Origin of the sequence: Pseudomonas moorei (assembly GCF_008801475.1) — a bacterium.
Classification (GTDB): Bacteria; Pseudomonadota; Gammaproteobacteria; order Pseudomonadales; family Pseudomonadaceae; genus Aquipseudomonas; species Aquipseudomonas moorei.
In genome coordinates this window covers 223,957-276,900 of the sequence record NZ_VZPP01000006.1, presented here as the reverse complement: position 1 = coordinate 276,900, position 52,944 = coordinate 223,957, and the positions used below count along the sequence as shown (strand labels likewise).

Below are 52,944 nucleotides of genomic sequence, written 5' to 3'. Positions count from 1 at the left end.
CACTGGGCTGTCGCGCCGCTGGATTCGCCACGGGCGCGACCAGTGACCGATTTGCACGAAGCGCTGCATAAGCGCGGCGCCTTGGTAACGTCCTATGACAGCGTGGCCGCCGCCCTGGAAGGGCAGTGTGCGCTGGCGACGAGCGACGATGAAATTCTGTTGTTCGGATCTTTTTATTGTGTCGCCGAGGCCCTTGAGTGGTTGGCTCGGCGCTCCACGGAGGAAGCGGCAAATGGCATTGCTGGATAAAGCTTACAAACAGCGCATGGTCGGCGCCCTGGTTTTGGTCGCGCTGGCCGTGATTTTCCTGCCGATGCTGTTTTCCCGTCAGGATGAGCAGCGCCAGGTGACGGTTGAAGCGCCGGCTGCACCGCAAGCGCCAGCGATGCCACAGGTTCAGGTTGAACCGGTCGTCGTGCCCGAGCCCCAGGCTTTGCCGCAGGAGCCGGTGCCAAGTGACGATGAAATTGCGCAGGATGAGGAGCCTGCAGCGCCTGTCGCGCCAAAGGCGTCGGCGGTGCCGGCTCCAACTGTAAAAGCCGTCACGCCGCCTCCTGCCCCGGCCGCCAAGCCCGCGACGGCTCCCGCCCAGCCGATTGCGGCCGCTCCGGGTAAGCCTGACACCACGCAAAGTCGTGTCGACGCCAATGGCCTGTCGGTCAGCTGGTCGGTGCAACTGGCCAGTCTGGCCAATCGCGAAAGTGCCGAAAAGCTGCAGAAAACCCTGCGCAGTCAGGGTTACAACGCCTACATCCGTTCTTCCGACGGCAAGAATCGGGTGTTTGTCGGTCCGCTGATCGAGCGTGCCGAGGCTGATCGCCTGCGTGATTTGTTGAACCGCCAGCAAAACCTCAAGGGTTTTGTGGTGCGCTTTCAGCCAGAGCGCGGTTAAATCTATCGCCCCGATTTGAAATGCACTGACAATCGCAGCTTACCGATAAGCATGGGCTCTGCTAAAATGCGCCGCCTTATCCGTCTGTAGGCTGCACTGTGCCATTTACCTGGGTTGACTGGGCGATCGTTGCAATCATCGCCATCTCCGCATTGATCAGTCTGAGCCGCGGCTTCGTCAAAGAAGCGCTGTCGCTGGTGACCTGGATCATCGCAGGAGTCGTTGCCTGGATGTTCGGTGGCTCATTGTCCGAGTACCTCGCCGGATACATCGAAACGCCATCGGCTCGTGTGATCACGGGTTGTGCCATCATGTTTGTCGCCACTTTAATCGTAGGCGCAATGATCAATTATCTTATCGGCGAGTTGGTACGCGTCACCGGGCTTTCCGGGACCGATCGATTCCTCGGCATGGCCTTCGGCGCCGCGCGTGGCGTGTTGCTGGTGGTCGTGGCGGTCGGGCTGTTGAGCCTGGGGCCGGTACAGCAGGACGGGTGGTGGAAAGAATCCCAACTCGTACCAAGGTTTTTATTGGTCGCAGACTGGTCCAAAAACCTGATTCTCGGGTGGAGCAGTCAGTGGCTTGCCAGCGGTATCAGCGTACCCGCTGAAATACCGTTCAAGGAGCACCTCTTGCCGACGGCGAAAACGCCTCAGTGAGTTGTGTTCAGTTCAGATCCATTAAGTAGGGGTTGCGTCGCATGTGTGGCATCGTCGGTATCGTCGGTAAGTCGAACGTCAATCAGGCGCTGTATGACGCGCTAACCGTCCTCCAGCACCGCGGCCAGGACGCTGCCGGTATCGTGACCAGCCATGATGGCCGGTTATTCCTGCGCAAGGACAACGGCCTGGTGCGTGACGTGTTTCATCAGCGTCACATGCAGCGTCTGGTCGGTCATATGGGTATTGGCCATGTGCGCTACCCGACCGCGGGCAGCTCGACGTCGGCCGAAGCTCAACCGTTTTACGTCAACTCGCCTTACGGCATCACCCTGGCGCACAACGGTAACCTGACCAACGTTGAACAGCTGGCCAAGGAGATCTACGAATCTGATCTGCGCCACGTCAACACCAGCTCCGACTCGGAAGTGCTGCTCAACGTGTTTGCGCACGAACTGGCCCAGCGTGGCAAGTTGCAGCCAACCGAAGAAGACGTGTTTGCTGCCGTCACCGACGTGCACAACCGTTGCGTCGGTGGTTATGCGGTGGTGGCGATGGTGACCGGCTACGGCATCGTTGGTTTCCGTGATCCGCACGGCATTCGTCCGATCGTGTTCGGCCAGCGTCACACCGATGAAGGCGTCGAATACATGATCGCCTCCGAAAGCGTTTCCCTGGACGTGCTCGGCTTCACCCTGATTCGCGACCTGGCACCGGGCGAAGCGGTCTACATCACTGAAGACGGCAAGCTGCACACCCGTCAGTGCGCGACTAACCCGTCCCTGACCCCGTGCATCTTCGAACACGTCTACCTGGCGCGTCCGGACTCGATCATTGATGGCGTGTCGGTCTACAAAGCCCGTCTGCGCATGGGCGAGAAGCTCGCCGAGAAGATCCTGCGCGAGCGTCCCGAGCACGACATCGACGTGGTCATCCCGATCCCGGACACCAGCCGCACTGCGGCCCTGGAGCTGGCGAACCACCTGGGCGTGAAGTTCCGCGAAGGCTTCGTGAAGAACCGCTACATCGGCCGCACCTTCATCATGCCGGGCCAGGCCGCGCGGAAAAAATCCGTACGCCAGAAGCTCAACGCCATCGAGCTGGAATTCCGCGGCAAGAACGTGATGCTGGTGGACGACTCCATTGTGCGCGGCACCACTTGCAAGCAGATCATCCAGATGGCGCGCGAAGCGGGCGCCAAGAACGTCTACTTCTGCTCTGCAGCGCCAGCCGTGCGTTTCCCTAACGTCTACGGCATCGACATGCCGAGCGCCCATGAGTTGATCGCCCACAACCGTTCGACCCAGGACGTGGCTGACCTGATCGGCGCCGACTGGCTGATCTATCAGGATCTGCCTGACTTGATCGAAGCGGTCGGTGGCGGCAAGATCAAGATCGAGAAGTTCGATTGTGCCGTGTTCGACGGCCAGTACGTGACCGGCGACGTCGACGAGGCCTACCTGAACAAGATCGAGCAGGCACGTAACGATGCCTCCAAGGTCAAGACCCAGGCGGTCAGTGCGATCATCGATCTGTACAACAACTGAGTAATTACCGGCCCCTAGGGGCCGGTTTTGTATCTACCAAAGACCTTTTATTTCAAGAGCAGGGCAAGGAGTGACAGCATGAGTCAGGATTGGGATGCCGGTCGACTGGACAGCGACCTCGAAGGCGTAGCGTTCGACACCCTGGCCGTACGTGCCGGTCAGCACCGTACGCCGGAAGGCGAACACGGTGATCCGATGTTCTTCACGTCCAGCTACGTATTCCGTACCGCCGCTGACGCGGCCGCGCGTTTTGCCGGGGAAGTGCCGGGCAACGTTTACTCGCGCTACACCAACCCGACCGTGCGCGCTTTTGAAGAGCGCATTGCCGCGCTGGAAGGCGCCGAGCAGGCCGTGGCCACCGCAACCGGCATGGCCGCGATCATGGCGGTAGTGATGAGCCTGTGCAGCGCTGGCGATCACGTGTTGGTATCGCGTAGCGTGTTCGGCTCGACCATCAGCCTGTTCGAGAAGTACTTCAAGCGTTTCGGCGTCGAAGTCGATTACGTGCCCCTGGCGGATTTGTCCGGCTGGGATGCGGCGATCAAGGCCAATACCAAATTGCTGTTCGTCGAGTCGCCGTCCAACCCATTGGCCGAGCTGGTGGACATTGCCGAACTGGCGAAAATCGCTCACGCCAAAGGCGCGATGCTGGTGGTGGACAACTGTTTCTGCACCCCGGCTTTGCAACAGCCGCTGAAAATGGGTGCCGACGTCGTTGTGCACTCGGCGACCAAGTTCATCGACGGCCAGGGTCGTTGCATGGGGGGGGTCGTGGCCGGTCGCAGCGAGCAGATGAAAGAAGTGGTCGGTTTCCTGCGTACCGCCGGGCCGACCCTCAGCCCGTTCAATGCCTGGATCTTCCTCAAGGGTCTGGAAACCCTGAATCTGCGGATGAAGGCACATTGCGCCAACGCCCAGCAACTGGCGGAGTGGCTGGAGCAGCAGGACGGCATCGAAAAGGTCCATTACGCCGGACTCAAGAGCCATCCGCAGCACGAGCTGGCCCAGCGTCAGCAGAAGGGCTTTGGTGCGGTGGTGAGTTTCGAGGTCAAGGGTGGCAAAGAGGGCGCCTGGCGCTTTATCGACGCGACCCGTCTGATTTCGATCACCGCCAACCTGGGCGACAGCAAAACCACCATCACCCACCCGAGCACCACCTCTCATGGGCGTCTGGCGCCGCAAGAGCGTGAAGCTGCGGGCATTCGTGACAGCCTGATCCGTATCGCGGTTGGTCTGGAAGACGTGGCCGACCTGCAAGCCGACCTGGCGCGCGGGTTGGCTGCCTTGTGATCGAATTGGCCACGCCAGGGGGTTCCAATGGCCGCGTTGCACTGGTGACCGGTGCTGCGCGGGGCATTGGTCTGGGTATAGCCGCCTGGCTGATCAGCGAGGGCTGGCAAGTCGTGTTGACGGACCTGGATCGGGTGCGCGGTTCTAAAGTGGCGAAGGTCCTTGGTGAAAACGCCTGGTTCATCGCCATGGACGTGTCGAACGAAGGGCAGGTGGCGCTGGGCGTCGCCGAGGTGCTGGGGCAGTTTGGGCGTCTGGATGCACTGGTGTGCAATGCGGCGGTAGCCGATCCGCACAACATCACGCTGGAGAGCCTCGACCTGGCTTACTGGAATCGGGTGTTGGCGGTGAATCTCAGTGGGCCGATGTTGTTGGCCAAGCACTGTGCGCCCTACTTGCGAGCTCACAGCGGAGCGATCGTCAATCTGGCCTCGACCCGCGCCGGGCAATCGGAACCCGATACCGAGGCGTATGCGGCGAGCAAGGGCGGTTTGCTGGCCTTGACTCACGCGTTGGCGATCAGCCTTGGCCCTGAGATTCGCGTTAATGCGGTCAGTCCCGGCTGGATCGATACGCGAGACCCCTCGGTGCGCCGCGCCGAGCCGCTGACCGATGCCGATCACGCGCAACATCCGGCAGGCAGGGTAGGGACGGTCGAGGACGTGGCGGCGATGGTCGCGTGGCTGCTGTCGAAGAACGCCGGTTTCGTGACGGGCCAGGAGTTTGTAGTCGACGGCGGCATGACCAAGAAGATGATTTACCGCGAGTAACTCCAGCAAGGGCCGCTCGGTCGCGGTTTGAGGTTGCCGGCGCTCGTGGCGAGCACCGCCGGAAATGACATGATTTTGTCTTTTTCAGAAAAACTTCAATCCTGCTATTGACTTAGGTTCGCTACCTGCGTAAATTTCGCGGCCTCGGAGATGCAAACGGGTGATTAGCTCAGCTGGGAGAGCGTCTGCCTTACAAGCAGAATGTCGGCGGTTCGATCCCGTCATCACCCACCACTCTCGAGAGTCTTGCGAAAGCAAGATGGAAGCTGAAATGCCTCCACCGACGCGCAGCGGTAGTTCAGTCGGTTAGAATACCGGCCTGTCACGCCGGGGGTCGCGGGTTCGAGTCCCGTCCGCTGCGCCATATTTTCCGAGTCAGATTCATCTGGTTCGAGATTGAAAAGCTACTGAGTTTTCAATAAGACGAGTTAACTGGACGCAAGTCCACAGCGATACGCAGCGGTAGTTCAGTCGGTTAGAATACCGGCCTGTCACGCCGGGGGTCGCGGGTTCGAGTCCCGTCCGCTGCGCCATATCTGCTCCGAGGCCCACTGAACGCCTTGGAGCTACGAAGAAAGCCAATTGCGCTACTTCGAGTCGATAGCAAAGACCCTGGTCGAAAGACCGGGGTTTTTTGTGTCTGAAATTTGACCTTTCTCCTGTTTCCCTCCTGGCTGCAACCCTTTATCCGGCACAAATCCCTGTGTGCGAGCTTGCTCGCGAAGGCGTCGCCACATTCAAAATTTAGATCGGCTGGAAGGGATCTTTCGCGAGCAAGCTTGCTCCTGCAGGCAGGGCGGATGTCTGTTTGTCCAGTCGTTCCCTGCGGTGCAAAGTCGCAGTTTTTTGATTCTTTGGTCAGTTTTTTTGTGTCTGGTTATTTGCTGTGAGCGCATAAGCCTATAAACTTAACCTTTCGGTCAGCTTTGCACTGTCACTACAGCCCTTTGCAACGTCAAAGAGGGGCTTCTGCAAGACTCGAGATTTCCAGTACATAATCAGAAGGGCGGACCCCATAACCGCCCAGAGGATGATCCATGTCCAACCGTGAAATATCCCGGCGTTCGTTCCTTCAGGGCGGGCTGGTAGCGGGTGTGAGCGTGACGCTTACACCGCTCAGCAGTCAGGCGCTGGCCGCCTTGATGGAAAACAGCGTGACCGTGCCGTCCGAGCAGTGGCTCGGCAACAACGGTAAGGCGCGAGCCCGTAACGATGCCTTGTCCAAGGTCTGCGGCAGCAAGGTTTTTGCCCGCGACATCCGTTCAAAGGACATGCCGGGGTGGCCACAGCAACAAGGCCACGCAATGCTGCTGAAAACCGTCAAGGCTGATCGCATTTATGATGGTTACGACCTGTCGTGGCTTGGCGCCGATCTGCAGCCCGATCGCATCGTTACCGCCGAGGATCTGGTCAAGGACGGCATCGTCTTCCCGGAAGAGCACGCCCCCGACCCATTGTTGCCGGCCGGCAAGGTGCCAATGTTCATTGGTCATCCAGTGGCGATCCTGATCTGGAATGACTTCGAGCGCTTCCGCCAGGCCAAGGCCAAACTCAAATTCAATGACAAAGCGATTCGTTACGGTGCCCAAGTGCCGTACTACGAAGGCGATCCCTATGGCAGCTTCCGCTATGTGCGGGTGGGTGGCGCGACCTCGGCGGACGAAGATGAGTTCGCCAGCCTCAAGGATTCGATCCTGTTCCCGATGCTGCGCAATCGCCGTCCGGTGTGGAATTCGCAACCGAACCTGCACGGCAACCTGACCGAGCGCGGCTTGTTCTACGCCGAGCGCATGAAGCAGCAGATCGAGACGCCGCCGGACAACTGGCTGGTGTTCGACGAGCGCTACAAGACCCCGTCGATCGAACCGGCGGCGATGGAGCCGGACAACGGTAACGGTTGGTACGATCCTGCGACCAAGACCCTGCATTTCGTGGTGGCGACCCAGTGCCCGCTGGAAGCTGCAACCGAGACCGCGAAGATGATCGCGCCGTCGCGTTTCGGCCTGGCGAACCTGAACATGCACCCGGGCTACACCGTCGGCTACGGCTCGAAAGATCACAACATTTTTGTCTACTACGCAGCCTTGGCGGCGCTGTACGGCGCCGGTGTGCCGGTGCGTCTGGCCAACGACCGCTACGAGCAGTTCCAGAGCGGTATCAAGCGTCACCCGTTCGACATTCGTTATCAGCTGGCGGTGGACAAGAACGATCACAGCTTCAAGATTTTCCGCGCCGACATGAGTGTCGACGGCGGCGGCCGGATCAACTACAGCGCCTCGGTGGCGGCGGTAGGGGCCACGGCGGCACAGTCGATCTACTACATGCCGCAGAACGATTTGCAGGTCACGGCCTATCATTCCCGCGGCGTTGAAGCCGGATCGATGCGTGGCTATGGCACCCTGCAGAGCATGGCGTCGACCGAGATGATGGTCGACGAGATTGCTGATCGCCTGGGCGTCGATGCCATCGACCTGCGCAAGAAAAACGCCCTGCGCTCGGGCATGAAAAACACCCAGGGTGCAGTGCCGGCAGGGGCGTTGCGCCTGCACGAGATTCTCGACAAAGCGGCGGTTCACGAAGTCTGGAAAAACCGCGACGCGATCAAGAAGCAGCGCGAAGCGGCTGATCCGGATCACTGGTATGGCATCGGGTTCGCCATTTGCCAGAAAGACTTCGGCACCGGTTCCGAAGCGCCGATGGCCAGCATCGAATTCACTGCCGAAGGCCGCATCACCCTGCGCCACATCGGCATTGAGATCGGTACCGGCATGTCGACTTCGCAAGCGATGGTCGTGGCCGATTTCCTCGGCAACCCGGCGCACGAAGTGAAGACCGGCGAAACCGAATGGAAAGAGATGCAGCTGATCAGCGGCGGCAACCCTTACATCATGAGCCAGGCCGAGCAGGACAACTTCCTGCGCAACCCGCGCTGGGTCGGCAAAATTGCGTCGGCCTCGTCGGCGACCAACTCGGCCTACTACTTTAGCCACGCCACCCGTGAAGCGGCGCGCGTGTTGTTCAACCACGGTTTGTGGCCGGCGGCGCTGGAGATCTGGCGCCAGGGCCCTTATGGCGGCCAGGCCAACCCATACGTGGTACGCCGCGAGGATGCCCATTGGGTCGACGGCAAACTGACTGCCAACGGTATGGAGCCCCTGCCTTTCGAAGTGCTGGCCAAGCGTGCCCACGAACGTGGTCTGGTGACGGCCGCCACCGTGCACGGTTTCAACCGCTGGAGTTGGGCCGAGGCCGAGTTCAGTATCGATGGCGTGCGTGAACGCTTGCCGCTCGACGGCCTGGCGGTCAAATACGGCGACGGTGCGCCGAAGGCGAAGCTGGCGCAAATGACCAGCGCCGGTTTCCATTTGCTGGATCGGCAGAACATCGCCTACCCGGCGACCCAGTTGAACAACGCGGCCGTGACTTACTACAGCCCCGTGGCCACGCTGGTCGAGTTGAAAGTGAACAAGGGGTCGGCGGAAGTCGAAGTGCTCAACCACCACTCATGGGTCGAGTGCGGCCGGGTGCTGGTGCCGGAGCTGGTCAAGGGCCAGATCGAAGGCGGCATCGCCATGGGCATCGGCCATGCGCTGATGGAAGAAATGCCACTGTACGAAGGCGGGCCGGGGGAGGGTGACTGGAACTTCAACCGTTACCGCCTTCCGATGGCGCGACACGTGGCGGTGTGGAAACAGACCGCGGAAATCCTGCCGCCTCTGTCGCCGAGCGACCCGTCCAAGGGCATCGCCGAAGTGGTGATGATCCCGGTGGTCGGTGCCATCGGCAACGGCGTGGCCCACGCCATCGGCAAGCGCGTACGCGACTTGCCTATCACTTCTGCGCGCATCAAGGAGGCCCTCAATGGCTAACCGTCCGCTTCAACTGACCCTCAACGGTCAATCCGTCGGCCCGGTGGACATCCCTGATGACCTGCCGATGATCGACTACCTGCACGAATACAAGAACCTTACCGGCTCGCGCCTGGGCTGCGGCCAGGGCATTTGCCATGCGTGCGTGGTCATCGTCGACAACCCCGACGGCACCAGCGAAGAAGTGCGCACCTGCATCACTGGCGCGCACTATTTCGAAGGCAAGAAAGTGCGGACCATCGAAGGCCACGCGACCCGCGACGAACAGGGCAAAGTCACCGAGCTGAACCCGATCCAGCAACGCTTCGTCGACGAATTCGCCTTCCAGTGCAGCTATTGCGCGCCTGGCTTCGTCAACGCGGCGACCGTGCTGGTGGAAAAGCTGCAGCGTCAGCCGATCGTCAAAAGCCAGCTGGAAAAAGTCATCGAGGACAGCCTCGGCCACCACATCTGCCGCTGCACCGGCTACGTGCGCTACTACAGCGCCACGCGCAACGTGCTGACCGATCTCGGCCTGGTCAAGGAGGGTTAAGCATGAAGCAACTACTTACCCGCCTGGCGCTGGCGGTTGGCCTGGCTGCGCCGGTGTTTTTGGTTAACGCCGACGATCAGGTTAAACGCGGCGAGTACCTCGCCCGCGCCGCCGATTGCATGGCTTGTCATACCGCGCCAGGCGGCGCGCCGTTCGCGGGCGGTCTGCCGATCGTCTCGCCGTTCGGCACGATCTACGGCACCAACATTACCCCGAGCAAAGAGCACGGTATCGGCCTGTACAGCGATGACGAATTCTTCGCCGCGTTGACTGAAGGCAAGCGCCGCGACGGCGCGAACCTGTACCCGGCGATGCCGTACACCTCGTATCACTTGATGCCGCGCGAAGACTCGGACGCGATTCACGCGTACCTGAAGACCGTCGAGCCGATCGAGCGTGCTGCGCCGGTGACCAGTCTGAGCTTTCCGTTCAACGTGCGCCTGGGCCTGATGGGCTGGAACATGCTCTACGGCAAAGACGTGAAACTGGCGCCGGCTGAAGGCAAAAGCGAAGCCTGGAAGCGTGGCCAGTATATGGTCGACGTGCTCGGTCATTGCGGCGAATGCCATACCCCACGCGGCTTGCCAGGTGCGATGCAACAGGACAAGCGCATGACCGGCGGTCTGCTTAATGGCTATCTGGCGCCGAGCCTGCTGGCCACGGACCTGGCGGCTCGCGGCTGGAATCATCAGGACCTGAGCTCGTTCCTCAAGCACGGCATGAGCGCCCAGGGCACGATGTTCAACGAGATGTTTCCGGTGTTCCACAACAGCACCCAGGGCCTCAACGACGCGGACCTGGCCGCCATGGCGACTTTCCTGCTCGGCGATCAGCCACCGGCTGCACAAGTGCTGACCGATGTGCCAGTGGAGCAATTGACCGCGAGTGCCCAGCGCGGGCGTCAGGAATATTTGAACGTCTGTGCCGGTTGCCATGCGGTCGGTGGTGAAGGCAAGCCGCACATCGCCGTGGCCATGCGCGGCAACACCACGTTGCGCCTGGAAGATCCGCGCAACCTGGTGCGGGTGATCGACGAGGGTATTGGCGAACAGAAATTTGCCGGGTTCGAGCACATGCAACCAATGCCAGGATTTGCTCGGAAACTCAGTCAGGAGCAGCTCACCGATCTGCTGAACTACCTGCGTCAGGGTTGGGGCGGGCAATCGGGTGACCTGGCGGTAAACGACGTGCAGAAGTTGCGGGCAGAAGCCCCGCCGCTCGAGCACAAGGCGCACTGACATGCAGCATCTCGACCTGCAAGTGGTACGTCGGGCTCTGGAGTGGTCGGCGGCCGGTCAGCGTGTCTGGCTATGCACTGTGCTCGCCACCTACGGCTCGGCGCCGCGCGCGCCGGGCTCGTTGCTGGCGGTGAATACCGATGGTTTGTGGATCGGATCGCTGTCCGGCGGTTGCGTCGAGGAGGACTTCCTTGAGCGCGTCGCCGAGGGCGCCTTTGAGCAAGCGGTCAGCGTCGTACGCTACGGGGAAGGCGATGACCCGCGCTCGCGGGTGAGTCTGCCCTGTGGCGGCGTGCTCGATGTGCTGGTGGAGAAGCTGGAGCCCGGTTGCGAGGAGCAGGCGCATTTGCGGGAGCTGGAGTCGGCGATGTTGGGTCGACGCCGATTGATCCGTGAAGTCGATCTGGCCAGCGGCGCGCGCAGTCTGTTCGATGATCGCGAGCAGGGCGTGCGGGTCGAACGGGAGATCGATCGGGTCCGGCTGCGCATCGGCGCGGCTCAGCGCTTGTTGCTGGCCGGGTACTCCAGCGTGGCACACGCCTGCGCTGACTTTGCCGTGGGCCTGGGCTTCGAAGTGATCCTCTGTGATCCGCGCGACGAGGTGCTGGAAGGCGTGGTGCTGGAGAGCGTGGAGATCCGCCGCCAATTGCCGTCGGTGTTCATCGCCGATGGCGGCTGTCATAGCGATACGGCGGTGGTGGCGCTGACCCACGATCCGCGCATCGATGACCTGGCAATGATGGAAGCGGTGCGCACCGAGGCGTTTTACATCGGTGTGATGGGGTCCGTGCAGACATCGCAAAAGCGCTTTGAGCGGCTGCGGCGCATTGGTGGCCTTGGGGATGTCGAGCTGGCCCGGATTCATGCGCCGATCGGTCTGAACCTGGGCAGCAAGACGCCGGCGGAAATTGCGCTGGCCGTGCTGGCTGATATCGTGCGGATTCGCAGTGGAATTGCGCGGGATCGACTTTGACGCGCTGTTAAAAGAAGGGCCGCATCAAGCGGCCCTTTTCGTATCTGACGATCAGTACCCGAACTTGTCCCGCAATCCGTAATACCAGGCGCCCAATGCCGCAAAGGGTGTGCGCAACAATTGACCGCCGGGGAACGGGTAGTGCGGCAGGTCGGCAAAGGCGTCGAAACGCTCCGCCTGACCGCGCAACGCCTCGGCCAGTACTTTGCCGGCCAGGTGCGTGTAGGTCACGCCGTGGCCACTGCAACCCTGGGAATAATAGATGTTGTCGCCCAACCGTCCGACTTGTGGCAGGCGTGACAGGGTCAGCAGGAAATTGCCGGTCCAGGCGTAATCGATCTTCACATCCTTGAGTTGCGGGAAAGCCTTGAGCATTTTTGGCCGAATGATGGCTTCGATGTTCGCCGGGTCGCGTGCGCCATACACCACGCCGCCACCAAAAATCAGGCGCTTGTCGCCGCTGAGGCGGTAGTAGTCGAGCAGGTAGTTGCAGTCCTCGACGCAGTAATCCTGAGGCAGCAGGCTTTTCGCCACCGCATCGCCCAAGGGTTCAGTCGTAATGACCTGCGTTCCGCACGGCATCGACTTGGCAGCCAGCTCCGGCACCAGATTGCCCAGGTAGGCGTTACCCGCCACGATGATGAATTTGGCCCGCACCTTGCCCTGCGGCGTGTGCACCACCGGGTTCGCGCCGCGTTCGATGCGTACTGCCGGCGATTGCTCAAAGATCGTGCCGCCCAGCGACTCGACTGCAGCCGCTTCGCCCAGCGCCAGGTTAAGCGGATGAATGTGCCCGCCGCTCATGTCGAGCATGCCGCCGACGTACTGATCGCAGTCTACGACTTCACGGATGCGCCGCTGATCCATCAACTCAAGCTGCGTGTGCCCGAAGCGCTCCCACAAGCGCTTCTGGGACTCCAGATGGCCCATTTGCTTGGCGGTGATGGCTGCGAACACGCCACCGTTCTTCAAGTCGCACTGGATGTTGTACTTGGCCACTCGCTCACGAATGATCCGCCCGCCTTCGAACGCCATTTGCCCCAGCAATTGCGCCTGCTTGGGACCGACACTGCGCTCGATTACATCAATATCGCGGCTGTAGCTGTTAACGATCTGGCCGCCATTACGCCCTGACGCGCCGAAACCCACTTTGGCCGCTTCGAGCACCGTCACCCGAAAACCGTTCTCCAGCAGAAACAGGGCCGAGGATAGCCCGGTATAACCGGCGCCGATCACACAGACATCGGTCTCAACGTCGTCCTGCAAAGCCGGGCGCGGCGGAACCGCATTGGCCGATGCGGCGTAGTAGGATTCTGGGTAGGGGGTGTTCGCCATCCTGCAGCCTCTGTTTAATATATTTTACGAGTGTGCTGATCCTACCCGAGTTAAAAAACCACCGCCAGCCACCGGAAAATCTTCTTTGCAGCAGCAAAATTAAATATTTTGCATATTCATAGGGTTAGCTCGAAAAAAGGTGTTGACACCCCTCCGGAATTCCGTAGAATGCCGCCTCACAGCAGGCACGTAGCTCAGTTGGTTAGAGCACCACCTTGACATGGTGGGGGTCGTTGGTTCGAGTCCAATCGCGCCTACCAAACAAAATCCGCTCTGCTGGGCGGTCTAGAAGGGCTCACCGAAAGGTGGGCCCTTTTTTGTTGTCTGCGATTTGCATAATTCCCTGGAAGGAAGGGCTGGAGATTAGGTTTTTTGGCTTGCTGTATCTCACCAATGAATCATTCAGCTGCCTTACGGTCATAGCGCTGACCTTTGTTTCCAGGACGTTCAAATGAAGCGCGCAGTAATGATGTTCATGGCCATTTCGGGCTCTCTTCTGCTAGGAGGCTGCGGGCCTCACTGGGATGACGGAGAGAGGTACGGCCGGGATCGTGATCGAGGTCATGATCGTGGATACGACCGGGGTTACAATCGTGGCTATGACGATGATCGAGGGCATGACCGCCGGTATGATCGGCGTGACGATGATCAGCGATATGAGCGTTATCGCGATCGTGAGGATAGGGATGACTGATCTGAGCTGACCTACCTTCTGCTTTTCCAGGGACCTGACGGCTACAATGCGCTGCTTTCGGGAGTGACCTGATCAATGAAGCGTTTGTTCCTGCCGGGCAGATTCTTGAAGCGGAGGCCTCGCCAGAGCAATCTGTCGGGGCTTCGTCGTCTTAGGCTCAGGAGAAAGCTAGCGCAGAACAAAAATTGCGTTTGAACGGTAGGGGGAACTAATCATGTAAAACGCCAAGTCATTGGTTCTTACAGACTGCTTTTTAGTTTCGCAGTACGACGAAAGTTGGATCCATAGTTTTTTTAGGGCGTAAGTAGCGTGCTAACAAATACTGCAAAAGCTAGTAGATGTCATCGTCGTCGCGTAAATGGCGATACCAGCCATACAGCGATACACCAAGGGTCGCAATGATGATTGCGATGGCGATAAAGACTAGATAGCGCACCATACTCGGTTGCCCTGGACGTGAGTTGTTGGAATATGCGTCCGTGCCGGTGAGCGAATGTAAACCTCCGGCCATCCTCTGTCTCTAGGGCGATACCTTACAAGACCGTTTTTTCAAGTTGAAGTCAGTAGTTCCCGCAGGCTGGTCTCCGTGCCTTGGGTAGGGGGGCGAGGCCGAATGAAAATCAGTTCCAGCCACATTGAACTGTGATCGTTGAATTGCATCCAACCAGAACAGGCCACCAAACGTTTGTTTCACGAAATTAAGCGGGAGGGGAAGTTGATGGGGCAGCGAGCGATGATCCGGTTTTTTGCGGCCTACGTGTCCATTTGCCTCTTGCTTCAATGGACGGTGGTTCAGGCATCCTCCTGGATTGCCTCTCACGTTCTTCTGAGGTGGATCCTCTAACGCCGCGATTCAGGCGTAGAATTAGCCGTGCTACCTCATCACGAGGCGTCTCCCATGATCTCCGATCCAGCAAACAAACAGGCATCCGACGACAAATTCGTCTGGGATCAATACTTCTGCGCTGCCCTGATTGCGGAAAGTCACCTGACGGCACCGGTCGTAGGCGGCACCACTGGCGCCACTCACGAAGACAGGCAGAATATGTTGATCGAAAGGGCCAAGGCGCTCGCCGACAAAATGATGGAAAACAGAAAGTAAACACAGCCCAGCCATCGCGCTGGGCTTGTGTTTTCTGCGGCCTGTCATCCATGGCCTTTCAGGCTATCAGCTCGACTTTTCCGGTCGCCAGGCGATAGATGCCGCCCACTATTTTCAAGTTGCCTTTGCCCAGCGCATCCGTCAGCAGGGGCGTGGCCTTCTTGAGGCGTTCGACCGAGTTTTTGACATTTTGCACCGTCGCATTTTCCACCAGGTCCCCGGGTTGTTTGAGGACAGTTTCGACAGATGACTTGAGAGCGTCAGTCAATTTCGGAATATGCCCCGGAAATACGGTGTGATCTTTGACGGCTTTTATGCCGGCTTCAATGGCGCCGCAACTTTCGTGTCCCAATACGAGTATCAGCGGCGCGCCAAGCACAGCGACGCCATATTCAATACTCGCCAGCCCTTCGTCGGTAACGAAGTTGCCGGCAACGCGTATGGCGAAAAGATCGCCCCGCGCGGTATCAAATGCGTATTCGGGTGCGATGCGCGAGTCAGAGCAACTCAGCACTGCCACGAAGGGATTCTGGCCGGAAACCAGTGCTTCGCGCTCGTCCATGAAGTTATGGGTCTTTGAATGACCACTCACGTACCGTTCATTTCCTTCGATCAGTCTTTGCAGCGCCTCGTCAGGGTTGATTGCATTTTGTGGTTTTGGAGAGGTGGATGTTTTTTCGGCTGCCTGGATGATTCTGGTGGGCATCGCGCCGGCGAGCAGCAGCGCGCCTGCTCCCAGTCCGGCAAGCCGAAGAAACCGACGACGATCATTTATTGGTGGAGCAGCGTTTGAATCACATGATTCACACATGATGTTGTGTACTCAGGTGAACACGGTGGGGATGACTGCTGTTGGGGGTGGTGGCTGCAGGAGCCTGCAAGTGACCAGCGTCTTGGAGTTTAGTCGGTCTGGGGCACCACGTTCTGTCGTCTCCAAGGGCTGACTCGAATATCGACGGTTTGCGAGGCGGTGCGCTTCATTGATACATGGGCTACTACTGTCAGGTTGTTTCCACTTGGTCGTGACAGGAGTTACTCAATGCTGATTCATTGGATCCTTGCAGCGGTTCACCTACTGGCTGTTGTGCTGGCGTTTTGGGCGGTTCTGGCCCGTGGCACGGCGTTTCGGCGCCTGATGGCCGATGGAGGGGAGGCGCGCAGCGTATTGCTTGCCGATAATCTCTGGGGGATTTCGGCGTTGATTCTGCTGGTGACCGGCGGGATGCGGGCCTTCGGCGGCTACGAGAAGGGCACGGATTACTATCTGCACCAGCCGTTGTTCCATCTGAAGATGGCGTTGTTCGTGATTATCCTGCTGCTGGAAATTGCGCCGCTGGTCACGCTGATCAAATGGCGGATCGCACTCGCGCGCGGCGCCACTATAGAAATCGGGCGTGCAAAATTGTTTGCGAGGGTCAGTCACATCGAGGCGCTGCTGGTATTGCTGATGGTCGTGGCGGCCACGGGCATGGCGCGGGGAGTGACATTTGCTTGAGTGACGCCTGAATCTTTAGCCAGCCGTCGTTCCGTGGCGAACGGGCTGGCTACTGACTGCGCAGGATTCAGGGGGTTTGCGGTTTGTCCGGAGCCGTCAGGCCGGCCTGAATGCGCTGGTAGATTTCTTCGCGGTGCACCGCAACGTCTTTCGGGGCGTTGATGCCAATCCTGACTTGCTGGCCGCTTACGCCCAGGATGGTGATCGTAATGTCATCACCAATGTTTATGCTTTCACCGACTTTGCGGGTGAGTATCAGCATGGTCTTCTCCTTGATTGCTTCGTGGGGCACCTGATTCGTACAGTGCAGAGGTCGGTGGTATGTATAGATTAGTGCGAAGTCTCACAGTTTGGGTGCCTCTTTCTGACGTGCAGATGCAGCATTAATTCCCAAGACGTAACTATACAGAGGCCGCATCCATCATTCTCGTTGTTTTAAGGCCATTTTGCGGCACTCGAGAAGTATTCATGAATGTTAAAATTCCGGCTTTTAAGCCTTCAGAGGGAAACGCTGTGCGCAAAATGGTCTTGGTTATGGCGGTACTGGCGCTGGCGGGATGCGGTGAGGGCAAGAATGTTGATGCGCCAAAGCCTGCGCCGGCAACGGTTGCAGCTCCTGCGCAAGCATCCGGCCCGCAATGGGATCTTGAGGTTCGCGGTGAAACACCCCAAGCCGTCAGCGACCTCAGTGGCTGGCTGATCGAGCACAATTTCATGTCCAGTGTCGTCAAGGAAAACGGCAAGGTTCGCATTTTGATGGGCCCTTATGATTCGCAAGCTGAAGCCGAGGCAAAGCGGGCCGAGGTGGACGCGGCCATCGTCCGTGCGAAGCAACAGAATGTTGAAGTGCTGGTCATTGAGCGTCCCACCGCTCAGTAATTGGCTGTTGAGGCTGCAACAGTGCCAGCGGTTGGCAAACAAAAAAGGCCTCGGGTGGTGAACCCGAGGCCTTTGTGCTTTTTGGAAAACGGTTAACCGCAGGCTTTCATGTCTACCGGGCCGACAAACTCATTGCCGCGCCCCATCACGCACGCCACGCTCTGGTTACGCTGACGTTCCCAGGCCTGAACCGGATAGGTTTTGTCCCAGGCTTCGAACAGTTGCCGATCCTGCTTCGACAAGCGCAAGCCGTACTGTTTGCTCATGTAGAAATAAGTCCGGGCGATCATGCCGCGAATGGAAGGGCGCGGCATGACCTTCTTTGCCTTGAAATCGATTTGGGTCAGGCAAGAACCATATTGTCCGGGCTGTTCCGGCAACCAGCCGAAGCTGAAGTTGCTACGATCGCCATTCACCTCACCGATACTCGGCACCAGGTTGTGCAGATCCGCTTCGGCCTTCTGATAGGTTGGGTCGTAGCGCGTGCAGTTCTTGCGGCCTCCCTCTTGCCAGCATTGGCGCTGGTGGCCGATTTGCCAGGCTGGAACAATGTGTTCCCATTCGATGCGCACTGCGCGTTTGGCATTTTTGCGCGGCACATAACCGCAGGCCGAGAGATTCACCCGGTTACCGGTGTACTTGCAGCCGCAATAAAACTCGGTGGATTGTGGGGCGTATAGCTTCCAGGCAACTTTCTTGGCTTCGTTGAAGGTTCGCGGCGCGTCAGCCTGGACTCCCATGGCGAACAGCAGCAACAACAAAGCAAAACAGCGGACACCCATTGACTCAGTCTTCCTTCGGCACAACCCAAAAAATCTGCACGCCGCCATCGTCGCGATAGGCGAGGGTCACGTTGTCGTTCTCGTCGATTTCTTCAAGCAAGCGTTCCCACTCATCCACCGGCTCATCGGGAAGACGGAAGATCAGGGCGGCCTTGGCTTTTTGAGCGGTCGGGGAGTTGATGATTTTCTGAACGCGCAGACCCATGCGTACATAGGCGTCATGTGAGGCGGAGGTAGTGTCCACAGAATTATCCTTATTAAGCTGTACGTGCATACAGTATTTAACTGTAAGCTTTTTCGCAACTGCTTAAAATTCAAGAAAATCCTCTGACAGCAGTTTTTCCGTTTGGCGTAGGGTAGTGGGCGTTTTTTTGTCAGGTGGGGTATGTGCCACTCGCCAGACATCGGCGAGTGGTGAAGCAGTGCCCGACCGGAACCGGTCGGGCGAGGGGCGAATCAATATTCCCAGAACATCCGTTGCAGCTCTTTGCTGTCATTGGTCTTGGTCAGGGCGACCATGGCCAGGATGCGGGCTTTTTGCGGGTTCAGGTCATGAGCCACGACCCAGTCGTACTTGTCGTCAGGCTGTTCGGCGTTACGCAAGACGAAACCACCAGCGTTGACGTGGGACGAGCGAATGATCTGTACGCCGTCCTTGCGCAGGGCCTGCAGGGCTGGAACCACGCGCGAAGAGACCGAGCCATTGCCGGTGCCTGCGTGGATGATGGCTTTGGCGCCTGACTGTGCCAGTGCCTTGTAGGCGGTGTCGCTGACGTTGCCGTAGGAATAGGCGATTTCAACATCAGGCAAGCTCTTGATGGTCTTGATGTCGAATTCCGAGTCCATGGTGTGGCGTTTGGCTGGCAGGCGGAACCAATAGGATTTGCCTTCCACCACCATGCCGAGCGGGCCCCATGGGCTTTTGAACGCCTCGGTCTTGATGTTGATCATTTTGCTGACATCGCGACCCGACTGGATTTCATCGTTCATGGTCACCAGCACACCTTTGCCCCGTGCCTCTTTGCTGCTGGCCACGGCCACGGCGTTGTACAGGTTCAGCATGCCGTCGGCGGACATCGCGGTACCAGGGCGCATGGAGCCGACGACGATGATCGGTTTATCGGTTTTTTCCACCAGGTTCAGGAAGTAGGCGGTTTCTTCCAGGGTATCGGTGCCGTGGGTGATCACGATGCCATCGACGTCGTTGCTGTCGGCCAGTTCGGCCACGCGGCGGCCCAGTTGCAGCAGGTTGTCGTTGGTGATGCTCTCGGAGGCGATTTGCATGACCTGCTCGCCGCGCACGTTGGCCACTTGACTCAGTTCGGGTACGCCGGCGATCAGTTTGTCGATACCGACTTTTGCCGCTTGGTAGGTTGCACTGTTGGCGGCGCTGGCACCCGCGCCGGCAATCGTGCCGCCGGTGGCCAGAATGACCACGTTCGCCAGTTTTTGTTGAGTTTCAGCTTCCTTTGCCTGAAGGGCGGTCGGCAAAAGCAGAAGGAGGGCCAAGGCGCCCGGAACAAAGGTCTTGAAAGCAGATGTCATTATTTTTCTCTCTAGTGGTGACGGTGCAGATGCAAGTTCATCTAGATGCGCCCCACGCGAATCTGAACGCTTGGGGTGCTGGGTAAGAGCAGGATCTGTACCAGTCACACTTTGAATGGGAAAAAACGCTTAACTGACTGATTTGTTTATTGATTTAAACGGGTTCTTGGCGCGCGATGGCCGTTGCATGTCCGGTTTTCCGATTTTTTGCGGTTTTCATGTTCGGCTCTCCGAAAAGTTCTGTTGAATTCTTCCTGTTGTACAGATGTGAATCATTGCTAAAGAAACTCGCTTTGAGGTCGATGCTTCTTCAATGGATGTTTTTTCTCAGGAGTTCACATGTCTTTATCAGTAGGTCTTCCAAACGCAGCGGGCATCACCATTGGTGGAAAGTCAGCCAAGACGATTCGTGAACTGAGCGATGCAACGGCCGATGCCGCTGCTCAAGCGCTGGGCGCGAAGGAGGGGGACGATAAGTCAGTCAAGACCGGTCCTGTTGGTTTGGACAAAAGCGCCGACACTCAAGAATCGCAAGCCGGCGACAACACCAGTATCGCCGTGAAAGTCTTGCTCAAGCGTCTCAAAGAGCTGCAGCAACAATTGCGCGAGCAGCAACAGCAACTGGCTGCGGCTCAGGCTGCGAGCTATTCCACGCCGGAAGCCAAGATCACCGCTGTGTCGGCCATTCAGGGGCAGATCGCGGATACGAACGGCGCCATCCTGCAAACCAGTGCCAGTCTGATCAAGGAAATGACCAAGGGATCCGGCACGGGATCCGTGGTCAATACGACGGCGTAAGGTGAACGCCGGCTTTCACATTGTTACAGTCGGAACGGCTTTCTGCTCGTTGACAAATGTCGGCAGGATTCGCATAGTTCGATCTACGCAAACGTTTGCGCGGCGTTTCTAATGGGATAATTCCATCGTGAATGCCCCGAATTAATGCCAGCGCACGCGTTGCTCACACAATAATCATAAGATCGGAGTGAACCCATGAAGCTGCCATTCGCTGGACGCCTTCTCGCTGTCGCCATGCTGGCTGCCGCATCCGCCGCGCTGCCTGTTTCTTCGGCTTTCGCCGAGACGCCTGCAAAACCGAAAGTCGCGCTGGTCATGAAATCCCTGGCCAACGAATTCTTCCTGACCATGGAAGACGGCGCCAAAGCCTATCAGAAAGAGCACTCCGGCGAATTCGAGCTGATTTCCAATGGCATCAAGGATGAAACGGATACGGCGGGCCAGACGCGTATCGTCGAGCAAATGATCCTGGCCAAGGTCAATGCACTGGTCATCGCGCCAGCTGACTCCAAAGCCATGGTGCCCGTGATCAAGAAGGCCGTTGACGCGGGCATCACCGTGGTCAACATCGACAATCAGCTCGATCCCGCTGTGGTCAAAAGCAAGAATATCAACGTTCCATTCGTAGGCCCGGACAACCGCAAAGGGGCGCGTCTGGTCGGTGAATACCTGGCCAGGCAGCTCAAGGCCGGTGATGAGGTCGGCATCATCGAAGGCGTGTCCACCACCACCAACGCCCAGGCCCGTACGGCAGGCTTCAAGGATGCGATGGAAGCGGCGCAGATCAAGGTCGTGTCGGTACAGTCCGGTGACTGGGAAATCGACAAGGGCAATAAAGTCGCCGCCTCGATTCTCAGCGAGTACCCGCAAGTGAAAGCCCTGCTGGCGGGCAACGACAGCATGGCCGTCGGCGTGGTGTCTGCCGTGCGCGCCGCAGGCAAGGCCGGCAAGGTGCAAGTGGTCGGCTACGACAATATCAATGCGATCAAGCCGATGCTCAAGGACGGCCGGGTCCTGGCCACCGCCGACCAGTTTGCGGCCAGGCAGGCCGTGTTCGGCATCGAGACCGCGCTGAAAATCATCAAGGGTGAAAAAGTCGACAGTGGCGCCAACGGCGTGATCGAGACCCCGGTAGAGCTGGTTACCAAGTAGTCCTTCGGCGACACACTGGCGCTCGCCCGTCCGGGCGAGCGCATGGAGAGTTTTTATGTCCGTTCGCGACCCGAACGCTGTCCTCTCGGTCAGCGGCATCGGCAAGACCTACGCCCAACCGGTCCTGACCGGCATCAACCTGACGCTCATGCGCGGTGAAGTGCTGGCACTGACCGGCGAGAATGGCGCTGGCAAAAGTACGCTGTCGAAGATCATTGGCGGCCTGGTCGCGCCGACCACCGGCCACATGCAATTTCAGGGGCAGGAATATCGTCCCGGTAGCCGCACCCAGGCTGAAGACCTGGGCATCCGCATGGTCATGCAGGAGCTCAATCTGTTGCCGACGCTGTCGGTGGCGGAAAACCTGTTTCTCGACAACTTGCCTAGCAACGGCGGCTGGATCAGCCGCAAGCAGCTGCGCCAGGCGGCGATCGAAGCCATGGCTCAGGTCGGGCTCGACGCGATCGACCCGGATACCCTGGTCGGCGAGTTGGGTATCGGTCATCAACAAATGGTCGAAATCGCCCGCAACCTGATCGGCGATTGCCATGTTCTGATCCTCGACGAACCCACCGCGATGCTCACGGCGCGAGAAGTCGAAATGTTGTTCGAGCAGATCACCCGCCTGCAGGCTCGCGGTGTATCGATCATCTACATCTCCCATCGCCTCGAAGAGTTGGCCCGGGTTGCGCAGCGCATTGCGGTACTGCGCGACGGCAATCTGGTGTGCGTTGAACCGATGGCCAATTACAACAGCGAGCAGTTGGTCACGTTGATGGTCGGTCGTGAACTCGGCGAGCACATCGACATGGGGCCGCGCACCATCGGAGCTCCGGCGCTGACGGTCAAAGGGCTGAGTCGCTCGGACAAGGTTCGCGACGTGTCCTTTGAAGTGCGCGCCGGTGAGATCTTCGGCATCTCCGGCCTGATCGGGGCTGGGCGCACTGAATTGCTTCGGTTGATCTTCGGTGCAGACATCGCCGACAGCGGCACCGTTGCGTTGGGTTCACCAGCGCAGGTGGTGAGCATTCGTTCGCCGGTGGATGCAGTCAGTCACGGCATCGCGCTGATCACCGAGGATCGCAAGGGCGAAGGTCTGCTGTTGACGCAATCGATCGGCGCCAACATTGCGCTGGGCAACATGCCGCGCATTTCCAGCGGCGGCTTCGTCAACAATGGCGATGAGGCTTCCCTGGCCCAGCGGCAAATCGACGCCATGCACATCCGCAGTTCCGGCCCGGCACAGCGGGTGTCCGAACTGTCCGGCGGCAACCAGCAAAAAGTCGTGATTGGCCGTTGGCTGGAGCGCGAATGCTCGGTGTTGCTGTTCGACGAGCCGACCCGTGGTATCGATGTCGGCGCCAAGTTCGACATCTACGCCTTGCTCGGCGAGTTGACGCGCCAGGGCAAGGCGCTGGTGGTGGTGTCCAGTGACCTGCGCGAATTGATGCTCATCTGTGATCGCATCGGTGTGCTCTCGGCTGGGCGTCTGATCGACACGTTCGAGCGCGATAGCTGGACCCAGGATGAGTTGCTTGCCGCCGCTTTCGCCGGCTACCAAAAACGTGATGCGCTGCTCAACGAAGCAGCGCCTAGGGATCTTCCATGAATACCGCATCTTCCGCTGGCAAGCGCAGTGGTAATTTTTACGGCCTCGGCACCTATCTGGGCCTGGCCGGTGCCTTGTTGGCGATGGTGGTTCTGTTCTCGCTCTTGAGCAGCCACTTCCTGTCCTACGACACGTTCAGCACCCTGGCCAATCAGATTCCGGACTTGATGGTCCTCGCGGTCGGCATGACGTTTGTGTTGATTATTGGTGGCATCGACCTGTCGGTAGGCTCGGTGCTGGCACTGGCCGCCTCAACCGTCAGCGTGGCGATTCTGGGCTGGGGCTGGAGTGTCATGCCTGCGGCCTTGCTCGGCATGGCGACGGCGGCGCTGGCGGGCACCATCACCGGTTCGATCACCGTGGCGTGGCGGATTCCGTCGTTCATCGTGTCCCTCGGCGTGCTGGAGATGGCGCGCGGTGTGGCGTACCAGATGACCGGTTCGCGCACGGCCTATATCGGTGACGCTTTCGCCTGGTTGTCGAACCCGATCGCCTTCGGTATTTCGCCGTCCTTCATCATTGCCTTGCTGATTATTTTCATCGCCCAGGCCGTGTTGACCCGTACGGTATTCGGTCGCTACCTGATCGGTATCGGCACCAACGAAGAGGCGGTGCGTCTGGCGGGGATCAATCCGAAACCCTACAAAATCCTGGTATTCAGTCTGATGGGACTGTTGGCCGGTATCGCGGCGTTGTTCCAGATTTCGCGCCTGGAAGCAGCGGATCCGAATGCCGGTTCCGGTCTTGAGCTGCAGGTGATCGCTGCCGTGGTCATCGGCGGCACCAGCCTGATGGGGGGGCGTGGTTCGGTGATCAGCACGTTTTTCGGTGTATTGATCATCTCCGTACTGGCGGCCGGTCTGGCGCAGATCGGCGCGACCGAACCGACCAAACGCATCATTACCGGCGCGGTGATCGTGGTGGCGGTGGTGCTCGATACCTACCGCAGTCAGCGCGCAAGTCGGCGGGCTTGAATCATGGCAACGATCAAGGATGTGGCAGCGCTCGCCGGAATTTCCTACACCACGGTTTCCCATGTGGTGAACAAAACCCGGCCGGTTAGTGAAGAAGTTCGGGTCAAAGTCGAAGCTGCCATCAAGACCCTCGACTACGTACCCAGTGCGGTGGCCCGCTCCCTCAAGGCCAAAACCACCGCGACCATCGGCTTGCTGGTGCCCAACAGCCTCAACCCGTACTTTGCGGAACTGGCGCGGGGCATCGAGGACTACTGTGAGCGCAATGGCTACTGCGTGATTCTGTGCAACTCCGACGATAACCCGGACAAACAGCGCAGCTACCTGCGCGTACTCCTGGAAAAACGCATCGACGGGTTGATCGTCGCCTCGGCCGGTGGTGACCGTGGTCTGGCGCAAGGGCTGGCCAGTGTGCGCACGCCGATGGTGATCGTCGACCGCGGGCTGGAAGGCGTCGATGCGGACCTGGTGCGCATCGATCACGAATACGGTGCCTATCTGGCGACCCGGCACTTGCTGGAATTGGGCCATCGGGACATCGCCACCATCAGCGGGCCGGCGACCACCAGTGTGGCGCAGATGCGCCTGGCGGGGTTTTGCCGCGCGCTGAAAGACGCCGGGCTCGAAGTGCCACGCCAGCGCATGCTGGAAAGCGACTTCACCAGCACCGGCGGGTACAACGCTGCCGCGATCCTGCTGGAGCGCAATCCACCCAGTGCGATCTTCGCCGCCAACGACATGATTGGCATCGGCGTGCTGCGAGCCGCCGCCGAGCGCAACATTCGTGTACCGACACAGCTGTCGGTGATCGGCTTCGACGACATCCAGATGAGCCGCTATGTCTATCCGGCACTGACCACTGTCGGCCAGTCGATCCTGCAGCTTGGCGAGATGGCGGCCGAAGTGTTGCTAAGAAGGATCGTCACACCGCAACTGAGCACAGAACAACGGATCGTGACACCCGGCATCGTGATGCGTGAATCGACCGCGCCGCTGGCGGGTGTGTTTGCGGAATATCGCTGAAACGGAAATGATGAGTAGGGATGTATGCCAGCAAAAGTAGTGGTAGTAGGCAGCCTGAACATGGACCTGGTCACCCGGGCGCCTCGGCTGCCGCGAGGCGGTGAAACGCTGATCGGCGAATCCTTTGCCACGGTCTCCGGCGGCAAGGGCGCGAATCAGGCCGTGGCCGCCGCGCGATTGGGCGCGCAGGTGTCGATGGTTGGCTGTGTGGGCAGCGATGCGTATGGCAAGGAGCTGCGCGAGGCGTTGCTGGCCGAACAGATCGATTGTCAGGCGGTCAGCGTGGTGGACGGTTCCAGTGGTGTCGCATTGATCGTGGTCGACGACAATAGCCAGAACGCGATCGTGATTGTCGCCGGTGCCAACGGCGCGCTGACGCCAGCGGTGATCGGATGCTTTGATCCGGTCCTGCAAGCCGCCGACGTCATCATCTGCCAGTTGGAGGTTCCGGATGCCTCCGTCGGCCATGCACTCGCGCGCGGTCGCGCATTGGGCAAGACCGTGATCCTCAATCCAGCCCCGGCCAGTCGCCCGTTACCAGTGGACTGGTACGCAAACATCGATTACCTGATTCCCAACGAAAGCGAAGCGTCGGCACTGAGTGGCTTGCCGGTGGACTCTCGGCAATCGGCGCAAGCAGCCGCCAACCGTCTGGTCGAAATGGGTGCCGGTAAAGTGATTGTCACCCTTGGCGCCGATGGGGCGCTGTTTGCCGATGGTGCGCGGGTCGAACATTTCCCCGCGCCCAGCGTGAAGGCGGTGGACACCACGGCGGCCGGCGATACCTTCGTCGGCGGATTCGCCGCCGCGCTGGCCTCCGGCAAAAGTGAGGCAGACGCGATTCGTTTCGGGCAGGTCGCAGCGGCGCTGTCGGTCACCTGCGCCGGCGCACAACCTTCGATTCCCACTTTGTCCGATGTTCAGGCGTTTAAAACACCATGAAAAAGACTCCTTTGCTCAACGTCGCACTGTCGCGGCTGATTGCTTCACTCGGCCACGGCGACTTGGTGGTGATCGGCGATGCGGGTTTGCCGGTGCCCCCGGGTGTCGAACTGATCGACCTGGCCCTGACCCACGGTGTGCCAGATTTCGTCAGCACCTTGAACGTTGTGCTCAGCGAAATGCAGGTTGAAAGCCATGTGTTGGCGCAGGAAATCCTGGAAAAAAAACCGTCGGCATTAGCCGCGCTGGATAAGTTGAACGCCGAGGGCGCGCTGGGCCGGCGTGAGCTGCTGAGTCATGAACAGTTCAAGGTGCTCAGTCGACAAGCCCGGGCAATTGTTCGTACCGGTGAATGCCAGCCTTACTGCAATGTCGTACTGGTCGCCGGAGTGACATTCTGAAACGCTCTGTCCGACGGTTTCTGCCCTGCACAAGGAGTGCGCCATGTATCGCCATACCCGGAAACTGCACCTTTTGCTTCGGAGTCTGCTTTTGTCCCTGATTACCCTGACCAGCGTTCAAGCGGCGGAAAAGATCGACTTGATCATCGATACTGACCCCGGTGCCGATGATGTGGTCGCCTTGCTGTTTGCACTGGCATCGCCGGACGAACTCAATATCCATGGGCTGACCACGGTCGCGGGCAACGTTCGCCTGGACAAGACGTCACGCAATGCACGATTGGCGCGGGAGTGGGCAGGGCGCGAGGACGTGCCGGTCTATGCCGGGGCGCCGAAACCGCTGATGCGTACTCCGATCTATGCCGAAGGTGTCCATGGCGAGGAAGGGTTGTCGGGTGTCGCCGTGTACGAGCCGAAGAAGGGGTTGGCCGAGGACGGTGCAGTCGAGTTCCTGATCGGCACACTGAAGGCGGCCAAGCCCCACAGCATCACCATCGCCATGCTGGGGCCACAGACCAACCTGGCGCTCGCGCTGATCCAGGAGCCTGAAATCGTGCAGGGCATCAAGGAAGTCGTAATCATGGGCGGTGCGCATTTCAATGGCGGCAACATCACGCCCGTCGCGGAGTTCAACCTGTTCGCCGATCCACACGCTGCCGAGGTCGTACTCAAGAGTGGCGTGAGGCTGACTTACCTGCCCCTGGATGTGACCCACAAGATCCTCACCAGCGAGGCGCGCCTGCGGCAGATTGCGGCGCTGAACAACAATGCCAGCAAGCTGGTCGGCGATATTCTTAATGAATACATCAAGGGCGATATGGAGCACTACGGCATTCCGGGTGGTCCGGTGCATGACGCCACGGTCATCGCCTACCTGCTCAAGCCGCAGTTGTTCAGCGGTCGCCGGGTCAACGTTGTGGTCGACAGTCGAGAAGGGCCGACCTTCGGTCAAACCATTGTCGACTGGCATGACGGCCTCGGGGCACCGAAGAATGCGTTCTGGGTGGACAGCGGCGACGCCCAGGGCTTCTTCGATCTGCTGACCGAACGCCTGGCCCGACTGAAGTGATCTACGAGCGTTGCGAATGCCCGCTGCCCTGATGGGGCGGGTATTTCTCGAAAATCTGTTGGATGAACGACTGGGCGGCTTCGGTGCCCAGCTCCTTGACCAGTAAATCGATACCGATGATTGCGAGCTCTTCCGGGCTGCCGGGGCTGTAAGAGCTATGGCCCTCTGGCCACTTGGCGTTAATGGCGGCATCGATGCTTACGGTGGTCATGGTGGTGCTCGTGGGGTCGAGAGAGTCTGAGTGCCGAGTTAACCATTTTGCGGGACTTTTGGCACTCCGACTTAGGCATCATTGGAGGGCTATGCGACACTTGGTCTTTGAGGACTTTTCAAGGATCGCGCTGTGCAGATCGATTTGAACACACCTGACGGCCTGACCCTTGAGGCGGTGCGTCAGATGCTGGCCGCTGCCAGTGATGACGAACACACCCAATTGCGGGTGACCAAGGGCGGTATCGCCTATATTTCATCGGGTGTCGTGGGTGGCACCGACATCGACGGGTTGCTGTTTCGCCTGGAGACGTGGGCCAAGGGGTCTGGCTACGTTGGACGGGTCGCAGCCAGTGACGAGGTCTGGGTCATGCAGATCTTCAATGCGCTGAAGCAGAATTGGCCCAAACCGGCTTTTGATTACATCGACGTCTACTGAGTGCCGTTCATATTCAGTCACGATTGAGGCGTGAAGGGGAGGGCAATGCTCAGGCAAACTTGCTGTTTGTCTGCGGCGGCGGTCTTGTTGCCAGAATGCTCGATGAAACCAAACGCCAGAATGGCGGTCGCACAAATTCAGCTTAACTATCGAAAAAAGGAGGCGTCATGCCTTGGAAGCTCGCGTCATTGGGTGCCCTATTGGCCGTTGCCACGCTGGCCGGTTGCAGCACTGCCGCTACCGAATCGGCAACTGACCCTGTAACGACGACTGACACAGGTCACAGCCGCTGTGAGGCAAAAGCTGCCGAATTCACCCTTGGCAAAACGGCTTCGCCTGAACTGCTGGAGCAGGCTCGCAAGCGAGCAGGCGCACAGAATGCGCGGTTCCTGTCGCCAAACGACATGGTGACCCTGGAGTACCGCTCCGACCGTCTCAACCTGAACACCGATGCCAACAAAGTCGTAACCCGCGTCAACTGCGGCTGATCGCCAACTTTTGCATCACCCATAAAAAACCCCGTCACATGGACGGGGTTTTTTTAGTGCGCCTGGAAATTACTCTGGGCGAACTTGAGCAGCTTGCATACCCTTTTGGCCTTTCTCAGCCACGAAGGAAACGGTTTGGCCTTCTTTCAGGCTTTTGAAACCGTCGCTTTCGATAGCTTTGAAGTGTACGAACAGGTCGTCACCGCCACCTTGAGGAGTGATGAAGCCGAAGCCTTTTTCATCGTTGAACCATTTAACGGTGCCGGTTTGGCGATTAGACATGGTGTATCTCCAAGAAACATATATTTTCAGTAGTACTGTGCTGCTCAGGCCAACTGGGCACACCCGGGTATCATAGTCGAAATGTTCGCTTTGGGAGCCCCCCGCAGGTGCTGTTTGCCCTACAGTCGCACATTCTTTGCTGCCTGATATCGCTGAAAGCCCTGATTTAAAAGGCTTTCAGCCGAAAGTAAAGGCGATAAAAAAAGCTGTAAAACCTGCATAAATTGTCCGAAAAAGCGATTTTCAGGGGCTGTTTGCCGACTGAAATTGCTTTTCAGGGACTTGAGCGGACTTATTTTTGCGCCGGATTGCTGGCCTTGCACTTGGTGATCTGGGTCAGGGCCTGTTGCTTTAATTCATTGCTGGCCTTGTTGTCCATCAGCGCCTGAAGGTCTTTGGCGGGGTACGATTTAATCGCATCGGCACCGCAAGCGCAGTGGGCCTTGGCCGCAGCCTCGCCGATCTGTTGTGCGGCGGCGGGAACGCACTGAGCCATGTATTTCTCGCGCACACCTTTCGGCCACTCAGCGTGGGCGGTTAGCGGCAGCAGCAGGACGATGGGTGCGACTACAGCGAATAAACGATTCAGACGCATGCCGAAGATGCTCCTTTGTGGGTAGATGTCTTGATATTTGAGGGGTAAAGCGGGGATCAAGTTCAGCACTCTGGCATAAAAACGCCGGATTTGCCCTGTCGGAAAGCCTCCGCACCGCGACGACCGTCCATCTGTGCTAGCATGCCTCGCTCGGGCGTTTGCAGGCTCCGGTTGACCTTCAGTCCCGGTCGCGGCAGATGCGCGAATAACTCTGATTTGAATCCCAGTCACTCTGGTTCGGTTTCCCGGTTGGCCGCAAGGCTCCTGCCGCTGTAAGGCAGGCGTTCGTCATTGAATGGCCTGGATCGGATCTTGTACTGGCTCATCCCAACCCACGTGACCTTTGGTAGGGGTCACCACTAGGAGAGGAGGCGCCATGCCAACTATTACTCTTCCCGACGGCAGTCAACGTTCATTCGATCATCCGGTCTCCATCGCCGAGGTCGCCGCCTCCATTGGTGCGGGCCTGGCCAAAGCTACAGTGGCTGGCAAGGTCAATGGCAAGCTGGCTGATGCCAGCGATATCATCGACAGCGACGCCACGCTGCAAATCATTACGCCAAAGGATGAAGAGGGGCTGGAGATCATTCGCCACTCTTGCGCCCACCTGGTTGGCCATGCGGTCAAGCAGTTGTACCCGACGGCCAAAATGGTCATCGGCCCGGTCATTGACGAAGGTTTCTATTACGACATCGCCTTCGAGCGTCCTTTTACTCCGGACGACCTGGCCGCCATCGAACAGCGCATGCAACAGCTGATCGAAAAAGATTACGACGTCATCAAGAAAGTCACTCCGCGCGCCGAAGTGATCGAAGTGTTCAAGGCTCGCGGTGAAGACTACAAACTGCGCCTGGTCGAGGACATGCCGAACGAGCAGGCGATGGGTCTGTACTATCACGAAGAATACGTCGACATGTGCCGCGGTCCGCATGTGCCGAATACCCGCTTCCTGAAATCCTTCAAGCTGACCAAGTTGTCCGGCGCCTACTGGCGTGGCGATGCCAAGAACGAGCAATTGCAGCGCGTCTACGGCACCGCCTGGGCTGACAAGAAGCAGCTGGCGGCATACATCCAACGCATCGAAGAAGCTGAAAAGCGTGATCACCGCAAGATCGGCAAGCGCCTGGGCCTGTTCCACACTCAGGAAGAGTCGCCGGGCATGGTGTTCTGGCACCCGAATGGCTGGACGTTGTACCAGGTGCTCGAGCAGTACATGCGCAAGGTTCAGCGTGACAACGGTTACCTGGAGATCAAGACTCCCCAGGTCGTTGACCGTAGCCTGTGGGAAAAGTCCGGGCACTGGGCCAACTACGCCGACAACATGTTCACCACGCAGTCGGAAAACCGCGACTACGCCATCAAGCCGATGAATTGCCCTTGCCACGTGCAGGTGTTCAACCAGGGCCTGAAGAGCTACCGCGAATTGCCAATGCGCTTGGCCGAATTCGGTGCCTGCCACCGTAATGAGCCATCGGGTGCCTTGCACGGCATCATGCGCGTTCGTGCGTTCACTCAGGACGATGCCCACATCTTCTGCACCGAAGAGCAGATGCAGGCCGAATCCGCAGCGTTTATCAAGCTGACCATGGACGTGTACGCTGACTTCGGCTTCAAAGACGTCGAGATGAAGCTGTCCACTCGTCCGGAAAAACGAGTTGGCTCCGACGAACTGTGGGATCGCGCAGAAGCCGCATTGGCCGCAGCCCTTGATAGCGCGGGCCTGCCGTACGATCTGCAGCCAGGCGAAGGGGCGTTCTACGGTCCGAAGATTGAGTTCTCGCTGAAAGATTGCCTGGGCCGTGTCTGGCAGTGTGGTACCCTGCAGCTCGATTTTAACCTGCCTGTCCGTTTGGGCGCCGAATTCGTCTCCGAAGACAACAGCCGCAAGCATCCTGTGATGTTGCATCGGGCGATCCTGGGTTCCTTCGAGCGTTTCGTCGGAATTTTGATCGAGCACTACGAGGGTGCATTCCCTGCGTGGCTGGCTCCGACCCAGGCAGTGATTATGAATATCACTGATAAACAGGCGGATTTTGCTGCTCAGGTCGAAAAAACTCTCAACGAAAGCGGGTTTCGTGCCAAGTCTGACTTGAGAAATGAAAAGATCGGCTTTAAAATCCGCGAGCATACCTTGCTCAAGGTTCCCTATCTCTTGGTTATCGGAGATCGGGAAGTCGAGATGCAGACTGTCGCTGTGCGTACTCGCGAAGGTGCTGACCTGGGCTCAATGCCCGTCGCCCAGTTTGCTGAGTTCCTCGCGCAAGCGGTTTCCCGGCGTGGTCGCCAAGATTCGGAGTAATTATTATTAAGCGTGAAATGAGACAAGATAAACGAGCTGCACCGAAGGCCCCGATCAACGAGAATATCTCGGCACGCGAGGTTCGGTTAATTGGGGCTGAAGGCGAGCAGCTTGGGATTGTGTCAATTGAAGACGCGCTTCTTAAGGCTGAAGAGGCCAAACTGGATCTGGTGGAAATTTCCGCCGATGCAGTACCCCCTGTTTGCAAACTGATGGACTACGGCAAATCGATCTTCGAAAAGAAGAAGCAGATTGCTGCTGCCAAGAAAAACCAGAAGCAGATTCAGGTTAAAGAAATCAAGTTTCGTCCAGGGACGGAGGAAGGGGATTACCAGGTAAAACTGCGCAACCTGGTACGTTTCCTGAGTGACGGGGACAGGGCCAAGGTATCCTTGCGATTCCGCGGCCGTGAGATGGCCCACCAGGAGCTGGGGATGGAACTCCTCAAGCGAGTTGAAGGTGACTTGCTCGAGTACGGTTCGGTCGAACAGCATCCTAAGATGGAAGGACGCCAGCTGATCATGGTCATCGCCCCGAAAAAGAAGAAGTAATCAACAGGGCACGGCAGGCCTTCTGATTATGTTTATCAACTGAATGCGGAGTATCCGAACATGCCAAAAATGAAGACCAAAAGTGGTGCTGCTAAGCGGTTTCTGAAAACTGCTAACGGTATCAAGCACAAGCACGCTTTCAAGAGCCACATCCTGACCAAAATGTCGACCAAGCGTAAGCGTCAACTGCGCGGTAGCAGCTTGCTGCATCCGTCTGACGTGGCAAAAGTCGAGCGCATGCTGCGCCTTCGTTAATTTTAGTCAAGAATAGAGGAAGTAACTCATGGCTCGTGTAAAGCGTGGCGTCATTGCCCGTAAACGTCACAAAAAAATTCTGAAACTTGCTAAAGGCTACTACGGCGCTCGCTCGCGCGTATTCCGTGTTGCCAAGCAAGCGGTAATCAAGGCAGGCCAATACGCCTACCGTGACCGTCGTCAGAAAAAACGTCAGTTCCGCGCTCTGTGGATCGCTCGTATCAACGCTGGTGCACGTATCAACGGTCTGTCCTACAGCCGTTTCATCGCCGGCCTGAAAAAAGCGTCCATCGAGATCGACCGTAAGGTTCTGGCTGATCTGGCAGTGAACGAAAAAGCGGCGTTTGCTGCGATTGTCGAGAAAGCTAAAGCCACCTTGGCTTAAGTACCCCCGACAGTCACCCGGTCTCACCTCTGTGAGGCCAGGTGTTAAACGTCATAAATAGGGGAAGAGCCTTCAAGCTCTTCCCCTATTTTGTATCTGGAGTCTGTACATGGAAAACCTGGATGCGCTCGTCTCGCAAGCTCTAGAGGCTGTGCAAAGCGCTGAAGATATCAATGCCCTGGAGCAAATCCGGGTTCACTACCTTGGCAAAAAGGGTGAATTGACTCAGGTGATGAAGACCCTGGGGAATTTGCCGGCAGAAGAGCGTCCGCAAGTCGGTGCGCTGATCAACGTTGCCAAGGAGCGTGTCACAGACGTTCTCAATGCGCGCAAGGCATTGTTTGAAGAGGCCGATCTGGCCGCCAAACTCGCTGCCGAGTCCATTGACGTCACACTGCCTGGCCGTGGTCAGACCTCAGGTGGTCTGCATCCGGTCACCCGTACTCTTGAACGCATCGAGCAGTTCTTCACTCACATCGGTTATGGCATTGCCGAAGGTCCTGAGGTCGAAGACGACTACCACAACTTCGAAGCGCTCAACATCCCAGGCCATCACCCGGCCCGGTCGATGCATGACACCTTCTATTTCAATGCCAACATGTTGCTGCGCACCCATACCTCGCCGGTACAGGTCCGCACCATGGAGTCGAAACAGCCGCCAATCCGCATCGTCTGCCCAGGCCGTGTGTATCGTAGCGACTCGGATATCACCCACTCGCCGATGTTCCACCAGGTCGAAGGCCTGCTGGTCGATCGCGACATCAATTTCGCCGACCTCAAAGGCACCATCGAAGAGTTCCTGCGGGTGTTCTTCGAAAAAGAACTGGCTGTGCGTTTCCGCCCTTCGTACTTCCCCTTCACCGAGCCATCCGCAGAAGTCGACATGGAATGCGTGATGTGCAGCGGTAAAGGCTGCCGCGTGTGCAAGCAGACCGGCTGGCTGGAAGTGATGGGCTGCGGCATGGTTCATCCGAACGTGCTGCGCATGTCCGGGATCGACCCGGAAGAGTTCTCGGGCTTTGCCTTCGGCATGGGCGTTGAGCGTCTGGCCATGCTGCGTTACGGCGTGAACGACTTGCGCCTGTTCTTCGACAACGACTTGCGGTTCCTCGCGCAATTTCGCTAGTCGTAACGAATTCTTAGGAGAGCAGGATGAAATTCAGTGAACAATGGCTGCGTGGCTGGGTAAGCCCGCAGGTAAGTCGCGATGAGCTGGTTGCTCGTCTGTCGATGGCCGGTCTTGAGGTCGATAGCGTTACGCCGGCCGCCGGTGTATTCAGCGGTGTCATCGTGGGCGAGGTGCTGAGCACCGAACAGCACCCGGACGCCGACAAGTTGCGTGTTTGCCAGGTCAGCAATGGTTCGGAGACCTTCCAGGTTGTTTGTGGTGCGCCAAACGTTCGCCCCGGCCTGAAGATCCCGTTCGCCACCATTGGTGCCGAGCTGCCGGGTGATTTCAAAATCAAGAAGGCCAAGCTGCGTGGCGTTGAATCCAACGGCATGCTGTGCTCCCAGGCCGAACTGCAAGTCGGTGAAGGCAACGACGGCTTGATGGAATTACCTGCCGATGCGCCTGTAGGTCAGGACATTCGTGAGTACCTGAACCTGGACGACGCCAGCATCGAGGTTGACCTGACCCCGAACCGTGGCGACTGCCTGTCCCTGGCGGGCCTTGCTCGTGAAGTCGGCGCGCTGTACGCCACTCCGGTCACTCGTCCCGTGGTAGCCACCGTTCCCGCCGTGCACGATGAAGTGCGCTCGGTTGAAGTGTTGGCTCCGGCTGCTTGCCCGCGTTACCTGGGTCGTGTAATCCGTAACGTCGACCTGTCCATGCCGACGCCGCTGTGGATGGTTGAACGCCTGCGTCGTTCCGAAGTGCGCAGCATCGACGCCGCTGTCGATATCACCAACTATGTGATGCTGGAGCTGGGCCAACCGCTGCACGCCTTCGATCTTGCCGAGATCAACGGTGGCATCCGCGTGCGGATGGCTGAAGAAGGTGAAAAGCTGGTTCTACTCGACGGTCAGGAAGTTAGCCTGCGTAGCGATACGCTGGTGATTGCCGACCACACTCGCGCACTTGCAATTGCCGGTGTCATGGGCGGGGAGCACAGCGGCGTCAACACCGCGACCACTCGCGACATATTCCTGGAAAGCGCCTTCTTCGATCAAATCGCTGTCGCTGGCAAGGCCCGTTCCTATGGCCTGCACACCGACGCATCGCACCGCTACGAGCGTGGCGTGGACTGGCAACTTGCCCGTGAAGCCATGGAGCGCGCCACTGGCCTGCTGCTGGAAATCACCGGCGGCGAAGCGGGTCCGATCATCGAAACCGTCAGCGAGCAGCACCTGCCGTCGATCGCGCCGGTGACCCTGCGTACCCAGCGCATCACCCAGATGCTGGGCATGGAAATGGATTCGGCCGAAGTCGAGCGTCTGCTCAGCGCTTTGGGCCTGGGCATTACCGCCGACGGAGCAGGGCAGTGGCGCGTGGAAGTGCCGAGCCACCGCTTCGACATCAGTCTGGAAGTCGACCTGATCGAAGAGCTGGCTCGTTTGTACGGCTACAACCGCTTGCCGGTTCGTTACCCGCAAGCGCGTCTGGCGCCGCAAGCCAAGGCTGAAGCGCGTAGCGATCTGCCTGAACTGCGCCGCCTGCTGGTAGCCCGTGGTTATCAGGAAGCGATCACCTACAGCTTCATCGATCCGAAACAGTTCGAGTTGTTTAATCCGGGTGTTGAACCGCTGTTGCTGGCTAACCCGATTTCGAACGACATGGCCGCCATGCGCTCGTCCTTGTGGCCTGGTCTGGTCAAGGCGCTGCAGCACAACCTGAACCGTCAGCAAGACCGTGTGCGTCTGTTCGAAAGCGGTCTGCGCTTCGTCGGTCAGCTGGAAGGGCTGAAGCAAGAGCCAATGCTGGCGGGCGTGGTTTGCGGTAGTCGTCTGCCTGAAGGCTGGGCGCAAGGTCGCGACACCGTGGACTTCTTCGACGTCAAGGCTGACGTGGAGGCGGTGTTGGGCTTTGCCGGTGCACTGGATGCTTTCACGTTCGTGCCGGGCAAGCATCCAGCATTGCACCCGGGTCAAACCGCGCGTGTCGAGCGAGAGGGGCGTCTGGTCGGTTTTGTCGGCGCGATCCACCCTGAATTGTCGAAAACGCTGGGGCTGGACCGTCCCGTATTCGTTTTCGAACTGGTTCTGGCAGAAGTCGCGGCGGGCAAAATGCCTAAATTCCAGGAGTTATCGCGCTTTCCTGAAGTGCGTCGTGACCTGGCATTGATTGCGGACAAAGGGGTTGCAGCCACGGCTGTGCTGGACGTAATCCGTGAAAATGCAGGCGAATGGCTGACAGACCTCAGGCTATTTGACGTGTATCAGGGTAAAGGCATTGATCCTGATAGAAAAAGCCTCGCAGTTGGCTTGACCTGGCAGCATCCATCGCGCACTCTTAATGACGATGAGGTGAATTCTGCGACTCAAAACATCCTCACCTCGCTCGAACAAAGGTTGAACGCCACGTTAAGGAAGTGACGTATGGGGGCTTTGACGAAAGCTGAGATGGCGGAACGTCTGTATGAAGAGCTGGGCCTGAACAAGCGGGAAGCCAAGGAATTGGTTGAACTGTTTTTCGAGGAGATCAGGCACGCTCTTGAAGACAACGAGCAAGTCAAATTGTCCGGTTTCGGCAATTTCGACCTTCGGGACAAACGTCAGCGGCCTGGCCGCAATCCGAAAACGGGAGAAGAAATCCCGATCACGGCTCGCCGTGTGGTCACCTTTCGTCCAGGGCAGAAATTGAAGGCCCGAGTTGAGGCTTATGCTGGAACCAAGTCATAACGACGAGCTACCCGTCATCCCAGGCAAACGCTACTTCACCATTGGTGAAGTTAGCGAGTTGTGTGCGGTAAAACCGCACGTACTGCGCTATTGGGAGCAGGAGTTTCCTCAACTCAACCCCGTCAAACGCCGCGGAAACCGCCGGTATTATCAGCGCCAGGACGTGCTGATGATCCGGCAGATCCGCGCACTTCTTTACGATCAAGGTTTCACTATCGGCGGTGCGCGTCTGCGTTTGTCCGGTGATGAGGCCAAAGATGACACAACCCAGTACAAACAAATGATTCGTCAAATGATTGCTGAGCTGGAAGATGTTCTGGTGGTCCTTAAGAAATAAATTCCTGCGTTTAAATACTTTCAGTTTTCAAACGCTTGCGATATATTCTTTAGCGTTCTTCGAGATGAAGAACAGGTTTCACGCCTAGTCGGGGCGTAGCGCAGTCCGGTAGCGCACTAGCATGGGGTGCTAGGGGTCGAGTGTTCGAATCACTCCGTCCCGACCATATTTACTGAGTAAAATCAGGCGCTTAAGCCGATCTACTAGATCGGCTTTTTTGTGTCTGCGCAAAACCCGCGCAAAACTGGCGCAAAACTACCCGGTGATTTCGCTGATATTCAGGTCCGGAATTGCCTCGGACCAGATGACTTCCTCGTGATCGCGCTGGTAGTTTTTGGTCATGCCCTCGCTCGCATGACCTGCAATTTTCTGCCCGTCCTTTCCGGCTTTCTTGTACAGGTGCAGTGACAGCGCTCGCACTTCGTGGAAGCCCGGCATCTCTTCTTCCTTCCATCCCGCGTAGCAGTTCGCCGCCTCCCTGGCTTCCTTGAATGCACGCGTCAAATACCGTTCCTCAACCTTCGTCCAGTGGTCCTTGGTCTGAGCCTGTTTCTGTTTCCGGCGCTCTGGCTTTCGATGCACCAGGTAAGGTGATGCTGTGTCGTCACGGCATCGGCTGATGACCGCCTGTAACTCTGACGTCACTCGAAACCGAATCCACGCCGCGTCACTGGCCTTTGCGGTTTTCTTCTGCACCAGATAGAGAAACCCCTCACGCACCCCGTCGAATCGCATGTCGAGGATATCGGTGCGGCGCTGGGCGGTGATCAGGGCCAGGTCGATTGCGTTCTGCAGCCAGGCCGGTGCTTTCTCTCTGATGGCTTTCAGGCCTTCAACGGTGTGGCGCTTGCGCTGCTTCTTCTCGATGCGATTGATCGTGCTGGCGGCCGGGTTGTCCGGGCACAGTCCTTTGGCTGCGGCATGGTTGAAAATGTCGACCAGCAGCGCCCGGCATTGGTTGGCCGTACGCGGGGTTAGGGCGTCCAGCATCTCTGCGATCATGCGGATCGTGATCTGGTCCACGGCCTTGCCTTCGAACTGCTTGCGAAAGCGACGGAAGTGCACGGCGTACAAGCCCAGGGTGCCCTTGGCCAGTTCACGCGGCGGCAGGACGTCGCGCTCGTAAGTGTCGAGGAAGCCGGCGAACGATTCTGAGGGGTTGTTCATTACGGCGCCGACCAGGTCGGCACCTCGCATGAATTCAAGGTTCAGCTGCTTCGCGGCATCAATCGCTTTGAGGCGGTCGGCTCCGAACGGAAACCACTTCCCGTCGGTAGGCCGCCGGTAGCGATAGGTCGAGCGCCGTGCATCGAAGTACAGGTTCTGCGGCAGTCCCTTGTTCCCAGGGTTGCGCGGCCGTGGCACCATCATGCGGCTCCTTTCAATACCATCGCGACCAGATCGTTGCCATTCGAGCGGCTGAATGCGGCCCAGTCAACGTACCAGAGTTTGCCGATCTGCTCGCCGGGTACCATTCCGTTCCGGATGTGGTTGCGGATTGCCTGTGGGCATTGCGGGGTGCCGCCTTCGCCCCAGCGCCGGCGCTGAAACTCGCTGATCTTGATCAGTTCTTTTTTCATAGGATGCTCCATGCCGCGCGTGGCGGCAGAAGGTGGGAGTGGGGTTATTCGTCTTCTTCGTCTTCTGGCCAACCCTTTAAGTCGCGCGCCCAGGCCGTCCACTGCTGCTGATCCTGCTCGCGCATTTCGTCCCAGCTACCGGCAACCTCAAAAGACACGGTCTCTCCGGCCTTGAGCCTCACCGTCCCGCAGTTGCTGCCGAGGTCTTCGTCGGCATACCGGACCGTTATCTCGTCATCTGGATACCGCTTTGAAAGTTCTTTAAGGAGTGGCATGGGGCACGACCATGCGGTGTCGAATGAAATCTCGCCGGCATCAAGGTCAATGACCTGGTCATAGGCGTTCCACTTCGTCCCCCATACGTCTCTGGCGTGGTCCAAAGTGTGGAAGTGTCCGCAAGATCTCTTGTTGCGCAGCATTTGGATGAACTGCTCGAAGCACTCATCGCTCAGTTGCATCACGTTGGCTTCTGCGCGGTTTCGCCTTTCAAGGCCGGCGATCAGCGGGTGATTGTTGAGCGGCTGGGCGGTGATTGCCTGCGCTGCGGTCTCGGCCTGTCCGCTGATTCCATCCCAAGGGAACTGCCCCGCAAATGGAAAGATGGTGTTGAAATCGATCTTGCCGCTTTCATTGATCAGCGACTTCAGGACGTGGGCAGGCGCTTGCACCTTGTTGGTCACATGGTTTGGCATGGCAATAGTTATCCTCGCCCGCCGTTCACCGGCAGGCTGTGAGTTGTAGATTTTGAGTTGCTGTCGGAAGGGAGGTATCAGGGAATAGCTGATTTACGAGTGAGGCTGGATCGAATAAGGTTCAGCAGTTCGCCCTGCCAGCTGTTTCAGAGAAATGCTGAGTGGCCGCAACTGGTCAGGGTGGGCTCTTTAGCGCGGCCCCTTGTAGCAGTACACGTAGGCGAACCAGGCGAGGGCGATCATGGGGTCACCTCACCGACAGGCAACAGTTCGCCGGCGAGCTCGGCCGCCAATCCAACCGGCCACCAGTAGCGCGGTCGCTGGTAATCCGGATAGGACTCCTCACGAATCACCAGCCCTTTCCGTCGAAGCGCTTTGAAGATGCTCAGTACGGATGGGGCTGCGATCCCGAGGCGGTGCCCAACCTGATAGGTCAGGCCACCCATGCCGAACACGCATGCCTGATCACCCAAGGCCAGCTTCTCGCAGTCCTTCTGGTGCAGGTACGGTTGGGTGTCCCGATAGAGGTACGCATTTTTCCGACCGACCTTGCAGAGCTCATCGAGGACGGCTTGCTGTTTTGCTGTCAGCTTCATGGCGTCACCTCGCGGCGCGCCCACCAGCAGACCGGGCCATTGTCAGTGTCGTGGATCGCCAGGCAGAACCAGCCGTGGCCTTCTGGGCGGTCTGGCTCCCAGTAACTGCAATCCGAATCACCCGCTTCGAAGTAGCGGTCAGATATCGTTTGGTCGCTGTGGTATTCGAGCTCGACCATTTTCACCTGCAGCCCCTGATCAGCGACCCAGGCTTTGCATTTTTCCTCATCGCCCTCATCAAAATCAGGCATATCCGGGTGTTGGAACATGCCGTCCTCGTCGCGCACGACGGGCGCTGGCTGAATCAGCTTTATCGTTTCCATGGGCAATACCTGTCCTTGCCGCTATAGCGGCTGACTTTGAAGGGGGAGGGGTTTTCTTTTCTCGGGATTATGCGAAGCTCCGGCTCGTTGCCAGCATCAGGCCAAACCGGTTACAAAAATTGAATAATGCAAAGCTTCTTGAATTTCCAATCTAATGGATGAGGGTGTTCTTATGATCAAAACCGTATCGAAGGTATTAGCTGTTGGTGCGTTGTGCCTTGGTGTTGCTGCTTGTTCTACTATTGACGGGCTTCAACCCACTGATAGTGGGGTGACCGTTGAAGTACGAAATAAAACCTACAACGAGGTGTGGAAGTCCTCTGTGAGTGCTATGAGTTCAGGCTTGGCCATCGTTGAAATAAACAAAAGCGCTGGCGTCATTAAATCCGAAGCACCTGCCGGAATGGCCACTTGGGGGGAGGTCATCGGTTTGTTTGTCACTCCTGTCTCGCAGTCCGCAGATAGTTACTCGATTCGAATTGTCAGCAAGAAGCGTTCGACGTATCAAATCACCGGTCAGGACTGGGCGCCATCAATTGCCGCCCGAATTCAGGCTGATTTAGATTCGGAGTGATTCTCCATAATGCTTTGTACGAAGGTCGCTCATGGAGGCTAAATGGAATTTTATTGGGTAAATGTTAACGGCACCCACAAGGAGGTCCTGGAAGGAAATTTCCTTTGGGCTCCGCTTAGCTCCCCACAGAGCAATGGCAAGAAGAGGACCTTGGTTCATTGGAACAATGTCGGAGCAGTGAAAAAGGGCGACGTCATCTTTTGCTGTAAAGACAAACAGATATACGCGATCGCTGTAGCAACCGCGGATGCCTTCGCCGCCGAGAGACCGACTAACCGCTCATTCAATACTTGGAGCGAGAGCGCCAACGGGCACCGCGTCGATATTGATCTTACACAACTGGACCGGCCAATACTGCGCGATGAGATAGCCGTAGCGTTCATGGATCAATTTGATAGTCAGACCAGCCCATCTCTGTTCACCAAGGATGGCACCTTAACTCAGATCTACATGGCGCACCTCCCTGCCCGCGCTGGCGTCTTCTTGCTAGAAGCAAGCGGTCAATTGGCAGATTTTGACAACCTGCTGATTACTAAGGGGGCGTCTGGTAAGAAGGTCGATAAGACCACACGAGAATCAATCGTGCAGTCGAGGGTGGGTCAGGGGCAATTTCGAGCGTCGCTTCTAAACATCTGGCAAGGGCGCTGCGCTTTAACGGGTATTGAAAACCAGGATTTACTTGTCGCTTCACATATCGAAGCGTGGTGCCTGGCGGACAATGTGGCAAGACTCGATCCTGATAATGGCCTCCTTCTTGCTGCTCATGTTGATCGACTGTTTGATCGAGGTCTAATCTCGTTCGCAGACGACGGGTCACTATTAGTGAGCAGCAGGCTGAGTCAGCACGATCGAGCGGCATTCGGTCTTGATCAGTTTTCCGGGATTGCCAAGTTATCCGTTGGCAACCAAAAATATTTACTGAAACACCGCACAGAGTTTGGATTTTAGAGTTCTCGATAGATCTTAATCCTGCGTTTGCTCAGCTGCGTACGGGCTATTCAGATGGCAATCAGCGCGTATCGGAATACAGGCACGTCTGGGAGCTTTTTTTCATGAGCCGGCTGAATCATCGGATTTGAGTCGCTTCCGTTGTTGCAGAACAGAACGTGCATGGTTTTTTCCAGTCACGCACCGGACTCGCCGGCTGGCGTGATTCGTTGAAGTGGGGTATTTGTGTTCGGCCCGGCATGGAGCCGGATCAAGGAGTTGTAAATGTGGAAGCTGGCTATTGCCCCGATTTTGTTGCTTGTCTCGGTGAGCTGTTTTGCCGAACTGACGGTGACTAGCCCATCACAGGCATGTTCGTTGCTGACGAGCTCATCCCTGCCGGGCGGCACGTGGCGGGACCAAGAGGACGGAACATGGGGTTGCTCAAGTGATTACCTAGAAATTGGGTCTGGCTCACCACCCAACAATCTCGCGTACTACGTAGACGGAGGTGTCGTTTCGCCGGTCCAGGTCAAGCTTGTACTAAATTACAACAAACCAAAATCCAGAGATGCTGCAACAAAGGCGTTACTCTGGGCATCGAACGCCCTCTCGGAAAAAGCATTGGGCGTCAAGCTTCCAGCCTCCATATCCAAAGCTATCACTTCAGGTCAGCCGGCAACATCAGACGCCGGTTCCGGCGTGATCGATGTTCTCCGTGAAGATTGGCCAAATGGGAAAGGCTACGAAGTGCACGTCGTCATGAGATAGGCGCCGCCCTCGATGACCGGATGCGACTTTGGGTGGTGTTTATGATTTCGGTGAGCTATTACTGATATCTAGCAAGGACCGGCTTTTAGAGGGGGCTCGTATGCTGGAGCTGCTGGAAGACGTGATTGGGATAAGCAGAAAGGGTCTTATCTGCCACCCATATAAATTCAAGATGGGGTCAAAAAAAGGGCAATACATCTACACTTTTAACTCCGAGGACAGAATTTTTCACGAGGCCAGTGAAGCAGGTCTTAGAGTGCTGATTGAAAATGGGCAGTTCAATGAGAGTGGCGGCATATTCATGGTGCCCGCAGGAAGCAAAAACATAGATCGCCGCAGTGTACTGAGCGTGCTTCGCTACAAAGGTGAACTACTTCCTATCCGATCAATACCTGCCCTAGCGAACTCTTCAAGCTGACGCGACCACTTTTCCTTCACGACTATTTCAGGTCGCGACATTGAGGCGAAGCGGGCTGACTTTTCGGCCGGAGCGGCGGCCAGGTTGATCAGGAACGTCGACACTGTCTCTTGCCACTCCTCGAAGTCGTGACGCTCGCCCAGCGCCTGCAGCGCATTAGCGAGAGCTTTCGACACAATCAGCGTTCGCTTCTCGGCGCCGATCCGGTCCAGCAAAGCTTTCTCCTTGGCGCGCTTGTCCTTCTGCAGCTCCGCATTGCTTTTGGCCATGGCCTATCTCTTCAATTCCGTGGGCTGGTAGATCCAGCCATGTCTGTCGTCGGCGCTGGCGCACCTGGTTGCTGATGCGTCTCACGGTGGCCCCGGGAACAGGATGTTGTTCTCGCGGGCGATGAGCCTGGCGCGTTTGGTTTCCATGCCCATGGCCTTGGCCGCTTCGATGACGGTGTGTCCGGCTTCGGCCAGTTCCCGTAACCGCGGCGCCTGCTTGTTGCGCTCGATGCGCAGCTTGTTGCTGTGGGAGGTGCCGAACATCGCGTCTTTTTCACCGGTGACGCCGGGGGCAACTTCTTGCACCTTGCGGCCGGCGCCGAAGAACTGATCCATCTGCTGGTTCAGGTTCGCGATGATCGAGTCTCGCGGGTTGGGCATTGGTGTACCGATCACTGCGCACCTCCAGGGAGTCGGCTGGCCTTTTCCTCGAGATGAATGGCGTAGTTGACGGCGGCGGCGTGCTCGAAGCGAAAGCCCCGGGTTTTGCCGGTGACCAAGTCGACGATGTGGTATGCCTTCGGCCCGACGTTCTTCACCTGAAAGCGCACGGCCTTTTCGGGTTTTGGCAGGTTGGCGAGCCGGGCGAAGTCTTCGCGAGCGGCCTGGGTGCGAATCAACAGCACGCCGAGGACGTCCCGGCGTTGTTGCAGCAGTGGGTGCATTTGCATGGCTGATGCCTCGGTGTGGGTTGCGTGTATTCGTCAGCACTCGGGCCTCCTGCTGGTTGCCGTTGGGCGCAGGGGAGAGTGCTGACGGATATAGGCGGGGGCAAAAGAAAGGCCCGTTGGACGTTCGGGCCTTTCACAGATGCAGCGATTTTTTGGCTTTGGTCTATTTCATGGCGGTCATCCTCTGATTCGCGCCGTTGGCATCTTGGCGGGCGCTCGCCGTTATCTGGTGTTGCCTGCGGGGGGGCGCATTGCGCGGAGCAGAATCGTCCGCATCGGAGAGTGATCGAAACGCCAGGGCGCTACCCCTGCGTGGTTCCCGCCGCGTTTCTGGTATTGGCCGGCAGATCCGGCTCAGGAGATTTACGGGGCTTTGCGATCCTAGCGCTGCAGCCCGCTTGGGCACGCTTCGATCACTCTCCGATGCGGCCTGGTGCTGGGGAGTACCAGGTGCTCGGGCAGTTATCGTCAGGCTGACGTGGCGCTGGTTGTTCAGTCATCGAACCCGTAAGAGAATTCGCCTTCCTCACAGTCGATCAGCAGAACGGCTTCGCCAAAGTAAAGCGAAGCCAGGATGCGCTCCCATTTCGAGCGGATATTCATTTTGATCGAGACCTTCTTGTCATCGAGCTGGGCGCTATACACCTTCCCGAATTCGACTTTCGGTCTCCAGCGGTCGCCGGTTTCGCGCTCGCCTTCAACCATCACATGAAGGTTGTGCTTAAGGCTGTAGTCGCTGCGGCGCTCATTGCTAAAGCTGTAACGATTCCCGCCTTCTGGCTGCGGGTCGAAGTAGATGTGATAGAACTTGTGGGAATGGCTGTCGTCCTCGGTGATACGGATTTCCGGGGCGCTCCATCGCTCGTCCGCAGCCTCTTCTTTGTGTTCATCAATGAATGCTTCGAGCAAATCTTTCAGCGAGATCTCACCCGTGAGCAGACCTTCGCCGGTCAAAACCTCAGTGATGGAGGCATCGGCCTGCTTCATGATTGCCGACTCCATACCCGCTGCCTCCCAGCGCTCCCGCAAAGCATTGGCGATCAGTGCGTTGTAGCGCTGAAGCTCAAACATGTCGGTGACATTGGCCGGAAAGGCTTCCTTCACGGCAGTTTTTATTGATTCGCCGATCGTGCCGTAAGATCTGAAAGCATCTTCGACGACGCTTTTGAACATTTTGTCGATGCCCTCATCGATTAGCTCGCGAGGGCGATCAGATAGGGCGTAGGTGCTTACACGTTCGGCCAGCAGTTGCTGAAGTGTTTGTTCGCTCATTTGGTGCTCCGTGCATGTCTGGTTGTCATCCCGCTGCACCCTGTCGCCAAGGTGCAGCAGTGATGCTGTCTGTCCTATTGCCGCCGGAGGGGCGGGGCGCATTGCTTGCCGGGTCATTCACACGGTTCTGGCGTTTCACCATCGAGCAGCCGTCCAGGTTGTTCCTGTCGTTGGCAGGCTTTCGGGCCTGTCTGCTCGCCGGTCGCCGGTAGAGGCAATGCGGTCTGTTGTGTTTCGTTTGTTGCGCTGACTGTTAAAGAGCTACGAGCTGGTTTGCTCTGGCGCCCTGTTCGCTGGCGTTGAGATAAATTTAGCCACAGGCTAAAGATCAGTCAATAGCTCATAGCTAAATAATTTAGCTTTGGGTAAATGTCATGGGCATGTGGAGGTTGTGAAAGGTAATTCGCCGCCGGTCTTTACGCGGGCATTAGCATCAAGCTAATATTCTGAAAGGCTGTACATGCATACAGTAATCAAGGAGTAACTGATGGCAAGCCCGCAGAAGAAAAAACCGCAAGAGTCAAAGCCAATGTCTGGCGTGGAGCGCCTGACTCTTAGAATTTCGAGCATGATCAATCACCCAATTGCCCAGGATCGGAAGTGGGCGACGATCCATAGGCTCGACACCGATGGGGACAGGGAATGGGAGGAGGTTATGGGCGCGCTCGCCGATGTGGATAGCATCGAGATGACCTTCAACGACGACGATTCAGTTACGCTCCGATGGGAAGCTCCGGCGGATGAAGACCCGCGCGTAGAGGCTCATGAAGAGTTCGATGCGGTGGAAGAGCTAGCGCCTTTCTGACGGGCACAAAAAAGCCCGCTGTAGTAGCGGGCTTTGACTTGCTTCGAACGGTCAGGCTTTTCTGGCGTTCCAGATCAGCAGCACCTTCGCATGAATGGTTACGTCATCGATCCTGGCTGTCTGGTTTTCATAGTGCGGGTTATCAGAAATCAGCCGGTAATGTTCTTCGTCGAGGCGCATGATCCGCTTGATATAAAGCTCGTGATGCCAGGTCAAAACGTAGATCCCTTCTCCGATGAAATCCCGTACACCCTTATCAACAATGACCAAATCCTTGTCATTAATGGTGCCTTCCATGCTCTGGCCCCACCCGTTGATCATCCCCAGAGATGTCTTCGACGTGTAGGTGATGCCTTTCTCGCGCAGGATTTCCTCGCGCACCACCAGATTTCGGACAACCTCCGTATATTCAGGCGGCACCTGGCCATGGCCCATAGCGGCTCGAATGTCGTATTGAGGAATGACGATCTCGTCATTGGTGGGGCGTAGGCTTGCGAGGTTCACCGAGAGTTGATGGGGCAGCCCATCGTCAGGCTCTTCGGCAGCGGCGACAATTCGATCTCGCGCCTCAATTGAAAGGCCCTTCACCTTTCCAAGCATTCGCTTTACTTGGTCAGCGGCGGATGAACTTGATTCGGTGGCTGGCGCCGTCGTGATGTCTTTCGGTTCAGGACTTACCGACTCCTCGTCGGTCGGTAGAGAGTCAAACCACCCTCTTGGCAACTTCTCAACCAACTCAATCCGGCGAGCAACGTCATCGCCCAAATTCTTGGCAGTCTTTTCCGAAAGGATTTGGCTCAAGTGCGCAGGCGCCATCCCCCAGCGCTCGGCGCAGGCGCCTTTTTTTTGATCGCCGATCAACTTGATCAATTGGCGCTTGCGAATCGCATAGATATCCATGCGAGCAAGAATGCCATTCTTTAGCTCAATGCTAAATGTGCCCACAGCTAAATATTCCTTGCTCTGATATTAGCCCTAAGCTAAATTTCTCCTACGTTTAGGAGAATCCCTATGAATGACCACTTGCGCGATTGGCTTGCCAACGCAACAGCCGACCGTCGTCAGTTCGTGGCTGAAGCAGCGAAGACCACCGTCGGACACCTTTGGCAGCTTGCTGGCGGTCATCGGAAAGCATCTGCCGAACTTGCCGAGCGTCTTCAAGACGCCTCGGGCGGCGAGATCACCATCGCTGGTTTACGGCCGGACCTCGTCGACCTTGCTCACAAGGTGCTTCGCGGCGCGGCCTGACCGCCTGCCTGTGAGAAACATTTTGCAACGCGTGATGGCACGCAGCCACATAAACAAATTTGAGGTTTTACGGATGCACGACTTTCTGAAGGCCTGCGACAGCGTGGTTGACGAAGCGAACACCAAGAGTCTGGCGACGCTGATGAATATGCCTCCGGTGAGCCTTCTTCAACGTGCCAATGCGAATTACGACGGGGCCTGGTTCAACGTCAAGCATCTGTACGCATTGCTGCTGCAAACGAACGACATGCGTCCATTGGCCGCCCTGGCAGGCGAGTTCGGTTATTCGATCGTGAAGAAGGCCGAGCCGATTCCGCTCGATATTCACGAGGCGCTTGGCCGCGCCACGCTGGAATTTGCTGAGGTCACCGTCGAAACGCACTCGGCGATGGCTGATGGTCGTGTCGACCAGGTAGAGCGCGCCCGAATCTTGAAAGAGATCGCCCACGCCGAAGAAGCGCTGGCGCAATTGAAGGCATCAGTAAAGGTCGCCTGAATCGCAGGCACAAAAAAGCCGGGCTGCAACCCGGCTTCTTCAACAGCAAAACACTTGAGGGACCATTATGAACACGATCGTCGCTCCAAGCAATACGATCACCATGTCGAGCCGGGAGATTGCCGAGCTCACCGGCAAGCAGCACAAGGATGTCATTCGTGACGTCCGGGTGATGTGCAAAGCCCTGACCGATGATGGCGCAGATCTGCGCCATCTCCACGAGATCAAGGACGGGCGGGGTTATACCGCTGAATTTCACCTCGACCGGATCCTGACTGAAACGCTCCTGACTGGGTACAGCATCCCGCTTCGTCATCGTGTCGTGACACGTTTGAGCGAATTGGAAAACGTGTCGCGACAGGTCGTCACGGTTCCACAAACTCTTCCAGAAGCACTTCGCCTGGCTGCCGATCTGGCAGACCAGAACGGCGAGTTGCAGCGTGTCATCTCGAAGCAAGCACCTAAAGTCGCCGCCATCAATCGTCTCGCCGCTGCCGGCGGTGCCATCTGCATTACCGACGCTGCCAAGCAGCTTGGCTTGCAGCCGGCGAGGTTGTTCGCGTGGCTGGAGCAGCACCGATGGATCTTCCGTCGGCACGGCTGCAAGCGTTGGGTTGCCTATCAACCTCGAATCACCTCCGGCCACATGACTCACAAGGTCACGGCGCTCAAGCCAGATCCTGAAACCGGCATCGAGCGCGCAGCCTTCGATCCCATGGTCACCCCGAAAGGCCTGACACGCCTCGCTGAACTTCTGCAGGAGGCCGCGTAATGGCTGGCGACTGGATCAAATTCGAACTCACCACCCTGGACAAGCCTGAGGTTTGCCAGATCGCCGACTTGGCCGACATCGACCCTGATGCAGTCGTCGGTAAGCTGATGCGGGTGTGGGGATGGTTCGACCAACAAACCGAAAACGGTAACGCTCCGAGCGTTAGCAAAAAGTTACTCGATCGTCTGGTTGGCGTTATCGGTTTCTGTGAACACATGAAATCGGTCGCCTGGATGAACGAAGCCGAGGGCATTATCAGTCTGCCGCATTTTGACCGTCACAACGGCAAGACCGCAAAAAACAGGCTTCTCACGGCAAAGCGAGTGGCAAATCACAAGGCCAGTAACGGTAAAAGTAACGCTGCAAGCGTTAGCGGTGCGTTACCTAAAGAAGAGAAAGAGAAGAATAAAGAGCCTCTCTCTGCGCATGAGCCTGTTGATCCTCGGATGCCCAGTGAGATGACCCTCGATTGGCAGCCCGATGCCAAGCTGCTGAAGACCTATGCCACTCATTCTGGCGTGGTTATCACCATGTTCACCGAAGAGGTGCGCCGCGCATTCACCGCTCACTACGAATCCCGCGGGCAGGTGAACACCCAGGCCGAATGGGTACATGTGCTGGTTAAGTGGGTGCTCAGTGACAATGCCCGGGCAGCGGCTTCGAATGTGAAGCAGTTCAAACCGAAGCACGCACCTGCCTCCGATTTCGATGATAGCGATACCGACTGGCCGAACGGGGTGACGTCATGAAGACCGTCTCTGTGATTGCTCAGGACCTTTGGGCCAAAGCCCAGTCCGGTGAATTCATCGCAGCGGGGGATGCAGCTCTGGTAGCGAATGAAGGCCACAGCACGTTGGTGACGGCCATCAACGAGTTGTTCAAGGAACTGCGTTCCATCCGCTCGGCGTGGCGCCAGGCATGGCCGGACAAGGAAACCTATCAGGCTTCGAAGCGCCAATGGTTTCAGGCTTTTCTGGAGGAGGGCATCTGCACTCAGGGCCAGATCGATTTCGGTATGGCCCAAGTGCGCAAGCAGCCCGGTGATTTCATCCCGAGCCCTGGCCAGTTCATCGAGTGGTGCAAACCGACCCCTGAAATGCTTGGTCTGCCCCCGCTCACCGCCGCACACCGGGAAGCATGCCGTAACGCTCACCCAGGCATGGCCGGGCAGGGCAAGTGGTCGCATGACGCTGTGTGGCACACAGCCAAGGAGTGCGGATTCGAAAGCCTGAACAAACTGGACACGTCGCTCAGCCTGAAGCTGTTCGAACGGAACTACACCATCACCATTCGCCGTCTGCTGGCTGGCCTTCCGCTCCAGCCAATGCCCAAAGCGCTGCCAGCACGAACCGTGGTAAAGGCGACGCCGGAAGTTGGCCTGGGCGCACTTGCACAGCTGCGCGTCACGCTGGGAGGTGCCCGTGCCTAACCCATATCTCGCCCCGACCGACCCAGCTGAGTACCGGTATGCCGTGCACAGCTGCGGCTACAAATGGGACCTGGGCTACCAGCCAGACCGCGCTGTCGCTTTGTTTGCTGACTCGGCAGCAGCTCTGCGGTTCGGCCAGTCGATGTGGCCGTCCACCTGCGAAGTCATCGATATCACCACGGGGGAGCGGGTATGCGCGTGACCTCGAAGAAACTCCGCGCTTCGGCCAACGGCCAGGACTGCACCGTCCGCCTGCCAGGCATCTGTAACTACAACCCAGCCACCACCGTGCTCGCGCATTTGCCGTGCGGCCAAAAGGGCATGGGTATGAAGGGCTTCGACACCGTGGCGGTATACGCGTGCAGCGCCTGCCACGACGTCATCGACGGTCGCGGCATCGGCGACATTGATTGGCAGGACATGCCGCGTGCCATCGCCGAAACACATGAGGCCCTGATCCGGGCCGGAATACTCACCGTGAAGGGGGCTGCATGATCGACCCAATGACTTTGCTCGTTCTGTTAATCCTCGCCAATTGTGCGCTCTACGAGGTGTGCCGCCGCCTCAGCGACCGGTACCGTAAAGCGCGGGGCGACCGTAAATGAAGCCGGCGGCCATGAAGTTGTTCAAGACCCCGACCACTCGCGCCAAACCAGTAGACCGTGAGGGGCTGGAGCAGGCGGCGTTGATGGCTGAGCTACGTGCCCGGATGCCCGAGGTCGCTGACCTGATCTTTCACGTCCCGAACGGCGGGCACCGTGTCAAAGCCGTTGCGGCGAAGTTGAAGGCCCAAGGCGTGAAAGCTGGCATCCCCGACTTGGTCCTGCCGATGGCCCGCGGCGGGTTCTTCGGCCTGTACATTGAATTCAAGGCCATGCCGCCGAACGACGCGGCGATCTCTGACAGCCAGCACGAACGCATTCGCAAACTCAACGCCCAGGGTTATCTCGCGGTCGTGTGCCGTGGCCATTTCGACACGATGGAGCAGATTCGAGCTTACCTGCGCATGGCGCCGACTGTGGTGGCGGCATGAGCAGCGCCGCGGTGAAGATCACCGATGCCGAGATCAAACGCCAGGCTGCCAGCGGCGTCCGGAATCTGCGCGACATCGAGAATCGCGGCCTCTACCTAAGGTTCAATCAGGATCGTGCCCGGGCATCGTGGTACCTGGTGGTGAAAGGGGAGTGGAACCGCATCGGCCACTTCCCCGACCTCAACACCAAGCAGGTTGTCGCAGCGCTGCCGGCGATTCGCCTGCGCCTGGAAGCCGGTGCTGGCTCGACCCTTTCGAAGTGGGTCACCACAGGCGAGCTGCTGGACTGGTTCGCCGAGCGCATGGCCCGCGATCGCAACCTGTCGAGCAAGCGCAAGAAGACCGGCGCCTCGGCCATTAAGTGCCACCTGATTCCGCGCCTGGGTGAACTACCGCTGACCAGCGTAGACAAGGCCGCCCTCGACAGCCTGTTGATGTGGCCGCTGCAAGAGACGCTGTCCATTGACTACGTGCGTCTGGTGTTCCAGTTGCTGGCCCTGGCCTTCCGCCAAGCCTTCAAGCTGGAACTGATCGCCTCTAATCCCATGGCCGGGATCAAGTTCAGCGACTTCTCCAAGGCCAAGGTCGGGATCAAGCCGTCCCGGCTGCGCGGCGTGCAACTGCCTGCGCTACTCGAGCAACTGGCCGAGGTGTTCGTCGCTGCCCCGCGAGACGCGATGCTGGCGCTGCTGATGCTTTGCCATGGCACGCGCATTGGTGAAAGCCGGCTGACCCAGTGGCCACACATCAGTCTGGCCGAACGCGAGTGGTTCATCCCCGGCGATCACACCAAGACCGGCGTCGAGCATCACCTGCCGCTGACCGAGCAGATGTGCGAGATCCTAAAGCGCTACCGCGACGGGCAGTACGCCAATGGCTACGACGGGCAGTACGTGTTCCCGGCACGCAACGGCAAGCCGCTGAGCGAAGGCCAGGCCAGTGCCGTGTTCACCCGGCTGGGGCAGGGCGAGTGGACCAGCCACGACCTGCGCAAGGTGGCCCGTACCGGCTGGGCAGACATCGGCATCGACCATCTGATCGGTGAGCTGCTGATCAACCACGCCATGGGCCACAACGTGAAGGTGTACATCCAGTCGGACGTGATGAGCCGCAAGCGCGATGCCTTGGAGAAGTGGCACGCCCATCTAGACCAGAAGGGTTTTGCCCTGATTCACGGATTGACCGGCAATAGATTCGGAGATTCCGGTAATGCGCTGGAGGCCACAGAACACAAGGCCTGCGGGGCCATTCAAGAATCAACCATAGGCGAGGTTTAAAAATGATGAAAAAGAGCAATGGCCCCTCCTTTGTGCGTTGCCTGATCCCCCTCACCGACTGCCCGTCCTGTGCCGGGAAGGGGATCATCCATGGCGTGTTTCATCAGCTCGATTGCATCGGTTGCCATGCCTCGGGCCAAGTCCACGCGATCACCTTGGAGCCGTTGCCTGTTGAAGATCTGGTGGTGCAGTTGGGAATGCTGCTGCGCCGGGAGCGTCATCTCGCAACTCTGGCACCGGCGGCGAACGACATAGTCGAGCAATACCAGCAGAACAACAGTCGCGGCGTCGGCCGCTCGTCTTTCAAGGGGGACTGAATTATGGCGAGAACCAAAAACTTTACCGAGCGCACCGCTGAGGACCTGCTGGAGCACTGGGGCCGTTGGGTCGTGCTGGGCTCTGGCGTGTCCTGCTGCGCATCCCGCGAGAACACGCTGCACACGCCGATGATCACTGATGACGATGCACTGATGATTGATGGCTTGATGGGGCGTCTGCTCAAGCGGTACCCCGAGTGCGGCAACGTGCTAATGAAGTACT

At 58.1% G+C, this 52,944-nt stretch carries 66 protein-coding genes and 5 tRNA genes (2 of these 71 cut by a window edge); 52 read left to right on the top strand and 19 right to left on the bottom strand.

What is annotated here, in order from left to right; translation table 11 throughout:
- The 13 genes from folC to F7R06_RS13680 all read left to right on the top strand — a co-directional run.
- Positions 1–249: the final stretch of a bifunctional tetrahydrofolate synthase/dihydrofolate synthase gene (gene folC / locus F7R06_RS13740; protein ID WP_090318750.1), read on the top strand. The gene continues 1,059 nt to the left of window position 1, outside the view; the window shows 249 of its 1,308 coding nt (coding positions 1,060–1,308); its start codon lies off the left edge, out of view; it ends in the stop codon at positions 247–249.
- Entirely contained in the window at positions 233–892 is a 660-nt protein-coding gene (locus tag F7R06_RS13735) for an SPOR domain-containing protein (protein ID WP_090318753.1), read from the top strand. Before folC ends, F7R06_RS13735 begins: the two co-directional genes overlap by 17 nt.
- Before the next feature lie 98 nt (positions 893–990).
- Positions 991–1,551 (top strand): CvpA family protein, encoded by a 561-nt coding sequence (locus tag F7R06_RS13730; RefSeq protein ID WP_090318758.1) that lies wholly within the window; start codon positions 991–993, stop codon positions 1,549–1,551.
- A gap of 41 nt (positions 1,552–1,592) precedes the next feature.
- Positions 1,593–3,098, top strand: coding sequence for an amidophosphoribosyltransferase (gene purF, locus F7R06_RS13725; RefSeq protein WP_075945888.1), 1,506 nt, complete (start codon positions 1,593–1,595; stop codon positions 3,096–3,098).
- A 78-nt stretch (positions 3,099–3,176) separates the two neighbouring features.
- Positions 3,177–4,388, top strand: coding sequence for an O-succinylhomoserine sulfhydrylase (locus F7R06_RS13720; RefSeq protein ID WP_090318761.1), 1,212 nt, complete (start codon positions 3,177–3,179; stop codon positions 4,386–4,388).
- Complete coding sequence (locus F7R06_RS13715; RefSeq protein WP_090318764.1) at positions 4,385–5,158, top strand: SDR family oxidoreductase; 774 nt, start codon at positions 4,385–4,387, stop codon at positions 5,156–5,158. Before F7R06_RS13720 ends, F7R06_RS13715 begins: the two co-directional genes overlap by 4 nt.
- Before the next feature lie 158 nt (positions 5,159–5,316).
- Positions 5,317–5,392, top strand: a tRNA-Val gene (locus F7R06_RS13710).
- A 53-nt stretch (positions 5,393–5,445) separates the two neighbouring features.
- A tRNA-Asp gene (locus F7R06_RS13705) sits at positions 5,446–5,522 on the top strand.
- A 92-nt stretch (positions 5,523–5,614) separates the two neighbouring features.
- Positions 5,615–5,691, top strand: a tRNA-Asp gene (locus tag F7R06_RS13700).
- Positions 5,692–6,195: 504 nt separating this feature from the next.
- Positions 6,196–9,027, top strand: a complete 2,832-nt coding sequence (locus F7R06_RS13695; protein WP_090318766.1) for a xanthine dehydrogenase family protein molybdopterin-binding subunit — start codon at positions 6,196–6,198, stop codon at positions 9,025–9,027.
- Positions 9,020–9,559: a (2Fe-2S)-binding protein gene (locus F7R06_RS13690; RefSeq protein ID WP_007982256.1), complete on the top strand. Its 540-nt coding sequence runs from the start codon at positions 9,020–9,022 to the stop codon at positions 9,557–9,559. The genes F7R06_RS13695 and F7R06_RS13690 overlap by 8 nt, the downstream gene beginning before the upstream one ends.
- Before the next feature lie 2 nt (positions 9,560–9,561).
- Complete coding sequence (locus tag F7R06_RS13685) at positions 9,562–10,797, top strand: c-type cytochrome (RefSeq protein WP_090318769.1); 1,236 nt, start codon at positions 9,562–9,564, stop codon at positions 10,795–10,797.
- A 1-nt stretch (position 10,798) separates the two neighbouring features.
- On the top strand, positions 10,799–11,770 hold the full coding sequence (locus tag F7R06_RS13680; RefSeq protein WP_090318772.1) for an XdhC family protein: 972 nt from the start codon (positions 10,799–10,801) through the stop codon (positions 11,768–11,770).
- Positions 11,771–11,821: 51 nt separating this feature from the next.
- Here the strand turns inward: F7R06_RS13680 and F7R06_RS13675 are convergent, their stop codons facing one another.
- Positions 11,822–13,105: an NAD(P)/FAD-dependent oxidoreductase gene (locus F7R06_RS13675; RefSeq protein WP_090318775.1), complete on the bottom strand. Its 1,284-nt coding sequence runs from the start codon at positions 13,103–13,105 to the stop codon at positions 11,822–11,824.
- A 183-nt stretch (positions 13,106–13,288) separates the two neighbouring features.
- Here F7R06_RS13675 and F7R06_RS13670 point away from each other — a divergent pair.
- The 3 genes from F7R06_RS13670 to F7R06_RS13655 all read left to right on the top strand — a co-directional run bounded on the left by F7R06_RS13670 (position 13,289) and on the right by F7R06_RS13655 (position 14,901).
- A tRNA-Val gene (locus F7R06_RS13670) sits at positions 13,289–13,365 on the top strand.
- Positions 13,366–13,556: 191 nt separating this feature from the next.
- Positions 13,557–13,799: a hypothetical protein gene (locus F7R06_RS31070; RefSeq protein WP_090318779.1), complete on the top strand. Its 243-nt coding sequence runs from the start codon at positions 13,557–13,559 to the stop codon at positions 13,797–13,799.
- A gap of 898 nt (positions 13,800–14,697) precedes the next feature.
- The gene (locus F7R06_RS13655; protein ID WP_090318785.1) at positions 14,698–14,901 is read left to right on the top strand and encodes a hypothetical protein; all 204 of its coding nucleotides are present in this window, start codon (positions 14,698–14,700) and stop codon (positions 14,899–14,901) included.
- A 58-nt stretch (positions 14,902–14,959) separates the two neighbouring features.
- On the opposite strand, the gene F7R06_RS13650 is transcribed toward F7R06_RS13655, so the two are convergent.
- Positions 14,960–15,712 carry a carbonic anhydrase gene (locus tag F7R06_RS13650; RefSeq protein WP_090318788.1) on the bottom strand — a complete coding sequence of 251 codons (753 nt, stop codon included), beginning with the start codon at positions 15,710–15,712 and terminating at the stop codon, positions 14,960–14,962.
- A gap of 228 nt (positions 15,713–15,940) precedes the next feature.
- Here F7R06_RS13650 and F7R06_RS13645 point away from each other — a divergent pair, with 228 nt between their 5' ends.
- Complete coding sequence (locus tag F7R06_RS13645; RefSeq protein ID WP_090318791.1) at positions 15,941–16,396, top strand: DUF2214 family protein; 456 nt, start codon at positions 15,941–15,943, stop codon at positions 16,394–16,396.
- Positions 16,397–16,463: 67 nt separating this feature from the next.
- On the opposite strand, the gene csrA is transcribed toward F7R06_RS13645, so the two are convergent.
- Positions 16,464–16,658: a carbon storage regulator CsrA gene (gene csrA, locus F7R06_RS13640; protein WP_007938114.1), complete on the bottom strand. Its 195-nt coding sequence runs from the start codon at positions 16,656–16,658 to the stop codon at positions 16,464–16,466.
- A gap of 251 nt (positions 16,659–16,909) precedes the next feature.
- On the opposite strand from csrA, the gene F7R06_RS13635 reads away from it, so the two are divergent.
- A complete protein-coding gene (locus F7R06_RS13635) occupies positions 16,910–17,275 on the top strand; it encodes a penicillin-binding protein activator LpoB (RefSeq protein ID WP_090318794.1) in 366 nt (121 codons plus the stop codon).
- 92 nt (positions 17,276–17,367) lie between these two features.
- Here F7R06_RS13635 and F7R06_RS13630 read toward each other — a convergent pair whose 3' ends face one another.
- From F7R06_RS13630 to F7R06_RS13620, 3 genes are all read right to left on the bottom strand, one after another.
- Complete coding sequence (locus F7R06_RS13630; protein WP_090318797.1) at positions 17,368–18,057, bottom strand: endonuclease; 690 nt, start codon at positions 18,055–18,057, stop codon at positions 17,368–17,370.
- 4 nt (positions 18,058–18,061) lie between these two features.
- A complete protein-coding gene (locus F7R06_RS13625; RefSeq protein ID WP_052193599.1) occupies positions 18,062–18,331 on the bottom strand; it encodes a DUF1654 domain-containing protein in 270 nt (89 codons plus the stop codon).
- 182 nt (positions 18,332–18,513) lie between these two features.
- Entirely contained in the window at positions 18,514–19,602 is a 1,089-nt protein-coding gene (locus F7R06_RS13620) for an asparaginase (RefSeq protein ID WP_090318801.1), read from the bottom strand.
- Between the two features lie 339 nt (positions 19,603–19,941).
- On the opposite strand from F7R06_RS13620, the gene F7R06_RS13615 reads away from it, so the two are divergent.
- The 8 genes from F7R06_RS13615 to F7R06_RS13580 all read left to right on the top strand — a co-directional run bounded on the left by F7R06_RS13615 (position 19,942) and on the right by F7R06_RS13580 (position 27,570).
- The gene (locus tag F7R06_RS13615; RefSeq protein ID WP_090318804.1) at positions 19,942–20,400 is read left to right on the top strand and encodes a hypothetical protein; all 459 of its coding nucleotides are present in this window, start codon (positions 19,942–19,944) and stop codon (positions 20,398–20,400) included.
- Between the two features lie 195 nt (positions 20,401–20,595).
- Positions 20,596–21,552 carry a sugar ABC transporter substrate-binding protein gene (locus F7R06_RS13610; protein WP_090318807.1) on the top strand — a complete coding sequence of 319 codons (957 nt, stop codon included), beginning with the start codon at positions 20,596–20,598 and terminating at the stop codon, positions 21,550–21,552.
- Between the two features lie 55 nt (positions 21,553–21,607).
- Positions 21,608–23,161: a sugar ABC transporter ATP-binding protein gene (locus F7R06_RS13605; protein ID WP_090318810.1), complete on the top strand. Its 1,554-nt coding sequence runs from the start codon at positions 21,608–21,610 to the stop codon at positions 23,159–23,161.
- On the top strand, positions 23,158–24,135 hold the full coding sequence (locus tag F7R06_RS13600; protein ID WP_090318813.1) for an ABC transporter permease: 978 nt from the start codon (positions 23,158–23,160) through the stop codon (positions 24,133–24,135). The genes F7R06_RS13605 and F7R06_RS13600 overlap by 4 nt, the downstream gene beginning before the upstream one ends.
- Positions 24,136–24,138: 3 nt before the next feature.
- Positions 24,139–25,158, top strand: coding sequence for a LacI family DNA-binding transcriptional regulator (locus F7R06_RS13595; protein ID WP_090318816.1), 1,020 nt, complete (start codon positions 24,139–24,141; stop codon positions 25,156–25,158).
- Between the two features lie 24 nt (positions 25,159–25,182).
- Positions 25,183–26,100: a ribokinase gene (gene rbsK / locus F7R06_RS13590; protein ID WP_090318819.1), complete on the top strand. Its 918-nt coding sequence runs from the start codon at positions 25,183–25,185 to the stop codon at positions 26,098–26,100.
- Positions 26,097–26,501 (top strand): D-ribose pyranase, encoded by a 405-nt coding sequence (rbsD, locus tag F7R06_RS13585; protein WP_090318822.1) that lies wholly within the window; start codon positions 26,097–26,099, stop codon positions 26,499–26,501. The genes rbsK and rbsD overlap by 4 nt, the downstream gene beginning before the upstream one ends.
- A 43-nt stretch (positions 26,502–26,544) precedes the next feature.
- Positions 26,545–27,570, top strand: coding sequence for a nucleoside hydrolase (locus F7R06_RS13580; protein ID WP_090318826.1), 1,026 nt, complete (start codon positions 26,545–26,547; stop codon positions 27,568–27,570).
- Between the two features lies 1 nt (position 27,571).
- Here F7R06_RS13580 and F7R06_RS13575 read toward each other — a convergent pair whose 3' ends face one another.
- Positions 27,572–27,781, bottom strand: coding sequence for a hypothetical protein (locus tag F7R06_RS13575; RefSeq protein WP_090318829.1), 210 nt, complete (start codon positions 27,779–27,781; stop codon positions 27,572–27,574).
- A 132-nt stretch (positions 27,782–27,913) separates the two neighbouring features.
- Between F7R06_RS13575 and F7R06_RS13570 the strand changes: the two genes are divergently transcribed.
- On the top strand, positions 27,914–28,219 hold the full coding sequence (locus F7R06_RS13570; protein WP_090318831.1) for a hypothetical protein: 306 nt from the start codon (positions 27,914–27,916) through the stop codon (positions 28,217–28,219).
- Between the two features lie 167 nt (positions 28,220–28,386).
- A complete protein-coding gene (locus F7R06_RS13565) occupies positions 28,387–28,707 on the top strand; it encodes an I78 family peptidase inhibitor (RefSeq protein WP_090318835.1) in 321 nt (106 codons plus the stop codon).
- Between the two features lie 69 nt (positions 28,708–28,776).
- On the opposite strand, the gene F7R06_RS13560 is transcribed toward F7R06_RS13565, so the two are convergent.
- Both F7R06_RS13560 and F7R06_RS13555 read right to left on the bottom strand, forming a co-directional pair.
- Positions 28,777–28,989 (bottom strand): cold-shock protein, encoded by a 213-nt coding sequence (locus F7R06_RS13560; protein WP_003179963.1) that lies wholly within the window; start codon positions 28,987–28,989, stop codon positions 28,777–28,779.
- Between the two features lie 292 nt (positions 28,990–29,281).
- A complete protein-coding gene (locus F7R06_RS13555; protein WP_090318838.1) occupies positions 29,282–29,584 on the bottom strand; it encodes a hypothetical protein in 303 nt (100 codons plus the stop codon).
- Between the two features lie 376 nt (positions 29,585–29,960).
- Between F7R06_RS13555 and thrS the strand changes: the two genes are divergently transcribed.
- The 9 genes from thrS to F7R06_RS13510 all read left to right on the top strand — a co-directional run bounded on the left by thrS (position 29,961) and on the right by F7R06_RS13510 (position 37,417).
- Positions 29,961–31,883 carry a threonine--tRNA ligase gene (thrS, locus tag F7R06_RS13550; protein WP_090318841.1) on the top strand — a complete coding sequence of 641 codons (1,923 nt, stop codon included), beginning with the start codon at positions 29,961–29,963 and terminating at the stop codon, positions 31,881–31,883.
- The gene (gene infC / locus F7R06_RS13545; protein WP_172435341.1) at positions 31,883–32,434 is read left to right on the top strand and encodes a translation initiation factor IF-3; all 552 of its coding nucleotides are present in this window, start codon (positions 31,883–31,885) and stop codon (positions 32,432–32,434) included. The genes thrS and infC overlap by 1 nt, the downstream gene beginning before the upstream one ends.
- A gap of 60 nt (positions 32,435–32,494) precedes the next feature.
- Positions 32,495–32,689, top strand: a complete 195-nt coding sequence (rpmI, locus tag F7R06_RS13540) for a 50S ribosomal protein L35 (protein WP_002553160.1) — start codon at positions 32,495–32,497, stop codon at positions 32,687–32,689.
- A 28-nt stretch (positions 32,690–32,717) separates the two neighbouring features.
- Positions 32,718–33,074 carry a 50S ribosomal protein L20 gene (gene rplT / locus F7R06_RS13535; RefSeq protein ID WP_007905879.1) on the top strand — a complete coding sequence of 119 codons (357 nt, stop codon included), beginning with the start codon at positions 32,718–32,720 and terminating at the stop codon, positions 33,072–33,074.
- A 109-nt stretch (positions 33,075–33,183) separates the two neighbouring features.
- Entirely contained in the window at positions 33,184–34,200 is a 1,017-nt protein-coding gene (gene pheS / locus F7R06_RS13530; RefSeq protein ID WP_090318844.1) for a phenylalanine--tRNA ligase subunit alpha, read from the top strand.
- Positions 34,201–34,226: 26 nt separating this feature from the next.
- A complete protein-coding gene (gene pheT / locus F7R06_RS13525; protein ID WP_090318847.1) occupies positions 34,227–36,608 on the top strand; it encodes a phenylalanine--tRNA ligase subunit beta in 2,382 nt (793 codons plus the stop codon).
- Positions 36,609–36,611: 3 nt separating this feature from the next.
- Positions 36,612–36,914 carry an integration host factor subunit alpha gene (gene ihfA / locus F7R06_RS13520; RefSeq protein WP_002553164.1) on the top strand — a complete coding sequence of 101 codons (303 nt, stop codon included), beginning with the start codon at positions 36,612–36,614 and terminating at the stop codon, positions 36,912–36,914.
- Positions 36,895–37,251: a MerR family transcriptional regulator gene (locus F7R06_RS13515; protein ID WP_003179985.1), complete on the top strand. Its 357-nt coding sequence runs from the start codon at positions 36,895–36,897 to the stop codon at positions 37,249–37,251. The genes ihfA and F7R06_RS13515 overlap by 20 nt, the downstream gene beginning before the upstream one ends.
- Before the next feature lie 89 nt (positions 37,252–37,340).
- Positions 37,341–37,417, top strand: a tRNA-Pro gene (locus F7R06_RS13510).
- An 89-nt stretch (positions 37,418–37,506) separates the two neighbouring features.
- Here F7R06_RS13510 and F7R06_RS13505 read toward each other — a convergent pair.
- From F7R06_RS13505 to F7R06_RS13485, 5 genes are all read right to left on the bottom strand, one after another.
- Positions 37,507–38,619, bottom strand: a complete 1,113-nt coding sequence (locus F7R06_RS13505) for a tyrosine-type recombinase/integrase (RefSeq protein WP_090318850.1) — start codon at positions 38,617–38,619, stop codon at positions 37,507–37,509.
- Positions 38,619–38,831, bottom strand: coding sequence for a hypothetical protein (locus tag F7R06_RS13500; RefSeq protein WP_090318852.1), 213 nt, complete (start codon positions 38,829–38,831; stop codon positions 38,619–38,621). The genes F7R06_RS13505 and F7R06_RS13500 overlap by 1 nt, the downstream gene beginning before the upstream one ends.
- 44 nt (positions 38,832–38,875) lie before the next feature.
- The gene (locus F7R06_RS13495) at positions 38,876–39,523 is read right to left on the bottom strand and encodes a DUF1281 family ferredoxin-like fold protein (RefSeq protein WP_090318855.1); all 648 of its coding nucleotides are present in this window, start codon (positions 39,521–39,523) and stop codon (positions 38,876–38,878) included.
- A gap of 239 nt (positions 39,524–39,762) precedes the next feature.
- The gene (locus F7R06_RS13490) at positions 39,763–40,119 is read right to left on the bottom strand and encodes a hypothetical protein (protein ID WP_090318858.1); all 357 of its coding nucleotides are present in this window, start codon (positions 40,117–40,119) and stop codon (positions 39,763–39,765) included.
- Positions 40,116–40,442, bottom strand: a complete 327-nt coding sequence (locus F7R06_RS13485; RefSeq protein ID WP_425415217.1) for a hypothetical protein — start codon at positions 40,440–40,442, stop codon at positions 40,116–40,118. The genes F7R06_RS13490 and F7R06_RS13485 overlap by 4 nt, the downstream gene beginning before the upstream one ends.
- A gap of 172 nt (positions 40,443–40,614) precedes the next feature.
- Here F7R06_RS13485 and F7R06_RS13480 point away from each other — a divergent pair, with 172 nt between their 5' ends.
- The 3 genes from F7R06_RS13480 (at position 40,615) to F7R06_RS13470 (ending at position 42,714) form a co-directional block, all read left to right on the top strand.
- Entirely contained in the window at positions 40,615–41,016 is a 402-nt protein-coding gene (locus F7R06_RS13480) for a hypothetical protein (RefSeq protein ID WP_139204764.1), read from the top strand.
- A 42-nt stretch (positions 41,017–41,058) separates the two neighbouring features.
- Positions 41,059–41,964, top strand: a complete 906-nt coding sequence (locus F7R06_RS13475; protein ID WP_090318867.1) for an HNH endonuclease — start codon at positions 41,059–41,061, stop codon at positions 41,962–41,964.
- A gap of 264 nt (positions 41,965–42,228) precedes the next feature.
- On the top strand, positions 42,229–42,714 hold the full coding sequence (locus tag F7R06_RS13470; protein WP_090318870.1) for a DUF6030 family protein: 486 nt from the start codon (positions 42,229–42,231) through the stop codon (positions 42,712–42,714).
- Between the two features lie 357 nt (positions 42,715–43,071).
- On the opposite strand, the gene F7R06_RS13460 is transcribed toward F7R06_RS13470, so the two are convergent.
- From F7R06_RS13460 to F7R06_RS13445, 4 genes are all read right to left on the bottom strand, one after another.
- Positions 43,072–43,401, bottom strand: coding sequence for a hypothetical protein (locus F7R06_RS13460; protein ID WP_090318876.1), 330 nt, complete (start codon positions 43,399–43,401; stop codon positions 43,072–43,074).
- An 81-nt stretch (positions 43,402–43,482) separates the two neighbouring features.
- Positions 43,483–43,797, bottom strand: a complete 315-nt coding sequence (locus tag F7R06_RS13455) for a hypothetical protein (protein WP_090318879.1) — start codon at positions 43,795–43,797, stop codon at positions 43,483–43,485.
- Positions 43,794–44,072 (bottom strand): hypothetical protein, encoded by a 279-nt coding sequence (locus tag F7R06_RS13450; RefSeq protein WP_245706675.1) that lies wholly within the window; start codon positions 44,070–44,072, stop codon positions 43,794–43,796. Before F7R06_RS13450 ends, F7R06_RS13455 begins: the two co-directional genes overlap by 4 nt.
- A gap of 492 nt (positions 44,073–44,564) precedes the next feature.
- The gene (locus F7R06_RS13445) at positions 44,565–45,344 is read right to left on the bottom strand and encodes a hypothetical protein (protein ID WP_090318882.1); all 780 of its coding nucleotides are present in this window, start codon (positions 45,342–45,344) and stop codon (positions 44,565–44,567) included.
- Positions 45,345–45,831: 487 nt separating this feature from the next.
- On the opposite strand from F7R06_RS13445, the gene F7R06_RS13440 reads away from it, so the two are divergent.
- Positions 45,832–46,149 carry a DUF1654 domain-containing protein gene (locus tag F7R06_RS13440; RefSeq protein ID WP_090318885.1) on the top strand — a complete coding sequence of 106 codons (318 nt, stop codon included), beginning with the start codon at positions 45,832–45,834 and terminating at the stop codon, positions 46,147–46,149.
- A gap of 51 nt (positions 46,150–46,200) precedes the next feature.
- Here F7R06_RS13440 and F7R06_RS13435 read toward each other — a convergent pair whose 3' ends face one another.
- Positions 46,201–47,049 (bottom strand): S24 family peptidase, encoded by an 849-nt coding sequence (locus tag F7R06_RS13435; RefSeq protein ID WP_090327248.1) that lies wholly within the window; start codon positions 47,047–47,049, stop codon positions 46,201–46,203.
- Positions 47,050–47,160: 111 nt separating this feature from the next.
- Here F7R06_RS13435 and F7R06_RS13430 point away from each other — a divergent pair, with 111 nt between their 5' ends.
- The 11 genes from F7R06_RS13430 to F7R06_RS13380 form a co-directional block, all read left to right on the top strand.
- Complete coding sequence (locus F7R06_RS13430; protein ID WP_090318888.1) at positions 47,161–47,397, top strand: helix-turn-helix domain-containing protein; 237 nt, start codon at positions 47,161–47,163, stop codon at positions 47,395–47,397.
- Positions 47,398–47,470: 73 nt separating this feature from the next.
- Positions 47,471–47,893, top strand: a complete 423-nt coding sequence (locus tag F7R06_RS13425; protein WP_090318891.1) for a phage regulatory CII family protein — start codon at positions 47,471–47,473, stop codon at positions 47,891–47,893.
- A 67-nt stretch (positions 47,894–47,960) separates the two neighbouring features.
- Positions 47,961–48,665 carry a phage antirepressor KilAC domain-containing protein gene (locus F7R06_RS13420; RefSeq protein ID WP_090318894.1) on the top strand — a complete coding sequence of 235 codons (705 nt, stop codon included), beginning with the start codon at positions 47,961–47,963 and terminating at the stop codon, positions 48,663–48,665.
- The gene (locus F7R06_RS13415) at positions 48,665–49,414 is read left to right on the top strand and encodes a DnaT-like ssDNA-binding domain-containing protein (RefSeq protein ID WP_090318897.1); all 750 of its coding nucleotides are present in this window, start codon (positions 48,665–48,667) and stop codon (positions 49,412–49,414) included. The genes F7R06_RS13420 and F7R06_RS13415 overlap by 1 nt, the downstream gene beginning before the upstream one ends.
- On the top strand, positions 49,411–50,094 hold the full coding sequence (locus tag F7R06_RS13410; RefSeq protein WP_090318901.1) for a replication protein P: 684 nt from the start codon (positions 49,411–49,413) through the stop codon (positions 50,092–50,094). The genes F7R06_RS13415 and F7R06_RS13410 overlap by 4 nt, the downstream gene beginning before the upstream one ends.
- Positions 50,087–50,296 carry a hypothetical protein gene (locus F7R06_RS13405; RefSeq protein WP_090318903.1) on the top strand — a complete coding sequence of 70 codons (210 nt, stop codon included), beginning with the start codon at positions 50,087–50,089 and terminating at the stop codon, positions 50,294–50,296. Before F7R06_RS13410 ends, F7R06_RS13405 begins: the two co-directional genes overlap by 8 nt.
- On the top strand, positions 50,287–50,589 hold the full coding sequence (locus F7R06_RS13400) for a nuclease domain-containing protein (RefSeq protein WP_090318906.1): 303 nt from the start codon (positions 50,287–50,289) through the stop codon (positions 50,587–50,589). The genes F7R06_RS13405 and F7R06_RS13400 overlap by 10 nt, the downstream gene beginning before the upstream one ends.
- A gap of 106 nt (positions 50,590–50,695) precedes the next feature.
- Positions 50,696–51,127: a VRR-NUC domain-containing protein gene (locus tag F7R06_RS13395; RefSeq protein WP_090318909.1), complete on the top strand. Its 432-nt coding sequence runs from the start codon at positions 50,696–50,698 to the stop codon at positions 51,125–51,127.
- The gene (locus F7R06_RS13390) at positions 51,124–52,404 is read left to right on the top strand and encodes a tyrosine-type recombinase/integrase (protein ID WP_090318912.1); all 1,281 of its coding nucleotides are present in this window, start codon (positions 51,124–51,126) and stop codon (positions 52,402–52,404) included. The genes F7R06_RS13395 and F7R06_RS13390 overlap by 4 nt, the downstream gene beginning before the upstream one ends.
- 2 nt (positions 52,405–52,406) lie before the next feature.
- A complete protein-coding gene (locus F7R06_RS13385) occupies positions 52,407–52,721 on the top strand; it encodes a hypothetical protein (protein WP_090318915.1) in 315 nt (104 codons plus the stop codon).
- Positions 52,722–52,724: 3 nt separating this feature from the next.
- Positions 52,725–52,944 carry the 5' portion of an antiterminator Q family protein gene (locus F7R06_RS13380; protein ID WP_090318918.1) on the top strand. It continues 134 nt past the right edge of the window, so 220 of the gene's 354 nt are visible here — the first part of the coding sequence; it begins with the start codon at positions 52,725–52,727; the stop codon falls past the right edge of the window.

What these genes read in the sequence shown, in the direction of transcription:
- rpmI (WP_002553160.1), top strand. Translation starts at nt 32,495, where the DNA reads ATGCCAAAAATGAAGACCAAAAGTGGTGCTGCTAAGCGGTTTCTGAAA.
- F7R06_RS13425 (WP_090318891.1), top strand. Translation starts at nt 47,471, where the DNA reads ATGCACGACTTTCTGAAGGCCTGCGACAGCGTGGTTGACGAAGCGAAC.
- F7R06_RS13600 (WP_090318813.1), top strand. Translation starts at nt 23,158, where the DNA reads ATGAATACCGCATCTTCCGCTGGCAAGCGCAGTGGTAATTTTTACGGC.
- F7R06_RS13555 (WP_090318838.1), bottom strand. Translation starts at nt 29,584, where the DNA reads ATGCGTCTGAATCGTTTATTCGCTGTAGTCGCACCCATCGTCCTGCTG.
- F7R06_RS13470 (WP_090318870.1), top strand. Translation starts at nt 42,229, where the DNA reads ATGTGGAAGCTGGCTATTGCCCCGATTTTGTTGCTTGTCTCGGTGAGC.
- F7R06_RS13615 (WP_090318804.1), top strand. Translation starts at nt 19,942, where the DNA reads ATGTCTTTATCAGTAGGTCTTCCAAACGCAGCGGGCATCACCATTGGT.
- F7R06_RS13620 (WP_090318801.1), bottom strand. Translation starts at nt 19,602, where the DNA reads ATGACATCTGCTTTCAAGACCTTTGTTCCGGGCGCCTTGGCCCTCCTT.
- F7R06_RS13595 (WP_090318816.1), top strand. Translation starts at nt 24,139, where the DNA reads ATGGCAACGATCAAGGATGTGGCAGCGCTCGCCGGAATTTCCTACACC.
- F7R06_RS13735 (WP_090318753.1), top strand. Translation starts at nt 233, where the DNA reads ATGGCATTGCTGGATAAAGCTTACAAACAGCGCATGGTCGGCGCCCTG.
- F7R06_RS13515 (WP_003179985.1), top strand. Translation starts at nt 36,895, where the DNA reads ATGCTGGAACCAAGTCATAACGACGAGCTACCCGTCATCCCAGGCAAA.
- F7R06_RS13680 (WP_090318772.1), top strand. Translation starts at nt 10,799, where the DNA reads ATGCAGCATCTCGACCTGCAAGTGGTACGTCGGGCTCTGGAGTGGTCG.
- thrS (WP_090318841.1), top strand. Translation starts at nt 29,961, where the DNA reads ATGCCAACTATTACTCTTCCCGACGGCAGTCAACGTTCATTCGATCAT.
- rplT (WP_007905879.1), top strand. Translation starts at nt 32,718, where the DNA reads ATGGCTCGTGTAAAGCGTGGCGTCATTGCCCGTAAACGTCACAAAAAA.
- F7R06_RS13475 (WP_090318867.1), top strand. Translation starts at nt 41,059, where the DNA reads ATGGAATTTTATTGGGTAAATGTTAACGGCACCCACAAGGAGGTCCTG.
- F7R06_RS13410 (WP_090318901.1), top strand. Translation starts at nt 49,411, where the DNA reads ATGAAGACCGTCTCTGTGATTGCTCAGGACCTTTGGGCCAAAGCCCAG.
- F7R06_RS13485 (WP_425415217.1), bottom strand. Translation starts at nt 40,442, where the DNA reads ATGGAAACGATAAAGCTGATTCAGCCAGCGCCCGTCGTGCGCGACGAG.
- F7R06_RS13655 (WP_090318785.1), top strand. Translation starts at nt 14,698, where the DNA reads ATGATCTCCGATCCAGCAAACAAACAGGCATCCGACGACAAATTCGTC.
- purF (WP_075945888.1), top strand. Translation starts at nt 1,593, where the DNA reads ATGTGTGGCATCGTCGGTATCGTCGGTAAGTCGAACGTCAATCAGGCG.
- F7R06_RS13565 (WP_090318835.1), top strand. Translation starts at nt 28,387, where the DNA reads ATGCCTTGGAAGCTCGCGTCATTGGGTGCCCTATTGGCCGTTGCCACG.
- F7R06_RS13420 (WP_090318894.1), top strand. Translation starts at nt 47,961, where the DNA reads ATGAACACGATCGTCGCTCCAAGCAATACGATCACCATGTCGAGCCGG.
- F7R06_RS13505 (WP_090318850.1), bottom strand. Translation starts at nt 38,619, where the DNA reads ATGGTGCCACGGCCGCGCAACCCTGGGAACAAGGGACTGCCGCAGAAC.
- F7R06_RS13645 (WP_090318791.1), top strand. Translation starts at nt 15,941, where the DNA reads ATGCTGATTCATTGGATCCTTGCAGCGGTTCACCTACTGGCTGTTGTG.
- F7R06_RS13695 (WP_090318766.1), top strand. Translation starts at nt 6,196, where the DNA reads ATGTCCAACCGTGAAATATCCCGGCGTTCGTTCCTTCAGGGCGGGCTG.
- pheS (WP_090318844.1), top strand. Translation starts at nt 33,184, where the DNA reads ATGGAAAACCTGGATGCGCTCGTCTCGCAAGCTCTAGAGGCTGTGCAA.
- F7R06_RS13675 (WP_090318775.1), bottom strand. Translation starts at nt 13,105, where the DNA reads ATGGCGAACACCCCCTACCCAGAATCCTACTACGCCGCATCGGCCAAT.
- F7R06_RS13625 (WP_052193599.1), bottom strand. Translation starts at nt 18,331, where the DNA reads ATGCACGTACAGCTTAATAAGGATAATTCTGTGGACACTACCTCCGCC.
- F7R06_RS13495 (WP_090318855.1), bottom strand. Translation starts at nt 39,523, where the DNA reads ATGCCAAACCATGTGACCAACAAGGTGCAAGCGCCTGCCCACGTCCTG.
- F7R06_RS13395 (WP_090318909.1), top strand. Translation starts at nt 50,696, where the DNA reads ATGAAGCCGGCGGCCATGAAGTTGTTCAAGACCCCGACCACTCGCGCC.
- F7R06_RS13720 (WP_090318761.1), top strand. Translation starts at nt 3,177, where the DNA reads ATGAGTCAGGATTGGGATGCCGGTCGACTGGACAGCGACCTCGAAGGC.
- F7R06_RS13445 (WP_090318882.1), bottom strand. Translation starts at nt 45,344, where the DNA reads ATGAGCGAACAAACACTTCAGCAACTGCTGGCCGAACGTGTAAGCACC.
- F7R06_RS13390 (WP_090318912.1), top strand. Translation starts at nt 51,124, where the DNA reads ATGAGCAGCGCCGCGGTGAAGATCACCGATGCCGAGATCAAACGCCAG.
- F7R06_RS13560 (WP_003179963.1), bottom strand. Translation starts at nt 28,989, where the DNA reads ATGTCTAATCGCCAAACCGGCACCGTTAAATGGTTCAACGATGAAAAA.
- F7R06_RS13460 (WP_090318876.1), bottom strand. Translation starts at nt 43,401, where the DNA reads ATGGCCAAAAGCAATGCGGAGCTGCAGAAGGACAAGCGCGCCAAGGAG.
- F7R06_RS13415 (WP_090318897.1), top strand. Translation starts at nt 48,665, where the DNA reads ATGGCTGGCGACTGGATCAAATTCGAACTCACCACCCTGGACAAGCCT.
- F7R06_RS13385 (WP_090318915.1), top strand. Translation starts at nt 52,407, where the DNA reads ATGATGAAAAAGAGCAATGGCCCCTCCTTTGTGCGTTGCCTGATCCCC.
- rbsD (WP_090318822.1), top strand. Translation starts at nt 26,097, where the DNA reads ATGAAAAAGACTCCTTTGCTCAACGTCGCACTGTCGCGGCTGATTGCT.
- F7R06_RS13690 (WP_007982256.1), top strand. Translation starts at nt 9,020, where the DNA reads ATGGCTAACCGTCCGCTTCAACTGACCCTCAACGGTCAATCCGTCGGC.
- F7R06_RS13605 (WP_090318810.1), top strand. Translation starts at nt 21,608, where the DNA reads ATGTCCGTTCGCGACCCGAACGCTGTCCTCTCGGTCAGCGGCATCGGC.
- F7R06_RS13450 (WP_245706675.1), bottom strand. Translation starts at nt 44,072, where the DNA reads ATGCAAATGCACCCACTGCTGCAACAACGCCGGGACGTCCTCGGCGTG.
- F7R06_RS13685 (WP_090318769.1), top strand. Translation starts at nt 9,562, where the DNA reads ATGAAGCAACTACTTACCCGCCTGGCGCTGGCGGTTGGCCTGGCTGCG.
- F7R06_RS13490 (WP_090318858.1), bottom strand. Translation starts at nt 40,119, where the DNA reads ATGAAGCTGACAGCAAAACAGCAAGCCGTCCTCGATGAGCTCTGCAAG.
- pheT (WP_090318847.1), top strand. Translation starts at nt 34,227, where the DNA reads ATGAAATTCAGTGAACAATGGCTGCGTGGCTGGGTAAGCCCGCAGGTA.
- F7R06_RS13400 (WP_090318906.1), top strand. Translation starts at nt 50,287, where the DNA reads ATGCGCGTGACCTCGAAGAAACTCCGCGCTTCGGCCAACGGCCAGGAC.
- F7R06_RS13480 (WP_139204764.1), top strand. Translation starts at nt 40,615, where the DNA reads ATGATCAAAACCGTATCGAAGGTATTAGCTGTTGGTGCGTTGTGCCTT.
- F7R06_RS13610 (WP_090318807.1), top strand. Translation starts at nt 20,596, where the DNA reads ATGAAGCTGCCATTCGCTGGACGCCTTCTCGCTGTCGCCATGCTGGCT.
- F7R06_RS13500 (WP_090318852.1), bottom strand. Translation starts at nt 38,831, where the DNA reads ATGAAAAAAGAACTGATCAAGATCAGCGAGTTTCAGCGCCGGCGCTGG.
- csrA (WP_007938114.1), bottom strand. Translation starts at nt 16,658, where the DNA reads ATGCTGATACTCACCCGCAAAGTCGGTGAAAGCATAAACATTGGTGAT.
- F7R06_RS13435 (WP_090327248.1), bottom strand. Translation starts at nt 47,049, where the DNA reads ATGGATATCTATGCGATTCGCAAGCGCCAATTGATCAAGTTGATCGGC.
- F7R06_RS13575 (WP_090318829.1), bottom strand. Translation starts at nt 27,781, where the DNA reads ATGACCACCGTAAGCATCGATGCCGCCATTAACGCCAAGTGGCCAGAG.
- F7R06_RS31070 (WP_090318779.1), top strand. Translation starts at nt 13,557, where the DNA reads ATGAAGCGCGCAGTAATGATGTTCATGGCCATTTCGGGCTCTCTTCTG.
- F7R06_RS13440 (WP_090318885.1), top strand. Translation starts at nt 45,832, where the DNA reads ATGGCAAGCCCGCAGAAGAAAAAACCGCAAGAGTCAAAGCCAATGTCT.
- rbsK (WP_090318819.1), top strand. Translation starts at nt 25,183, where the DNA reads ATGCCAGCAAAAGTAGTGGTAGTAGGCAGCCTGAACATGGACCTGGTC.
- F7R06_RS13630 (WP_090318797.1), bottom strand. Translation starts at nt 18,057, where the DNA reads ATGGGTGTCCGCTGTTTTGCTTTGTTGTTGCTGCTGTTCGCCATGGGA.
- F7R06_RS13580 (WP_090318826.1), top strand. Translation starts at nt 26,545, where the DNA reads ATGTATCGCCATACCCGGAAACTGCACCTTTTGCTTCGGAGTCTGCTT.
- F7R06_RS13650 (WP_090318788.1), bottom strand. Translation starts at nt 15,712, where the DNA reads ATGTGTGAATCATGTGATTCAAACGCTGCTCCACCAATAAATGATCGT.
- ihfA (WP_002553164.1), top strand. Translation starts at nt 36,612, where the DNA reads ATGGGGGCTTTGACGAAAGCTGAGATGGCGGAACGTCTGTATGAAGAG.
- F7R06_RS13430 (WP_090318888.1), top strand. Translation starts at nt 47,161, where the DNA reads ATGAATGACCACTTGCGCGATTGGCTTGCCAACGCAACAGCCGACCGT.